This is a genomic window from Akkermansia sp. KLE1798, from assembly GCF_001580195.1.
In the GTDB taxonomy this organism is placed as follows: Bacteria; Verrucomicrobiota; Verrucomicrobiia; order Verrucomicrobiales; family Akkermansiaceae; genus Akkermansia; species Akkermansia biwaensis.
In genome coordinates this window covers 49822-107492 of sequence record NZ_KQ971090.1, presented here as the reverse complement: position 1 = coordinate 107492, position 57671 = coordinate 49822, and the positions used below count along the sequence as shown (strand labels likewise).

Annotated in this window: 47 protein-coding genes (1 of these 47 running past the window's edge); 19 read left to right on the top strand and 28 right to left on the bottom strand. The window is 58.0% G+C overall.

Annotated features, from left to right (window positions below):
- Together der and HMPREF3039_RS09890 are read left to right on the top strand one after the other, a co-directional pair.
- Positions 1 to 398, top strand: the 3' end of a protein-coding gene (gene der, locus HMPREF3039_RS09895; RefSeq protein ID WP_231863907.1) for a ribosome biogenesis GTPase Der. Its footprint begins 1006 nt before the window's first position; only the last 398 of its 1404 coding nucleotides appear in the window; the start codon falls outside the window, past its left edge; its stop codon occupies positions 396 to 398.
- Between the two features lie 20 nt (positions 399 to 418).
- Positions 419 to 1393 carry an ABC transporter ATP-binding protein gene (locus HMPREF3039_RS09890; RefSeq protein ID WP_067570874.1) on the top strand — a complete coding sequence of 325 codons (975 nt, stop codon included), beginning with the start codon at positions 419 to 421 and terminating at the stop codon, positions 1391 to 1393.
- A gap of 65 nt (positions 1394 to 1458) precedes the next feature.
- Here the strand turns inward: HMPREF3039_RS09890 and HMPREF3039_RS09885 are convergent, their stop codons facing one another.
- On the bottom strand, positions 1459 to 2061 hold the full coding sequence (locus HMPREF3039_RS09885) for a four helix bundle suffix domain-containing protein (protein ID WP_067570878.1): 603 nt from the start codon (positions 2059 to 2061) through the stop codon (positions 1459 to 1461).
- 11 nt (positions 2062 to 2072) lie between these two features.
- A complete protein-coding gene (locus tag HMPREF3039_RS09880) occupies positions 2073 to 2702 on the bottom strand; it encodes a CatA-like O-acetyltransferase (protein ID WP_167506743.1) in 630 nt (209 codons plus the stop codon).
- A gap of 35 nt (positions 2703 to 2737) precedes the next feature.
- Between HMPREF3039_RS09880 and HMPREF3039_RS13870 the strand changes: the two genes are divergently transcribed.
- A complete protein-coding gene (locus tag HMPREF3039_RS13870; protein WP_231863906.1) occupies positions 2738 to 2914 on the top strand; it encodes a hypothetical protein in 177 nt (58 codons plus the stop codon).
- A 250-nt stretch (positions 2915 to 3164) separates the two neighbouring features.
- Here HMPREF3039_RS13870 and HMPREF3039_RS09875 read toward each other — a convergent pair whose 3' ends face one another.
- The 5 genes from HMPREF3039_RS09875 to HMPREF3039_RS09855 form a co-directional block, all read right to left on the bottom strand.
- Positions 3165 to 6002: an ABC transporter permease gene (locus HMPREF3039_RS09875; RefSeq protein ID WP_067570885.1), complete on the bottom strand. Its 2838-nt coding sequence runs from the start codon at positions 6000 to 6002 to the stop codon at positions 3165 to 3167.
- Positions 5999 to 6745 carry an ABC transporter ATP-binding protein gene (locus tag HMPREF3039_RS09870; protein ID WP_067570886.1) on the bottom strand — a complete coding sequence of 249 codons (747 nt, stop codon included), beginning with the start codon at positions 6743 to 6745 and terminating at the stop codon, positions 5999 to 6001. The genes HMPREF3039_RS09875 and HMPREF3039_RS09870 overlap by 4 nt, the downstream gene beginning before the upstream one ends.
- A 15-nt stretch (positions 6746 to 6760) precedes the next feature.
- The gene (locus HMPREF3039_RS09865; protein WP_082770113.1) at positions 6761 to 8974 is read right to left on the bottom strand and encodes a TonB-dependent siderophore receptor; all 2214 of its coding nucleotides are present in this window, start codon (positions 8972 to 8974) and stop codon (positions 6761 to 6763) included.
- Positions 8975 to 9095: 121 nt separating this feature from the next.
- A complete protein-coding gene (locus tag HMPREF3039_RS09860; protein ID WP_067570890.1) occupies positions 9096 to 10049 on the bottom strand; it encodes a prephenate dehydrogenase in 954 nt (317 codons plus the stop codon).
- A 12-nt stretch (positions 10050 to 10061) separates the two neighbouring features.
- Positions 10062 to 10628 carry a hypothetical protein gene (locus tag HMPREF3039_RS09855; RefSeq protein ID WP_067570892.1) on the bottom strand — a complete coding sequence of 189 codons (567 nt, stop codon included), beginning with the start codon at positions 10626 to 10628 and terminating at the stop codon, positions 10062 to 10064.
- Between the two features lie 851 nt (positions 10629 to 11479).
- On the opposite strand from HMPREF3039_RS09855, the gene HMPREF3039_RS09850 reads away from it, so the two are divergent.
- Together HMPREF3039_RS09850 and HMPREF3039_RS09845 are read left to right on the top strand one after the other, a co-directional pair.
- Entirely contained in the window at positions 11480 to 14119 is a 2640-nt protein-coding gene (locus HMPREF3039_RS09850; RefSeq protein WP_067570894.1) for an MFS transporter, read from the top strand.
- Positions 14112 to 14579, top strand: coding sequence for a deoxycytidylate deaminase (locus HMPREF3039_RS09845; RefSeq protein ID WP_067570896.1), 468 nt, complete (start codon positions 14112 to 14114; stop codon positions 14577 to 14579). The genes HMPREF3039_RS09850 and HMPREF3039_RS09845 overlap by 8 nt, the downstream gene beginning before the upstream one ends.
- A gap of 15 nt (positions 14580 to 14594) precedes the next feature.
- Here the strand turns inward: HMPREF3039_RS09845 and HMPREF3039_RS09840 are convergent, their stop codons facing one another.
- A complete protein-coding gene (locus HMPREF3039_RS09840) occupies positions 14595 to 15056 on the bottom strand; it encodes a hypothetical protein (protein WP_067570898.1) in 462 nt (153 codons plus the stop codon).
- Positions 15057 to 15186: 130 nt separating this feature from the next.
- Complete coding sequence (locus HMPREF3039_RS09835; protein WP_067570900.1) at positions 15187 to 15594, bottom strand: OsmC family protein; 408 nt, start codon at positions 15592 to 15594, stop codon at positions 15187 to 15189.
- Positions 15595 to 15657: 63 nt separating this feature from the next.
- Between HMPREF3039_RS09835 and HMPREF3039_RS09830 the strand changes: the two genes are divergently transcribed.
- On the top strand, positions 15658 to 17976 hold the full coding sequence (locus tag HMPREF3039_RS09830) for a protein-disulfide reductase DsbD family protein (protein WP_082770114.1): 2319 nt from the start codon (positions 15658 to 15660) through the stop codon (positions 17974 to 17976).
- A 70-nt stretch (positions 17977 to 18046) separates the two neighbouring features.
- Here the strand turns inward: HMPREF3039_RS09830 and HMPREF3039_RS09825 are convergent, their stop codons facing one another.
- The 7 genes from HMPREF3039_RS09825 to HMPREF3039_RS09795 form a co-directional block, all read right to left on the bottom strand.
- Positions 18047 to 18778: a GDSL-type esterase/lipase family protein gene (locus HMPREF3039_RS09825; RefSeq protein ID WP_067570904.1), complete on the bottom strand. Its 732-nt coding sequence runs from the start codon at positions 18776 to 18778 to the stop codon at positions 18047 to 18049.
- Between the two features lie 54 nt (positions 18779 to 18832).
- Positions 18833 to 19426: a 3'-5' exonuclease gene (locus HMPREF3039_RS09820; protein ID WP_067570906.1), complete on the bottom strand. Its 594-nt coding sequence runs from the start codon at positions 19424 to 19426 to the stop codon at positions 18833 to 18835.
- A 1-nt stretch (position 19427) separates the two neighbouring features.
- A complete protein-coding gene (gene mutS, locus HMPREF3039_RS09815) occupies positions 19428 to 21929 on the bottom strand; it encodes a DNA mismatch repair protein MutS (protein WP_231863905.1) in 2502 nt (833 codons plus the stop codon).
- A gap of 145 nt (positions 21930 to 22074) precedes the next feature.
- Complete coding sequence (rsfS, locus tag HMPREF3039_RS09810) at positions 22075 to 22425, bottom strand: ribosome silencing factor (RefSeq protein WP_067570910.1); 351 nt, start codon at positions 22423 to 22425, stop codon at positions 22075 to 22077.
- A 20-nt stretch (positions 22426 to 22445) separates the two neighbouring features.
- A complete protein-coding gene (gene ftsH / locus HMPREF3039_RS09805) occupies positions 22446 to 24878 on the bottom strand; it encodes an ATP-dependent zinc metalloprotease FtsH (protein WP_231863904.1) in 2433 nt (810 codons plus the stop codon).
- A gap of 146 nt (positions 24879 to 25024) precedes the next feature.
- Complete coding sequence (locus HMPREF3039_RS09800; protein ID WP_067982086.1) at positions 25025 to 25813, bottom strand: hypothetical protein; 789 nt, start codon at positions 25811 to 25813, stop codon at positions 25025 to 25027.
- On the bottom strand, positions 25803 to 26879 hold the full coding sequence (locus HMPREF3039_RS09795; RefSeq protein ID WP_067570916.1) for an AAA family ATPase: 1077 nt from the start codon (positions 26877 to 26879) through the stop codon (positions 25803 to 25805). Before HMPREF3039_RS09795 ends, HMPREF3039_RS09800 begins: the two co-directional genes overlap by 11 nt.
- A 356-nt stretch (positions 26880 to 27235) precedes the next feature.
- Between HMPREF3039_RS09795 and menB the strand changes: the two genes are divergently transcribed.
- The 4 genes from menB to HMPREF3039_RS13865 all read left to right on the top strand — a co-directional run bounded on the left by menB (position 27236) and on the right by HMPREF3039_RS13865 (position 29755).
- Positions 27236 to 28060, top strand: coding sequence for a 1,4-dihydroxy-2-naphthoyl-CoA synthase (gene menB, locus HMPREF3039_RS09785; protein ID WP_067570920.1), 825 nt, complete (start codon positions 27236 to 27238; stop codon positions 28058 to 28060).
- 15 nt (positions 28061 to 28075) lie between these two features.
- Positions 28076 to 28906 (top strand): hypothetical protein, encoded by an 831-nt coding sequence (locus tag HMPREF3039_RS09780; protein ID WP_067570922.1) that lies wholly within the window; start codon positions 28076 to 28078, stop codon positions 28904 to 28906.
- Between the two features lie 70 nt (positions 28907 to 28976).
- A complete protein-coding gene (locus HMPREF3039_RS09775) occupies positions 28977 to 29555 on the top strand; it encodes an ATPase (RefSeq protein WP_067570924.1) in 579 nt (192 codons plus the stop codon).
- Positions 29552 to 29755 (top strand): hypothetical protein, encoded by a 204-nt coding sequence (locus HMPREF3039_RS13865; RefSeq protein WP_147549701.1) that lies wholly within the window; start codon positions 29552 to 29554, stop codon positions 29753 to 29755. The genes HMPREF3039_RS09775 and HMPREF3039_RS13865 overlap by 4 nt, the downstream gene beginning before the upstream one ends.
- A gap of 96 nt (positions 29756 to 29851) precedes the next feature.
- Here the strand turns inward: HMPREF3039_RS13865 and HMPREF3039_RS09770 are convergent, their stop codons facing one another.
- Both HMPREF3039_RS09770 and HMPREF3039_RS09765 read right to left on the bottom strand, forming a co-directional pair.
- Positions 29852 to 30775 carry a hypothetical protein gene (locus HMPREF3039_RS09770; protein WP_147549703.1) on the bottom strand — a complete coding sequence of 308 codons (924 nt, stop codon included), beginning with the start codon at positions 30773 to 30775 and terminating at the stop codon, positions 29852 to 29854.
- A gap of 111 nt (positions 30776 to 30886) precedes the next feature.
- Positions 30887 to 31948, bottom strand: coding sequence for a hypothetical protein (locus HMPREF3039_RS09765; protein WP_067570928.1), 1062 nt, complete (start codon positions 31946 to 31948; stop codon positions 30887 to 30889).
- On the opposite strand from HMPREF3039_RS09765, the gene HMPREF3039_RS09760 reads away from it, so the two are divergent.
- The 3 genes from HMPREF3039_RS09760 (at position 31947) to HMPREF3039_RS14415 (ending at position 33395) form a co-directional block, all read left to right on the top strand.
- Positions 31947 to 32192 (top strand): hypothetical protein, encoded by a 246-nt coding sequence (locus tag HMPREF3039_RS09760; protein ID WP_067570930.1) that lies wholly within the window; start codon positions 31947 to 31949, stop codon positions 32190 to 32192. The genes HMPREF3039_RS09765 and HMPREF3039_RS09760 overlap by 2 nt on opposite strands.
- 207 nt (positions 32193 to 32399) lie before the next feature.
- Positions 32400 to 32879, top strand: a complete 480-nt coding sequence (locus HMPREF3039_RS09755) for a hypothetical protein (protein WP_067570931.1) — start codon at positions 32400 to 32402, stop codon at positions 32877 to 32879.
- Between the two features lie 219 nt (positions 32880 to 33098).
- Positions 33099 to 33395, top strand: coding sequence for a hypothetical protein (locus tag HMPREF3039_RS14415; protein ID WP_231863903.1), 297 nt, complete (start codon positions 33099 to 33101; stop codon positions 33393 to 33395).
- A gap of 307 nt (positions 33396 to 33702) precedes the next feature.
- On the opposite strand, the gene HMPREF3039_RS09745 is transcribed toward HMPREF3039_RS14415, so the two are convergent.
- From HMPREF3039_RS09745 to HMPREF3039_RS09725, 5 genes are all read right to left on the bottom strand, one after another.
- Positions 33703 to 34848: an ABC transporter permease family protein gene (locus HMPREF3039_RS09745; protein ID WP_147549710.1), complete on the bottom strand. Its 1146-nt coding sequence runs from the start codon at positions 34846 to 34848 to the stop codon at positions 33703 to 33705.
- Positions 34811 to 35443, bottom strand: coding sequence for an ATP-binding cassette domain-containing protein (locus tag HMPREF3039_RS09740; protein ID WP_067570937.1), 633 nt, complete (start codon positions 35441 to 35443; stop codon positions 34811 to 34813). The genes HMPREF3039_RS09745 and HMPREF3039_RS09740 overlap by 38 nt, the downstream gene beginning before the upstream one ends.
- Positions 35440 to 36504 carry a hypothetical protein gene (locus HMPREF3039_RS09735; protein WP_067570939.1) on the bottom strand — a complete coding sequence of 355 codons (1065 nt, stop codon included), beginning with the start codon at positions 36502 to 36504 and terminating at the stop codon, positions 35440 to 35442. Before HMPREF3039_RS09735 ends, HMPREF3039_RS09740 begins: the two co-directional genes overlap by 4 nt.
- 97 nt (positions 36505 to 36601) lie before the next feature.
- Positions 36602 to 37168 (bottom strand): hypothetical protein, encoded by a 567-nt coding sequence (locus HMPREF3039_RS09730; RefSeq protein WP_067570941.1) that lies wholly within the window; start codon positions 37166 to 37168, stop codon positions 36602 to 36604.
- 264 nt (positions 37169 to 37432) lie between these two features.
- Positions 37433 to 40969, bottom strand: a complete 3537-nt coding sequence (locus tag HMPREF3039_RS09725) for an ATP-binding cassette domain-containing protein (RefSeq protein ID WP_067570943.1) — start codon at positions 40967 to 40969, stop codon at positions 37433 to 37435.
- 194 nt (positions 40970 to 41163) lie between these two features.
- On the opposite strand from HMPREF3039_RS09725, the gene HMPREF3039_RS09720 reads away from it, so the two are divergent.
- Positions 41164 to 41589 (top strand): DUF6941 family protein, encoded by a 426-nt coding sequence (locus tag HMPREF3039_RS09720; RefSeq protein WP_067570945.1) that lies wholly within the window; start codon positions 41164 to 41166, stop codon positions 41587 to 41589.
- 232 nt (positions 41590 to 41821) lie between these two features.
- Here the strand turns inward: HMPREF3039_RS09720 and HMPREF3039_RS09715 are convergent, their stop codons facing one another.
- Entirely contained in the window at positions 41822 to 42292 is a 471-nt protein-coding gene (locus HMPREF3039_RS09715; RefSeq protein ID WP_147549733.1) for a MauE/DoxX family redox-associated membrane protein, read from the bottom strand.
- 15 nt (positions 42293 to 42307) lie between these two features.
- A complete protein-coding gene (locus tag HMPREF3039_RS09710; protein WP_067571047.1) occupies positions 42308 to 44998 on the bottom strand; it encodes a glycoside hydrolase family 2 in 2691 nt (896 codons plus the stop codon).
- Positions 44999 to 45324: 326 nt separating this feature from the next.
- Between HMPREF3039_RS09710 and HMPREF3039_RS09705 the strand changes: the two genes are divergently transcribed.
- From HMPREF3039_RS09705 to HMPREF3039_RS09685, 5 genes are all read left to right on the top strand, one after another.
- The gene (locus tag HMPREF3039_RS09705) at positions 45325 to 46356 is read left to right on the top strand and encodes a rod shape-determining protein (RefSeq protein ID WP_012419593.1); all 1032 of its coding nucleotides are present in this window, start codon (positions 45325 to 45327) and stop codon (positions 46354 to 46356) included.
- Positions 46357 to 46601: 245 nt separating this feature from the next.
- Positions 46602 to 48149 carry an Rne/Rng family ribonuclease gene (locus HMPREF3039_RS09700; protein ID WP_082770105.1) on the top strand — a complete coding sequence of 516 codons (1548 nt, stop codon included), beginning with the start codon at positions 46602 to 46604 and terminating at the stop codon, positions 48147 to 48149.
- A 66-nt stretch (positions 48150 to 48215) separates the two neighbouring features.
- Positions 48216 to 49337 carry a winged helix-turn-helix domain-containing protein gene (locus HMPREF3039_RS09695; protein ID WP_067570951.1) on the top strand — a complete coding sequence of 374 codons (1122 nt, stop codon included), beginning with the start codon at positions 48216 to 48218 and terminating at the stop codon, positions 49335 to 49337.
- 128 nt (positions 49338 to 49465) lie between these two features.
- On the top strand, positions 49466 to 51133 hold the full coding sequence (locus tag HMPREF3039_RS09690; protein ID WP_147549697.1) for a hypothetical protein: 1668 nt from the start codon (positions 49466 to 49468) through the stop codon (positions 51131 to 51133).
- A 339-nt stretch (positions 51134 to 51472) separates the two neighbouring features.
- The gene (locus HMPREF3039_RS09685) at positions 51473 to 51904 is read left to right on the top strand and encodes a VOC family protein (RefSeq protein WP_067570954.1); all 432 of its coding nucleotides are present in this window, start codon (positions 51473 to 51475) and stop codon (positions 51902 to 51904) included.
- Positions 51905 to 52432: 528 nt separating this feature from the next.
- Here the strand turns inward: HMPREF3039_RS09685 and HMPREF3039_RS09680 are convergent.
- From HMPREF3039_RS09680 to HMPREF3039_RS09670, 3 genes are all read right to left on the bottom strand, one after another.
- Positions 52433 to 53464, bottom strand: a complete 1032-nt coding sequence (locus HMPREF3039_RS09680) for a mucin utilization putative transporter subunit Mul1B (protein ID WP_156473614.1) — start codon at positions 53462 to 53464, stop codon at positions 52433 to 52435.
- 26 nt (positions 53465 to 53490) lie between these two features.
- A complete protein-coding gene (locus tag HMPREF3039_RS09675) occupies positions 53491 to 56727 on the bottom strand; it encodes a tetratricopeptide repeat protein (RefSeq protein ID WP_197457898.1) in 3237 nt (1078 codons plus the stop codon).
- Between the two features lie 375 nt (positions 56728 to 57102).
- Complete coding sequence (locus HMPREF3039_RS09670) at positions 57103 to 57600, bottom strand: ExbD/TolR family protein (protein WP_067570960.1); 498 nt, start codon at positions 57598 to 57600, stop codon at positions 57103 to 57105.
- Positions 57601 to 57671 lie beyond the last annotated feature (71 nt).

Below are 57671 nucleotides of genomic sequence, written 5' to 3'. Positions count from 1 at the left end.
AGCTCTTCTTCATCAACTACGCGCCGTTCATCACCACCTCCGCGAAAAAATCGGAAGGCATTGAAATCATCTTCAAGGTCATCACGCGCATCCGCCGGGAATCCGCGGCGCTCCCCACCACGGGACAGCTCAACCGCCTCATCCAGCTCGCCCAGCAGATGAACCCGCCCGGCACCTCCAGCGGCTCTGCCAGGCGGCTTAAAATCTACTATGTCACCACGGCCGTGGACCCCAAATACAGCACCATTCCGGTACCGCGCTACGTCCTCTTCGTCAATGACAAAAACCTGCTTACGGACAGCTACTCCCAATACCTGCGCAACAAAATCCGGGAAAACTACCCGGCCCCCGGCATTCCGGTCATCTTCTCCGCCCGTTCGCGCGTGCGCAACGACTAACCTTTCCCACTCTCTCCGGCATGCTTTCCGTCAGGAACCTCAGCGCCTCCTTCCACACCAGGGCGGGCATCGTCAGGGCGGTAAGAAACGTATCCTTTGATGTAGCGCCCGGGGAAACGCTCGGCATCGTGGGGGAATCCGGCTCCGGAAAATCCGTTACCTGCTACTCCATGATGGGGCTTATCCCCATGCCTCCGGGCCGCATTGAAAGCGGTTCCGCCATGCTGGACGGAACGGACCTGCTCCAATGTTCGGAAAAAGAACTTCGCTTCATCCGGGGTAGGCGCATCTCCATGATCTTCCAGGACCCCATGACCTCCCTCAATCCGTATCTGACCGTCGGGGAACAAGTCGCGGAACCGCTCATCATCCATGAAGGAATAAGCAAAAAGGAAGCGTGGGCCAGAGCCCTGGAACAGCTCTCCCTGGTCGGCATACCGGACCCGGAGCAGCGCATGAACGCCTACCCGCACCAATTCTCCGGAGGCATGCGGCAGCGCGTCATGATCGCCATGGCCCTGATCACCAGGCCGGAAATCCTCATCGCGGACGAACCCACCACCGCGCTGGACGTCACCGTCCAAAAACAGGTTCTGGACCTGATCAAAAAACTCCAGCGGGACATGGGAACCGCCGTCATCCTCATCACGCACGACCTGGGAGTAGTGCGCCAGTACGCAGACCGCATCAACGTCATGTACGCAGGTAGCATTGTGGAAAGCGCCTCCTCCGGGGAACTCCTGGAACATCCCCGGCACGCTTATACAAAAGCTCTGATGAAATCCATCCCCGGCCAACACGCCAAGGGAGCCCCCCTTTACACCATTCCCGGCCTTCCTCCCAACATGATGCACCCCCCCTGCGGATGCAGCTTCCTCCCCAGAAACACCTTGGGCAAACCGGAACTATGCCTGAAAGACCGGGAACCGGAACTGGCGGAAATATCCCCCGGCCACTGGGTACAAAACTGCCCGGGCTGCCTGGCCGAAAATTAAAATTCTGGAAAAATTGTAGGGTTTATAGAGTTAGTCTATAGAGGTGATAGGAACCATAGGGAATTTTAGGGATTATAGGGAATTTCCATCCTACCCCTATCACCCCTATCACCCCTATCACCCCTATCCCTCACCGCCCTCCTCATCCGGCTCATCCTTTCCCTCATCCCTCCTTCTCTGAGAAACTTCCCTTCCAAAAACTCAAGCTGCCTCATTAACAAAAACTTGGCCTGAAAAATCAGGCAAATCGCCATATTGGCTATCACTTCCGGTGGCCGCGTCCGTGCCAGATCCAGAAAATAATTCCGTCCCTCGGACTTGTCCGCTCCTTTTTTCCTGACAAACTGCGCTTCCCGGGAATCCTTCTCCCACAAGAGAAACTTCCTTACCCTCAAAAAATCTTCATAATCCACCAGCAATTCATCCAGACTGGCCCTGGCGACATTTATCAACTTGATCTCCATCTCCAGAGATGTCAGCCCCGCCTCCTTGCCTTCTGCAATATTCTGCTTCCCTGAGCGGGCGGCTTGAACCATCTGATCCACTGTCCTGTCGCGGCACGACAAATATGTTTTGCAAAAATAATACGTCAAATCATAAATCTGTTCCGCTTTCTGGTAAGAAAGAAGAGAGCGGTAATCACCGGACGGACGCAGCAGGGAGGCCATAGGGCCCTATCTTAAAATCGAGAACATAAATATTCAATATTTTTATAAAAATTCCCAACATGCACGCCGTCCACCAGTACATGATTGGCCTGAACGGCTACGGGCATCATCAATCTGCCGGAAGCATCGGGTTCCATCTTTCCCCAGTGAATCAGAGGCAGGTACTGCCCTCGGAAAGACCTGTAGGCACTGGCTACCTGCGTAAACGGCATCCATGGAAGACAACTGAACACGGCAATATCCGTCCGGTGGCAGGGATTCGCACAGGCGGGTTCACCCTTGGCCGCCTGAATCAACGGAAGGGCATGTTCCAGAAAACCGGACAGACTGTCCCGGTACTCCACAACAATCTGGGAAAACTCCCCGTCGGCGGCCAGAACCGGAACCAGGGCATCCACGGACTCATACTCCCACACGTCCCCGTCCTCCACCCTCTGCCGAAACTGGGGCACCTCATTCAGTGCCTTCAGCAGCACAAACAGGCACACGGCAAAAAAGGACACCCCATTCTCCCTGGAATAACGGTACAGCGCATCCACCCTGACGGGAAACGTAATGGAAAACATCGGGCAGTCAAAAGTCTGGAAATACTCGTAATGTGACTTTCTAGGCCATGAATCTACGTCAATCTTCTTTTTCATACCGTCTTTGTGAAGGAGAAGGCCCATGCTGATTTTTGCCTCTCTTCTCCGTCAACAATATGGTGAAAAGCACGGACAATGTCCAGAACATCAGCCACGCCTACGAGCTCAAAAAACGACTCCCACATCAGACTGTCCCATGGCAACACACCGGAAAAATCACCACCAACCATGCCGCCGCCGGCAGCGCGCCGCTCACCCCGGCATCGTGAAAACCCCGCATTCCAGGGAAAAATAATACCATAAAACAATCAGCAGTACTGCCAAATACAGTAAAAAAGAAAGTAGCCCCGCAAACGCCAGCCTCAGACAACACCCAGTCCAGCCCCTGTTCCGGGAAGAGATAAAATCTGTTGGAAGAACCATATTAAAAAATATCGTCCAGTTACCTTTGCCTGAAAGCAAGACACTTCCCCAGCCGCTTTCAAAGCGGCCAGTCCCCTGGCTATCCCGTTGGAAAAACTACCGTTCGCCCGCTGAAAGCAAATCCGTCACGGAAGCCCTCTTCATGCGCCAGGCAGGCGCCAGACAGGCCAATGTGGAAAGGGTCAGCACCAGAAGCACGGCATACCCCAGATGTGCCCAGGGCATCGTGATGGGAGGCGTAACAATGCCGAAGTGATAACCGTACTCCAGAATCTGGATGGAACACCAGGCCGCCAAAACGCCCAGCACCAGACTCATGATGACCGCACACAGGGAAATCATCAGCGTCTCCGCCCAAAGCATGCGCATCACCATCCCTCCCGGCACGCCCACCGCCCTCATCAATCCGAATTCCCTGCGGCGGGACTGGACGGAGGCCAGCACGGTATTCAGAACCGCCAGCACGGCAATCACCATCATGATGATCGGAAGCTGACTCATGGTAAAAATCACGCTGTCCCCGCGGCTGGTGACGCTGCCGCCCAGGCTCTCCCGGGTCAGAGCCTTCACCAGCGGCTTCACGCCTTCCTCCCCTCCCGCCCGCTCGCGGGCCTTCATCAGGGCAAACTCGCCCAAATCATCCTGAAGAGCCACATTAGTCACGCCGGGAGCCGTATCCCCCCAAATGAACTGGAACCCCTGGTGGCCGTAATCCTCCTTGAGCCAGCGTTCATCCGCAATAGCCAGGGCGGCCACAAAACCGCCGCGGCGCACGCGCATGCCGCTGGTCTTGGTCAGCCAGTGCCAGCCGGGGAAGGAGACAACGCCGGCCACCTTCCAGGGTTCCCCCTTCATGGCGGCGGAAGAAGCGCCGCCCCGCGCCCCGCGCAAACCGCCCTCAGACGCATTCCCCGGGCGGTTCCCCCGGGAGGAAGGATTCACCAGCATCAAATCATCTCCCGCCTTCAATCCCACCGTCCGCGCGAACGTATCCGGAATCAGCAGGGAACGGGTGGACTTCAGCATGGCATAGGCCTCTTCCGGATTGCCGGAGACAAACACGGGCTGGAACAGGGGATCTTTCCCCTCCGCCATCTTCTCCACGGGAATGCCCGCCAGCACCACGGAACGGTTGCGCATGCCGGAAAAGCCGGGGCTCTTCATCTGTTCCGGGGAAATATCCGGTTCATCCACGTAAATGGGATACATCCGGGCACCCTTCAGGCTGGGCCGCGCCATCAACTCAGGCGCATCTCCCGGCCGGAACTCTGTGTGCAGGAAGGAAACCAGCGTTCCGGGCGTGGAAGAATCCGGAGAAAAAGGAACCAGCATGGAATATCCCCATGTCTGCACGGCCACAAACAGGGAAAGCCCCACGGACATGGACACCGCCGTTCCCACGGAACGGCTGAGATTGCGGCTGAGCTGGACTCTCAGGAACGCATGCGGCACGCGCAGAAAAAGCCCCGTCAGCCACGCTCCGGCCCATTCCGTGGCGCGGACAAAGGCCGGAGCCAGAAACAGGGCGCCGGCAACCAGGCCGGGATACCCCAGCCAGACAAACATCCATTTGCGGGTCTCCACCTCCAGCCCCGGAAAAAGCAGGGCGGCGGGCTGGAGCGCCACGCACACAAGGCCCGCTAGGACGGACCACGCGGGAACGCGGCTCACCTTCCCCATAAATCCGGCGGAAGGAACGGCCGCCTCCAGCGGAGACTGGCGGGAAGCGCGCCAGGCGGGAATCACGGAGGCCAGCAGAGCGCCGCCTACGGCGCACGCGGCCGCGACCAGTGCCGTCGTCCAGGTCAGGGAAGGCAGCGTGGAGGAACCTTCCTCCAGCAGGTACACCAGGCAGAACCCGGCGGCCAGGCCGCCCAGCAGGGCCGGAATACACAGAAACAGGCCTTCCCCCACAATCAGCAGGGCAATCTGCATGCGGCTCATGCCGAGGGCGCGCAACAGGGCCAGCCTGCGCGTGCGTTCGCTGACGCCGATGCTCAAGGTAGTGAAAATAATAAAAACGCAGGAAAAAAGAACGAGCCACACGGACATTTCCGCGCTGTCCTTCTGCTGGCGTACGGAACGGTCGCTGGAAAGCCGCTGGATGATGGAATCCGTATCCGCCACGGCGGCGGAAGCCCTGGACAGCTCCTCCCGGAAACTCTCCACAAACTCCTTCTTGTCCACCCCCTCCTTCAGGCGCACATAAATCAGATTGGGAACAAAAGGCCGCCCCGTGATCTTCTCACACACGCTTGCCGGAACAAACAGGGAGGAAAAAGCGGGACCGCCCCCCATGCCGCCCGGCCCCATGATGACGCCGGGCGTCGCCTTTGCCTGCTTCACGATGCCAACGACCTTCACATCGTACACATGCGCACCAACGCGCACACTCATGACAGTACCTATGCCTGCGCGGAAATACTTGGCGCTTCCGCTTCCCAGCACCCCTTCCATGGCGGTGGAAGCCGCCATGTCGGGCCAGACGCCTTCCTCCAGGTCGTAAGGACATTCTGCGGCCAGGTTCCCCACCAGGATGGGACTTTGGGGCGGAATGCCCATGCGGTCGCGCGTCTGCTCGTCAAAACTGCCGCGTTCATTCGCACAACCGATCTGCAGGCGCGGAACCTGGCAGGCGGCATTGACGGACTCCACCAGCGGAGAGGCCGCCAGGCGCGCGGCCAGTTCCGGATCGGCAAACCGGGGCTGCCCCCCGGGAGGCAACGGCCCCCTGGGCGCTTCCGGCACCAGGCAAAGGTCATAACTGCCCATGTAGGCCTCGGCATCGTTGTCGAACTCCTTGACCAGCGTATCATAGCTCCCCATCATCCAGACGATGAGGCTGACGGAAACGAGAATGGCAAACACGCTGACGGCCACGCGCCCCCGGTTGGCCAGCAAATCCCGCCAGATCAGTTTGGGCAGCGGCGTCATAAGGCGTCGTTTAGCGTGCGTTCATAAAAAGAGGAAAGTTCCACGGGACCGGGAAACTCCGTCGTGGGCCTGTCGTCCACAATGCGGCCGTCCTTGAGCACGATCACGCGGTCAGCCCACATCGCCACGTCCGGCGCGTGCGTCACCAGCACAAAGGCGCAGCCCTGCGTGCGGTGCAAATCCCGGAACAAATCGCCCATGAGTCGGGTGTTTTCGGAATCCAGATTGCCCGTAGGCTCGTCCGCCAGCACCAGGGCGGGTTCGGAAATCAGGGCGCGGGCAATCGCCACGCGCTGCTGCTCCCCGCCGCTGAGCGTATCGGGCATGGCATGGCGGCGGTGGGACAACCCTACCCTCTCAATCATGGCATCCAGCGCGGCGGCGGAAACCCTGCGTCCCCCCGCCAGGGAAGGCAGCAGAATATTCTCTTCCACGCTCAGGGTGCCCACCAGGTTGAACATCTGGAAAATAAAACCCACGCGGTCCCTCCGGTACACCGTCAGGGCGGCATCGGACATGGAGCCGATATCCCGGCCGTCCACCACCACGGAGCCTTCATCCGGGGAAAGCAGCCCTCCCAGGACATTCAGCAAAGTGCTCTTCCCGGAACCGCTCGCGCCCATGACGGCAACGAACTCTCCCTGGGAAACAGTCAGGCTGATATCTTTCAGCACCGTTACCTCCCCGGTGCCGGACTTGAAACTGCGCTTGAGGCGGCTGACGGAAATAACGGGAGAGCTCATGGCGGAAACGATGGATTAAAATGTGGTCTTCAGTCCTACTTCAAACGTGCGGGGATCGCCCACGGTGCATTGAACGGCGTGGCGCGTGGACTGCACGTACTTCTTGTCGAAAATATTGTATACGGCCAGCCTCAGCGTGGCGTCCTTCAGCCATTTGGTTTCCGGCAGGGGAATTTCCACGGTGAAATCGAACACGCTGTAGGAGGGAATCGTGTAATTATCCGCAATCTTCTCCCCGCGGAACGTAGCGTAATAGGAATCCTTGCAGCGGTAGCCCAGGCCCAGCACAGTCCCGTTCAGCAGGCCGCCGTCAATCCGGTACTTCTGCCAGATGGCCAGCGCATTGGGCGCAATGGTGGGATATACTTCCCCGGTGGTCCGGTTCTTGGTGCGCGTGTAGGTGTAGGAAAGATAGGAACTCCAATTCTTGGTGATCTCCCCGTTCAGGGAAAGTTCCACGCCTTCCGCCCGCTTGGAGCCGTCCGCATAATACCTGTCAAGGGAGCCTGGCAAAGTCACGGGAGTATTATTCTGGATGATGTCAAACCAGGAGGCGGAAAACCAAACCTTGTCCACCGGGCTGACGCGGAAGCCGAACTCCATCTGGTCCGTCCTCCAGGAATTGGTCAGCTCCTTGTTATTCTCATCCTTGTAGCCGAAATTGGGTGCGGAAGTGCGGGCGGCATTGGCGAACAGGGCCACGCGCTCCCCGATCATGCGGGTGATGCCGAAGCGGGGGCTCCAGGCAAACGCGTAATTGTTTTCCATGCTGAAATGGGCGTCGCCGCGCACGCCGGCCAGGAATCGCCATTCCCCGTAGGACAGCACGTCCTGCAACAGGAACCCTGCGCGCTGGATAACGGAATCGTCCGAATTCACGCCGGAATAATCACGGGGGGAAGGAATGACGGGGGCCGGATTATACAGGGAAAAATAATCGTTCGTGTTATTCATGGACGAGCCGTCCCCATACACGCTGCGCCCCGTATAGGACACTCCCATGAGCGCTTCATGCGCTACCTGCCCGGTCTTGAACTCCGCCAGGGCGTTGGAATAGAAATTCCAGTTGATATTCTGCGTGTCGCTCCAGGAAGCCTCATACTTGGCCTTCCCGTCCGCGATCATCTGGTCGTAATACTCCTGCGTAGTCATGCCGCCCCCGCGGCCGGGAGAGGAGGAAACGCCCCAGATATTATAATCCACGTCGCTGTAGCCCAAACCGCCGCCGATGCGCACCGTCCAGACCTTTTCCAGCTTGCGTTCAAAATCCAGCATCGCCAGCAGGGATTTGGAATTGAGGCGGCCGCTCGGAGAACCGTACCAGGCGTCGTAAGGTCCCACAAAATGGCCGGCCAGAACGGGAATGCCCATATAGGTGGGCGAATTCTGGTACTGGAAACTGGTCGTCAGCACCGTCTTGGTGCGGGAATCATGCTGCCAGCGGAAAATGGGGGAAACCGTGTACTTCTGGCCGCCGTTGGCGCCCCCGTTCAGCCAGAATGGGCGGTCGTATTCCGCGGCGACCACCGTGCGCAGGGCGAAACCGTTCGTTTCGTCGCCCCGGTAGCGGGTATCGTCAATGGTCATGCGGTACTTCTGGCCGTGGTGGGAAAAACGGGCATAAGCCGTCAGCTCCGTCCTGTCCACAAACTCCGGCGTCTTCAAAACCAGGTTGATGGAGCCGCCCGCCCCGTAGGGTCCCAGCGTGCTGGACTGGCCGCCGGCAATGGAGCCGATGGGCCCCTTGACGATTTCAATATTCTCAACCAGGGACGTATCCATGCCGTACCCCATGCCGCGCGGAAGGGGCATATTGCCTATCTGCACGTCACTGCCTGCAAAACCGCGGATGGTGTACTGGTCCGCCGTGCGGGACATCAGCATATCCCCCCCTGTATTGACGGAGGAATCCATGCGCAGGGCCTCCACCAGGGAATCGGCCCCCTTGGACTCCATCAAATCCCGCGTAATCACGTTTACCGTCTGCGGAACCTCTTCCGTCTTCATGTTCGTGAGCGTGGCCGTGCTCACCGTCTCCGCCCGCAGGGACTTGGAGCGGATGGTCATCACCCGTTCCGGCATCTCCTGAACATCCTCTTCCGCTGCCGGCTTGTCCACGGCGGCATAGGCTGACGGCCCCAGGACAAGAAAACTCCCAATGGCGGCGGCGCGGTGCAATCCGCGCCCGTGGCGGCGATAACGGCGGTTATTCATGGCAGGTAAACGCATGCGGCAAGTATAAAACGGAAAGCCGTTCCGTCCATGCCCGTTTGTTAACAATTTGATAACAGCCGTCTTTTATCCCTGCAAACCCGGGGCGTATCATACACGGAAAAAATCTCCGGAAAACCTACAGCCCCAGAGCCTGCGCCCTGCTCTCGCCGGCTTTTTTCAGCCATTCCGCCAGGGACTTCTTGTCCCCGTCCGCCAAAAACTTCCGCACGTCGCCCAACTGGGACAGGGCCGCGTCCAGCCGTTCCAGAACGGCCGGGGAATTCTCCGTCAGAATCTCCGCCCACATGGATGGTTCCCCCATGGAAACCCGGGTGGTATCGCGGAAACCGCCGGCGGACACCAGTCCCAGCAATTCCACATCACCTCCGTCCAAGGCGCTGTGAACGCATAGTGCGGAAAGAGCGTGCGGAATATGGGAAATGCGAGCCACAGTGGAATCATGAACCGCCGCCTGCATCCTGATGCAGTGGCAGCCTGCGCGCTCCCAAAACCTCTGGAGCAGAAGAAGGACATCCTCATGCACGTGTTCGTCATTCGTCAAAATACAGGTAGCCCCTTGGAACAACTCCGCGGAAGCATGCTCCATGCCCTGCTTCTCAGAACCCGCCATGGGATGGGAACCGATAAACGCCACTCCGGCCCGCGTCAGCGCAGCCCCCACGGACTGGTGCACGCATCCTTTCACGGAACCCACGTCAGTCACAACGGCACCCGGCTTCAAGGCCGGCAGCATGGCGGTCACAATATCCGGCATTACCCCTACGGGAGTAGCCAGAACAACAAGATCCGCCCCCTGCACTACTTCCTCCACCCGGGTGGAAACGGCATGCGCCGCACCGATGGAAAGAGCGTATTCTAGCGGTTCCGGCCTCCTGCCCCACAGGCGCACATGGACATGGGGCATCCGCGCCCTCACCGCCAGCGCCAGGGAGCCCCCCAGCAAGCCGGGCCCCGCAATGGCTACGGAAGAAAAGGAAGGCTGTTTCTTGGAGGCGTCTTTCATGGTCTTGCGGGCGGAAACATCAACGCCCCGGAACACGGAACATGTCCAGGGCGCGGCCGGCATCATTCCGCCGTTGCATCAGGGCACGCGGAACTTCTTGACCTCGTTCGGGAAATTGGTATCCCGCAGGACGGTTCCGGAAGGATAGGGCTTGTTCGTGCTCCTGTTCAAAATCTTGATCTTCTTGGTGCGGTCATACGGACTGACCACCACGGTGGGATCGCCCGTAGGCCAGGCGACGGGAATGGAAGAATTGGCGGCGGGCTCCACAGGTTTGGGCGGGGCGATTCCGGTGACGGGAGGATTGCCCACTGGATTCGGAACCGTGGGACTGGGAACGGCAGGCTGGGAAGAAGCGTTATTATTTCCCCCGCCCAGAAGACGGTTGATGGTTCCTTCCTCGGTCCGGGCCGGATCGGGATTGAAACCGGAATTCTGCGCGGACGACGGATCCAGAGGATTTCCTCCCTGAACTTCGCTCAGCAGGCTGTTACCCTGGCCCCCAAGGGCATTGGGGCCGGACGGATAGACATTCTCCGTAGGATAAATGCCGATGGGCCGTTCATTAATGCGTTCCGTCTCGCAGGAAGGCAAAAGGACTGCGCCTGCGGCAAAAAGCATGCCAATCGTCTGGGAAGTGTTCATATAATCTCTCTTCAGGTTATATATTTCAAAGCCATCCTACGACCCCCCACCTTCTTGTCAACCATAAAGCCCGTTTGCCGAAACACTTCATGACAAGGGAATTCTTGAGCTTCGGGAACAGGTCGTCCCCCTCCCTCCCCACTTATTCCGCTGACTTCCCGGAAAAACCGTCTTTCCGGGAGGAACGCCTTTACGGTCTCCCCGTCCCCTCTTCAAATCATCCAAGGCCCTTTAATTCCCGTTTAAAGCATATCTTACGAAACGCGCTAACCAGTTCTTCCGCCGGAAAGAAGCCGCCGCATTTTCTCTCCAAAGGGAAAAACACCGGCACACCGCCCGGACAACATCCCTGCGGAACATATCGAGGCAAATGGTGCAACGCCGCGCGTCCGTCATAACCGGTTGTCCGGCGCTGTACAGTAAGCTGCCGGAACAGGCCGTGATCCTCCCTCCATCTTCACCGGGACGGAATAAAACTCAGGATGAAAGCATCCGCAATAGATGAAAGAGCTCAAACAGCAATCTTCTCAAAAAACCATAGGCGCACTCCGACGGGAGCCGTTTCCCCGCAATCACTACAACTTCAGAGGATTGTTTTATCCTTCCAAAAACGAAACACTCCACGCTGCGAGTTCACGGAACAATCCCCTCCCCGGCCGGAATTCCCAGCCGCCGCAACGCTCCCGGACAGCATCACGGCGGCACGCTGACAGACGGCGGTTCTCCGCAAGTCATATGAAAAAACGTTCGTAGATGCCTTATAATTTTAGGAAAACGCACTTCCGGCGCCAGGGATGCAATAGACAGATTATCCTTCCCTAGCGGGTACGTTCTGCTACAATCCGCCCCACATGGATGACGTACAGACATCTAAGAAAAAAACACCCTCGAAAAAGGAATGGAGGGGGTTTTATTCCCTGATTCTCATACAAGCCCAAAATGCCTTCAATGAAAAGGCGGCCCAATTCCTGCTGATCCCTCTGGGCGTCTGGCTGGCCGCGAACAACATCGCATACGGCCCGGACTCCTGGGTCAACTCCCTCCAATACATCCTGGGCTGTATCTTTGTACTGCCCTATATCCTGTTCTCCCCCTTTGTGGGATGGCTGGCGGACTGCTTCTGCAAGGCGCGCATCATCCAATTCATGTCCTTCCTGCAAATCCTGGTGCTGGGGGCCATGTTCCTGTGCTTCAGGTATGAAAACATAGAAATGGCTGTTTTCTGGTTCTGCGTCTTTTCCGTTCAGGCAACCATTCTGAGTCCCGCGAAAAAAGGGGTGGTCAAGGACATGGTTGGGTCCCGGCAGCTCGGGTACGCCTCCGGGCTGATGGAAATGAGCCTCATCCTCTCCATGCTGGCCGCCCAGATCGGCATCTTCGTGTGGTTCGACATCCTGCAGGTATCTTCCAATGACGGCTGGGAGGCGGCGGCCTTCCCCACCATGATCCTCACCTTCATTGCCATCCCCGTAGCGATAGCCGCCCTGTTCCTGCCCCGGTATCCTTCCAAGCAGACGCGGAAATTTGAATGGAAACTCTTTTACGAACACTTCGTCCAGCTCAAATACCTGTGGAGCCAGCGTGACTTGCGGCTCAGTGAAATCGGCATCTCCTACTTCTGGTTCCTGGCCGGGGCGCTGATGCTGATCTCCCTGCAAATTGCCCAGGAGCATCCCATCGGCGACGCCGGATTCAGCATGTCCGCCGCCATTCTGATGGCATGGCTCAGCGGCGGTACCGTGGTCGGAGGCGTCATTGCCTCCATCATCTGCCGCAAGAAAATCGAGCTGGGGCTGATCCCGCTGGGCGCCATCGGCTTCACGGTCGGCTGCATCGCCATGTCCTTCTTCCCCCCCGGCTCCCTCGCCAGCAACATCGGCTTTGGCATCACGGGCGCCTTTGCGGCGGCCTACCTGGTGCCCCTGAACGCCCATCTCCAGGACAACTGCGAACCGTCCAACCGGAGCACGGTCATCGCCGCCGGCAACCTCATGGACTGCATCATGGGCCTGGTGGCCGTAGGATTCCAGCTCATGCTGAGGAACATCTTCTCCGTCCAGAACCAATTCTGGGTGCTGGCCATTCTGGGCGTGGTCATCACCATCGTGGCATTCCGCCTCATCCCCCGCGAATTCATCCGCATGATGGGACTCTGGATCATGCGGATCGTGTACCGTTCCCGCATCATCCACCAGGACCGTATTCCGGAAGACGGAGGGGCCATCATCGTCGCCAACCACGTTACCTACGGGGACGCTCTCTTCCTCTCCCTCATCTGTCCGCGCCCCATCCGCTTCATCGTGGCGGAGGAATTCGTGGCCATCCGCTGGCTCGGCTGGATACTGGAACTCTTCAACTGCCTCCCCATCTCCTCCCGGAATCCCCGGGAATCCCTCTCCAAGGCCATCCAGGCCCTCAAGGCCGGGGAAGTCATCTGCATCTTCCCGGAAGGGCAGCTCACCCGCACGGGCACCCTGTGCGCCGCACGGAGGGGGCTGGAAATGCTCGCCAAAAAATCCAGCTGTCCCATCATTCCCATCTATATGGACGAGCTGTGGGGCAGCATCTTCTCCTACTCCGGCAACCGCTTCTTCTCCAAGGCCCCCCTCCACGTCCCCTACCGTTTCACGGCGGCCGTCGGCGAACCCATCGCGCCGGATGCGGTCAATCCGCCGATGGTAATCAACACGCTGCGGGAGCTCTCCTCCACCTGCCTGGAAATCGCAGCCAGTATCGGGAGGGACGCCATTCTGAACCATCTGGAACACATCGGCCACAAACCTCTTGTCACAGCCAAAAACACGCGCCTTACCGGCTACGAGATAGCCGAATGCCTGATGAACGACACCGTGGAAGCCGAAAACCCGGAACTCCGGAAATGGCTGGCCACCCTGCTGGACTGCTCCCGCTCCCAGAGCCGCCTGTGCGACTTCTGGATGAACGCCCAACAGCTTGAACGGGTGAACGCGCTCCAACCCAGGGAGCTCCTCCTCACCAGCGTGGGACACGAAGAAGTCCATGAAACGGTGGCCGCCGTCCTGTGGCCTATCCTCACCGGCACGCCCGTTTACCTGATCGGGGACGGAGACCACAGCATGCCGGAAGGAATCAGGCAGATAGCGGGTTCCGACTTCCTGCGCCGCAGGCTCTACAGCCTGGTTCCGGAAACGCGCACACCCCTGTATGACTTCAGCGGCTCCGGAGACCTCGTCCTGCCCAACATCGGCTGGCGGCCCTGCTTTGCCACGGACCGCGGCATCATCCTGGCCATGTCCATGAAAAGGAGCGTCTTCAAGCTGGATGACGGCACCGTCCAGCTCGGCATGCGCGCCCGGACGCGGGGGCGCCTTCTGCCGGGCTTCTACCTGAACCCGCCTTCCTCCACCGTCATTGCAGGCGCCACCCTGTCCACGCCCTACTCCCTGCCCCCCAACCTGTACCTGGACGAATCAGGCTTCCTAGCGGAACTCCAGTCTTCCAATCATGAATAGCAACTCATCCCATCCCCGCCTCCCCTTCCCGCAATACGTCATGACCCTGGCGCATGCCGCGGCCCTGCGGTCGGAAGACCCGTACCGCAAGGTGGGCGCCGCCGCCCTGGATGCGGACAACCGCGTCATCGGTACCGCCTACAACGGGCTCTACCCCGGATTCAAGGCGGAAGACTCCTTCTGGGCCAGCCGGGACGAACGCCAGAAATACATGCTCCATGCGGAAATCAACCTGTGCAGCCTGTTCCGCCGCGGAGAGGCCAGGGTGGTGGCATGCACCACAATGCCCTGCACCTCCTGCATGCAGGCCCTGTGCGCCCACGGCGTAAAAACCATCTACTACTGCGAGCCCTACGAGAAATCGGAGGCTCCCGCCATCGCCTCTCTCTACGGAGTGGAACTGATCCAGGTCACGGACTATCCGCTCAGCGCGCACTTTCCCCTGGTGGTGGACTGCTGAAGCAGGCGGAAACTGCTAACTCTGCGAGAGGTTGAAACTCCATCCTCCCATGGGCTGGGGCTCCCCTTGAACCGCCGGTCCCAAATGGGGGCCGAACTCCCTGCACGTTCCGGAAACGATGCTGCCGCTGTCGCATTCGGTACCGTCAAAAACAATGGAAACGTCGCTCATGGCGCAATACGTATCACCATCCTCACCGGCCTTGATATCGAGAATCATGGAATTGTGGTCGGGACGGACTGCATACGTATAAACTCCCTTATAGGGGAATTGGTTCCCAATCCGGATAATATTCACATCACTGCCTGTGAATTGAAGGCTGAACAAGGTCATGCTTCCGTTCACCAGGAAAGCCGTGCGTCCGCTCAGGGAAAATTGTCCGTCATCTCCGGAACGGCCGGATCCGCCGCCGCACCCGGCCAGAATTTCTGTCAGAGCTACGGAAAACAAAAAGGGAAACAGAGGAAAAATTCTCATCGGCAAAAACATGGACAATTACAAATATTAAGTCAAGTAAAGCAAGTCATTTTCTCATTTTTCCAACATTTTTTTCATAAAAAAAAAGCCGCCTGTCGAAACAGGCAGCCTTCAACAACAGGCACCGGAATCAGCCGATCCAGTTCCAGGTAATGGGAACCTCAATATCCGGATGCAGGCTGTGTTTGACGGGACAGCTCAACGCGGCCTGTTCCAACATCTTCCTGTCCGGATGATCCACAGGCAGCGGAACGCTGATCACTACTTCCAGCTTTCCAATGCGGCGGGGGTCCGCATTCATGTGTTTGCCCACTTCCACCGTCATCCCTTCCAGCTTGATGCCTTTCCGGGCGGCTACGATGCCCATGATGGTGCTCATGCAGCCGGCAAGGGCCGCACCCACCAAATCCGTGGGGGAAAAGGACTCCCCTTTCCCGTTATTGTCCACAGGAGCGTCTGTGGAAAACTGTGCTCCGGACGGTTCATGCACCATGGAGCAGCGGAGGCCGCCTTCGTACGTTGTAATAGTTTTTACCATGGCCGTATTTTATACAAGGTTTGCGGCCATGCAACACACAAACATTGAATCTGGCGTTTCTTTATGTTACCCGAATTTCCCATGAAAAGCTTTTTCCATGCGGCCATCCTCTCCCTGGGTCTGCTGCCGGGCATCATCTCCACGGGAACGGCACAGGACTTTGGCGCCATGAGCTTCGGCGGCGCCGGAGACTTCGGAACGCCCCAGGCCTCAGGCACGGCCAGAGCCACGGTGGAATCCTACGCTGCGGAACCTTTCGTAGTGGTGACGGAACTGACCCTGCCCGACCACTGGCACGTCTATTACAAAAATCCGGGCTCCGTAGGCATGCCCATGGAAGCCTCCATGAAGGAAACGCCCGGATTCCGCATTGAAGGCCCCTTCTGGCAGGTTCCGGAGCTGGGCAAGGGAATCGTGGACTTCTACGGCTACAGCGGCAACGCGAAAATGGCCTTCCGCATCACGCCGGAAAACAACGCCCCGGAACAGGCCTCATTCACCACCACAATGACCTGGCAAATGTGCGCGGAACAATGTGCTGCGCCGGAAACCAAAAACTTCACCGTCACCCTGAAACGCGGGGAAGGCCGGCCCTCCCCGGAAGCAGGCACCCTGGTCCGGGGACTTGTGGGGCTCTCCACTCCTGCCTGGGCGCAAGGCATGCAATCCCGCATCTCCCAGGAGGGAAAAAACATCGTCCTTCATCTGAAAACGTCCGGGACTCCCCTTCCGGACGCTCCCGTCTACTTCTTCTGCGACCAGGGGGAAATCAACCCGACCGTTCCCCAGACACTCAAAAAACTGGACGACTCCACTTACGAGCTGTCCATGCAGTTCAACGACACTACGGACGGCCTCTACCCTAACAACCTGCCGGAAGCGCACAAGGGCAAGCCGCTCTCAAGCCTTTCCGGCATCCTTCGCATAGGCGATGAAGGCGTCGGCATCACCGCCCCCAATGCCCCCTTCTCTACAACGGGGCAGGAATCCGCCTCAGCGGCTTCACCAGAATCTCCCGTCCCCGCCCCCCCCGTAATGGGCTTGGCGGAAATCATGTTCTTCATGTTCCTCGGCGGCATCATCCTGAACGTCATGCCGTGCGTCTTCCCGGTCATCGGCCTCAAAATCATGAGCTTTGTCCAGCTCGGCGGCGGGGAAAGAAAAAAAGTGCTGGCCCATTCCCTCACCTTCGTACTCGGCATCCTGATCTCCTTCTGGATCATCACTGCCATCCTGATCGCCCTGAAAGCGAACATGTTCGACTGGTCCACCCCCGCCGGACCCGGAATATTCAGCGGCGACTTCTGGCTAGGCCGCGGCGCTGAAGGAATCGTCAACTGGGCATTCTGGTTTGAAAACCCGTGGGTGAACTTCTGCCTGCTGGGGCTGATGCTGGCCCTGGGGCTGAGCATGTTCGGCGTCTTTGAAATAGGCGTCAAGGCCACGACGATGGGCGGCGAGCTCCAGCATAAAAAAGGCTATGCCGGCTCCTTCTGGTCCGGCGCTCTGGCCACCGTCATTTCCACCCCGTGCAGCGCCCCGTTCCTGGGGCAGGCCATCGGCGCCGCCATGCTCCAGCCCCCGCTGGGCATCGTGCTCTGCCTCACCATGATGGGGCTCGGCATGTCCCTGCCCTACATCGTGCTGGGAGCCTTCCCCGTCCTGACCAAATACCTGCCCAAACCCGGAGCATGGATGGAATCCTTCAAGCAGGCCATGTCCTTCCTCATCTTCGGTACCGCCGCATACTTCCTCTGGATTTACATGGCCTTCTTTGATGCGGACAATCACCCGCAGGACATCCTCTTCCTCTTCTTCGGCCTCGTGCTCTTCTCCATGGCCTTCTGGATCTACGGCAGGTGGTGCCCCATCTACCGCAGCCGGAAATCGCGCATTACGGGGGGCATCTTCGCCGTCCTGTTCCTTCTTGCCGGCCTCTTCTACATGCTGCCGCCGGAAAGCTCCGCCTGGTTCGGCCGAGAATCGGATGCGGGAATGGCGGCTCCGGCGGACAAAAAGAACGCCGGCCATGCGGAAGAAAGCGTGTGGACCCCTTGGAGTCCGGAAGCCATGCAGGCTGCCCTGGACCAGGGAAAACCCGTTTACGTGGACTTCACGGCCCGCTGGTGCTCCACCTGCCAGGTAAACAAGGCCTCCTACACGGATGAAGTGCTGGCCGCCTTCAAAAAATACGGCATCGTCATGATGAAGGCGGACAAAACGCGGACGAATCCCGTCATTGACCGGGAACTCAAAAACCTGGGCCGCACGGCGGTTCCCGTAAACGCGCTGTACCTGCCGGGAAAAAAACCGGTCGTCACCAGGGAACTCCTGTCCCCTTCCTACCTGCTTGAATTCCTGGAAACGGAAATGAAACGCTGAAGCGTTCCGTCTCCGGGATATCCTCCCCGGAGATGCAGAAACGCAGAAAAAACGCCCTCTGAAAAAAAGGCTATTCGCCCTTCTTCAGAAGCGGCAGAAGAGCATCCGCCCATACCTGATAGCCTTTCGCCGTCAGATGGACCTTGTCTCTGAACATGCCCTCCCGGAATGTTCCATCCGGATTCAGCAAATCCTTGTTAATGGACAGGATAGTAGTTCTTGGAAGGCTGAGCTTCCGCAGGAGTTCATTGACTTCCTCCTGGCGCTTGCGCAGCGGACCGCGGGGATCGGGACCGTAAGGTGTCACTTCCATCAGGATCAAATGGGTGCCGGGGAACTTCTTCAACAAGCGTAAAGCCACCTCCCGGATGCCTTTCACCGTATCTTCCGGAGCCTGCCTCCCTTTCAACTGGCCTATATTATTCGTCCCGGCCAGCAGAACGCAATAACGGGGCGGCGTCTTCACTGCCAGGTCCGTATCCTCCATCCGCCACAACATGCCTTCCGTCCTGTCCCCGCTTACGCCGAAGTTGACGGCTTTCATCGGCAGAAACAATTTCTTCCAAAACTCCGCCCCCTCCTGCTCCCATCCCTGCGTGATGGAATCCCCCACGAACAACACGCCGCATTCCTTGCCCATCAACTGTTCCCGGACAACCTTGTAGCGCGCCGGAACCCACGGCTGCGTATTCAGCTTGGCAACATCGGGAGGATCGGGAACGGCATACTCCGGAGAAACATTCGCAACAACGGAAGACACGGCCCAAAACAGGCAGGCGGTTAAAAAAACGCGTATATTCATTCTTCATGAAAATACGCTCTCCCATAGAATATACTTTCTTCCCAGGAAGAAAAATCACTTCCCTACCGCCTTGCCGAGAACCTCCAGGGGCTGGCCGGACAACTTCAACTCCCGCACCAGAAAACGGACGACCAGAAGACTTGCCAGAGCATCGTACAAGGCGTCATGCCACCGGCGTCCGGGCAGCAGGGCATCCACGGAAGGGCTCACTCCAAGGGCATCGCACAAGGTGGACAGGGAATAATCCGGCAGTTCGGGAACGCACATCTTCCCCAGAACCAGAGTATCCAGCCAGGGACCGAATCCGTGTCCCGGAAATCGCCGCAGGAACTTCCTCTCCGTGGCCGGATTGTGGCCCGCCACCACGGCGCCGCCCAGCCGGGAGCGGATATCAGGCCACAGCGCATGAAAAGGAGGAGCGTCCGCCAGCATCTCCGTGGTGATGCCGTGCACCTGTGAAGCCGACCACAGGACCGGCCTGTCCGTGGCAATATAGGAAGTCCACAACTCCGGCTCCGCCTCCAGGGAGGAACACGCGACAATGCCGATCTGCACGGGCTGGTCCGTATCCCCGCGGGCAGCCCCGGCGGACTCAAAATCAATGGCGGCAAAACGCAGGCTGCCGATGATGTCCCCGGCATGCGGCATATCAGAACAACTCCAACTGTGCGTACTCCCCGGCAGGCATATCGTCGTCCATGTCGGTATTCTTGGCCCTGGGTTCCGCCAGGCGTGAACGCTCCTTCTTCCGGGGCCGCGTGGAATTCATCTCCAAATGGGACAAAATGGCCTTGGCCCGGTCCACAATCACGGCGGGCATTCCCGCCAGACGTGCCACCTGAATGCCGTAGGACTTGTCCGCCGCACCCTGCACGATCTTGCGCAGGAAGACGATCTCCTCCTTCCATTCGCGGACGGCCACGTTGTAATTCTGCACACCCGTCCGGGAACGCGCCAGATCCGTCAGCTCATGGTAATGCGTGGCGAACAGCGTGCGGGACTTCAGTTCGTCATGCAGGAACTCCGCCACGGCCCACGCGATGGAAAGACCGTCAAAGGTGGCCGTGCCGCGCCCGATCTCATCCAAAATAATCAGGGAACGTTCCGTAGCGTTATTCAAAATCAGGGAAGTCTCGCTCATCTCCACCATGAAGGTGGACTGGCCGCGCGCCAGATCATCGCTAGCGCCCACGCGGCAGAAAATGCGGTCCACCAGCCCCACATGGGCGGCTTCCGCCGGAACGTAGGAACCTATCTGCGCCATCAGCGTAATCAGCGCCACCTGCCGGATATAGGTGCTCTTGCCCGCCATGTTAGGGCCGGTCAGCAGAATCAGCCGGTTCTCCTCCGGTTCCAGGAAGGAATCGTTCGGAACGAACACATCGCCGGACAGGCTCTGTTCAATTACGGGATGGCGGCCGTTCACAATGTGCAGCGTCATGGAATCGTCCAGCACGGGGCGGCAATACTGGTACTGCTGCGCAATCTCCGCCAGCCCCAGCAAAACGTCCAGGTCCGCCATGGCATCCGCGGTAATCTGGATGCCGTCAATATGATGGCCTACCTCCTCCCGGAGAAGAAGGAACTGTTCATACTCCACCTGCCGGGAACGTTCGTCCGCCCCCAGAATGGTATTCTCCATCTGCTTGAGCTCCGGCGTGACGAAGCGCTCCGCATTTACCAGCGTCTGCTTGCGCTGGTAATCGGGAGGGACCTTGTCGTAATGGGACTTCGTCACCTCGATGTAATAGCCAAAAACATTGTTAAAACGGATCTTCAGGGAATCAATGCCCGTGCGCTTGCGCTCCTTCTCCTGAAGCTGGGCCAGCCATGCCTTGCCGTCGCGGGAGGCTAGGCGCAGCTCATCCAGCCCGGCGTGATAACCCTCCCGGATAATGCCGCCCTCCTTGATCGTTACGGGCGGTTCGTCCACCAGCGCGCGCTGGAGAAGGTCCACCAGCTCATCAAAGCGCCCCATGCGGGAACGGATGCTCTCCAGCATCTCTCCGCCGCCGGGCAGGGACTCCAAATCATCCCTCAACGCGGGAATCCGGCCCAGGGAACTGGCCAGGGCCTGCAAATCGCGGGCATTCCCGGCTCCCTGGGAAATGCGCCCCGTCAAACGCTCCATGTCGCGGACATTCTTCAGGCTGTCCCGGAGCTTGCTCATCAAAAAAGGCTCCTGCAAAAGCGCCGCAATCATGTCCTGGCGCGCCTGCAGCCTCCCCAGATCGCAGAGGGGGTGCAGCAGCCAGTCCCGGAGCTTGCGCGCGCCCATCGGCGTGCTGGTCCGGTCCAGAGTCCCCAGCAGGGACAGCTTCACGCCTCCGCGGGAATCCACCAGGTCCAGGTTCCTCTGGCTGGCCTGGTCGATCAGGACGGCATTCTCCGTAGCGCGCACGGAAATGCGGCGCAAATGTTCCGTCGGCCTCCGGAGCTGGTAGCTCAAATAATGCAGAACCGCGCCGGACGCCCCGAGCGCCGCCGTCATCTCCCCGCAGCCGAAGCCGTCCAGGGAATGCACCCGAAAATGGTTCAGCAGGCTGGGAATGGCCGTGGAGGGAAGAAAAGTGTACCCGTCGTAATACAGGGTGGGATGGGTGCCGGGAAAGCTCTCCTTCTGCTCGTCGCTGATCAGGAGCTCGGAAGGATTAATGCGGGACAACTCGTCCAGCAGCAGGTCCATGTGCTCGAACTGGGCTACGGAAAACTCCCCCGTGGTATGGTCCACGCATGCCAGGCCGAGCTGCTTCCTGTCCTTATACAGAGCCACGATGTAATTGTGGCGGGAGGAATCCAGCAAATTCATATCCGCCAGAGTCCCTGCGGAAATGACACGGGTCAGTTCCCGTTCCACCAGCTTTCCGGGCTGGGGAAGCGTGGTCTGCTCCGCAATGGCGACGCGCCGTCCTTCCTTCACCAGCCGCCCGATGTAGCCTTCCGCGCTGTGATGGGGAACGCCGCACATCGGAATGCCGTGGCGCTTGGTCAATGTCAGCCCCAGAAGGGAGGACGCATCCTTGGCGTCTTCAAAAAACATCTCGTAAAAATCCCCCATGCGGAAGAACAGCAAGACGTCTTCAGGCAGCCCGTTCTTCATGCGAAGATACTGCTCCATCATCGGGGTTGTGCTGGGTCCGGCCTTACTCATAAATAACGCTGAAAGACTAATCCGATTCCACGTTCAACGCAAGGTTGGAATCTTGTTAGAAGCACTCCGTCCATCCCCGGAGGACAAAAAAAGCCGTGCCGCGGAACAATCGGCGGCACGGCGGAAAAACCTGCTTGCGGAATGGTCAGTATTCTACAACGGGGGCGTCTTTCCACAGGGTGTCCATCCCGTAGAACTCGCGCGTTTCCTGCCCCATGATGTGGACCATCACGTCAATGTAGTCCACGACGGACCACAGGGCCACGGGCGTATCTTCCACGTAGGTGGGGACGGTTCCCGTCTTTTCCCTCACGGCTTCCTCCAGGTCCCGGATCACGGCGCGCAGATGGGGAACGGACAACCCCGTACACACCACCATGAAATCCGTCAGGGAGGACATGCCGCGCAGATCGTACACCCGCACATTCTCCGCCTTAGCGTCATCCGCGGCGCGGGCGCACATCTTGGCCAACTCCATAGCATCAATGGATACCATATTCGCTTGTTTCTATTCGGTTAATTTTTATCTTCGCGGTCACTGCCGTAATCCTCCACCGGATTATAGGAGAAGGGGTCCTGTTCCTTGTCCGGAGCTTTGTCTTCCCCGTCCCTGTTTTCCGCAGTCTTATCCTTCCGGTCTTCTTCGGAATTCTTTTTGTCCGCCGCGCCGGACTCCTCCTTCTTTTCTTCTTCTTCCACATCGGAAGGCATGGGAGGCGGCGTTACCTTTTCCGGGGGGTTCTTCATCACCCCGTACTCCAGAATATCCACGACCTGCGAGCCTTCCAGCGTTTCAAACTCAAGAAGGGCTTCCGTCAGAATATCCAGCTTGTCGCGGTTTTCCGTCAGAATGGTCATGGCCCGCTCATAGGCGGTGTCCACCAAAAGGCGGACTTCCGCGTCAATAAGCTCGGCCGTGGACTCGGAATAATTGCGGGAACGCGTGCCCAGATCGCGGGCAATGTAAACTTCTCCCTGGTGTTCGCCGTATTCGATCAGCCCCAGTTTTTCACTCATGCCGAATTCGCACACCATGCGGCGCGCCAGATTGGTGGCGCTCTTGATATCGCCGGTGGCGCCGCTGGTCACGTCCCCGAACACGATTTGTTCCGAACAGCGGCCGCCCATGGCTACGACGAGCTGGTCGAGCATTTCGGAACGGAGCTGGTGCATCTTGTCGTCCGCAGGCAGCCACATGGTCATGCCCAGGGCGCCCCCGCGGGGAACGATGGTCACGCGGTGCAGAGGTTCGCTGTGCGGCGTTTTCAGCAGGCAGATGGCATGCCCCGCCTCGTGCACGGCGGTGATGCGGCGCCCGCGTTCGTTGATTGCCAGGCTGCGGCGTTCACGGCCCCAGTTAACCTTGTCGCGGGCTTCTTCAAGCTCCGCTTCCGTGATTTCCTTTACTCCCTTGCGGGCGGCCAGCAGGGCGGCCTCATTGATCAGATTGGCAAGCTGGGCGCCGGAAAAACCGGCCGTACCGCGTGCGATGCGCTTGAAGCTGACATCGGGCGCCATCTTCACTTTCTTGGCGTGCACCTGCAGGATCTGTTCGCGGCCGCGGACATCCGGAAGATTCACCACCACCTGGCGGTCAAAACGTCCGGGCCGCAGCAGAGCCGGGTCCAGAATGTCCGCGCGGTTGGTGGCCGCAATCACAATCACGTTGGCATTATTCTCAAAACCGTCCATTTCCACCAGCAGGGCATTCAGAGTCTGTTCCCTTTCGTCATTGCCACCGCCCATGCCGTAGCCTCTCTGGCGGCCCACGGCGTCAATTTCATCGATGAAAATCAGGCTGGGGGCCGTTCTCTTGGCCTGTTCGAACATGTCCCTGACGCGGCTGGCGCCCACGCCCACGAACATTTCCACAAAATCGGAACCGCTGATGGAATAAAACGAAGCGTTGGACTCACCGGCAATGGCGCGGGCCAGAAGCGTCTTACCCGTACCTGGGGAACCCACCATCAGCACGCCGCGCGGAATGGTCGCTCCCAGTTCGCGGAACTTCTCCGGATTGCGCAGGAACTCGACAAGCTCCCACACTTCCTCCTTGGCCTCGCTGATGCCGGCCACGTCCTTGAACGTCACCTTGTTCTTCTCCGGGGAAATGAGGCGCGCCCGGCTCTTGCCGAAGCTCATGGCGCCTCTCGCTCCGCCGCTCTGGGCGCGGAACATGAAGAACAGAATCACCAGAATCAGCACGATGGGCAGCAGATTCAGCAGAATGCCGCCCCAGGAACCGGATTCCCGCTTGAACTTCGTATCGGGCCCCAGCAGCTCCTTGATCCGGTCGCCCTGAAATTCCAGCGTAAAGGGAACCTCCACGCGTTCAAACCTTTGCTTGTCCACGGCGGCGTCCCCCGTTGCTGCGGGCCAGATGCGGGTCACAAGCTGCCCGGACAGGACATTCTCATTCCCGGTATCCGCAAGCACCGGAGCGTCATTGCCCCCCGCAATACGGCCTTCCAGGGCCATCCGGTTGAATTCGTTTACGGAAAGCTTCTGCGCGTCCTTGGGAATGTTGTCAACCCAGCTGCCTTCCACAATCCGGTAGCCGGAAAGTTCGTTCAGCAGAGGCTTGTCGCGGTCCGGCAGGGACGCGGAATAGGACAACACAAAAGGCTTCATTTCCACCTTCGGCTGAAGGTCTTTCTTGTACACCAGGGCGTGAATCACCCCTTCCGAGCCGTTTTCGCTCAGCACCACTTCCACGGGAGCTTTCGGATCGTTCAGGACCACCCGGCCGGCCTTGTACTGGGCCTCAAAAGACTCCAGGCTTTCCTTCTTGGGTCCCAGTCCAAAGGATTCAGGGGTGAAAAAACCAAAGGCAAGCACGCCCACAATAAGGAGAACCATCACCCACACGCCCCAGTTGGGGGATTCGGGCTTTCCGGAGCCTGGAAACTTGGGAGGACGAGGAGGATTGGGAGGCATTCGGTCAGACATGAGGCGATCAACACACAGAAGTTAATGAATCGGGCGGCATGATACGCCAGACATTGTAAAATAAAACTTTTTTCCGAGACATGCCGCTCAGCAGATGCAAGATGTGACCACTCCCTGCGGCAATGGGGAAATAGACAACCGCGGCGTCAATCCCGTTTCCTTTTTCTGCGTCGTCCTTCGTGATTTGCCGTCTCTCCATTCAGACGCTGGCGCAGCCTCTGTTTCCATTGCGGGATTTTTTCCTCAACCCGGGCGCCTCCGGCTTCCCGAACCTTCCCCCAATGGGACTGTTCCTCCAGAGCCTTCTGCCTTTCCCTCCGTCTCTGCTCCTGGATTTCCTCCAATTTCCGGGCTCTCCGGATTTCCACGCGCTTGCTCACCTCTCCCTGGGCGGATGTCACCCGCCACGGTCCGATGCGGAAAGGATACGTAATCGGCGCGCAAATCAGGTCGGCGTCCAGAAACCGCATGGAGGTAACCAGCATATTCTTGACGTTGGCCAGCACGCCTCCGTCAGACCAGACGCCGCCCATGCCCATTTCCAGCAGAAAGGCCAGGTGAAGCGTTTTCGCCCCCGACGCCAGAACGGCGAACTCCTTCAGGGAAATCCCCTCCGCCGGGTCTTCCTCCGGAGCGGCCACGGACGCGGCCCGGAGCAGGAACATGGTATCCCTCACCTTGCGGCTCAGGGCGCAAACCAGCTCGCCTACCTTGGGCCGGGCGTCAAAACGGTAATCCTTCACCTCAATCAGCCACAAATCCCGCCGTTCCGGATGATAGAGCAAAAAATCCATCTCCTTGCAGCCGCCGCAGAAATTCTGCGCCTGGCGTGCATAATAGCCGGAACATTCAATGCGGCACACGACGTAGCCCTCATCGATCCAGAAACGGTGGACTCCCTCCACGTAATGGGCTTCTGACGGCTTATGACTCATAGCTCAGCTTCAAATACCTGTCCGCCTGTTCGATTTCCGCTTCAAGCGACTCAATAGGCCCCACATCCTCCAGGGAATCTCCGCACGTCACCCGGACGCCGGAACGGTCCCCCCTGGGCACGATCATGCCGAAAAACTTCCTGTGCACCATGGCATTCCGCGGCTCGGAAAGCTGAATCATCAGTTCCCGGAGCAGGAACAGGCTGTGGGAGGAAAGAATCACCTGCACGCCCGTCTTCGCAAGCCCCGTCAGGGTCTTCACCAGCACGGGCAGATGGGAGGCGTTCAAATTCATCTCCGGTTCGTCCCAGAACAGGACGGACCCTCTCTTCACGGAACCGTTTCTGATCAGGTAGCTCAGCGTTCCCAGCCTTTTGAACCCCTCGGCCACCAGGCTCATCTCAATGGGATGAAGCCCCGGCCTTTGCAGGAAAAACCGGCCGTCCCTCTTCACTACCTCGCCTCCGATGATCTTTTCCAGCCGGGCCACCACGCGCCCCGCATCCGTGCTGATGGAAACGGAACCGGCATCCACATCCAGATACCGGCAAAGGTCCCAGCTCCCCCCGTCCAGAAACTCGGGGAATCTGCTCCCCACCTGGACAAAGCTCGGATAAATGGTCAGCACCTCCCGCGCCGCCAGAAACACGACGGGAACATTCAGAAACCGCTTGGGCATTTCCTGAATGTGCAGCCCTTCCTCCTCCTGCCCCGCCCGGAAATCGAAGACAAGATTGCCCATCCCCTCCGGCACGCCCTCTCCTTCCATCCCGGCTTCCACATGGGCATGCGCGTTCCCGCGGTTCTGGGCGGTCAGCCCGGCCAGCCCGCGGGCGGCAAACACCCGCATCAGGTCCTTCCTGAGCCGCTGTTCCTCCGCCCATTTTTCCGGCAGGGACTTCTTGCCGCCATCTGCGCTCCATCTGGCGACGGTATAGCACAGCTTCAGCAAATGGCTCTTGCCTGAATCATTGCCGCCTACCACTACATTAATACCTGGCACGAACTCAAAATGTTCGCTGCCGGGAAACACCGTCACGCCGCGCACCAGTAGGTCATGTATCATACCGTTTTCAATTTAGCACAGAAGAGCATGCCGTAAATCACAAATGCCGCCAGCCTCCGCCACGGCGGAAGCGTTCCCGGCAGCCCGCAGGCCACGGAAAAAGGACGTTCCGGAAACATCTGTCCCGACCGCCGTAAACTCCGTCATGAAGCCTTGCCGCCTTCCATCCGGGACATGCTCCCTGCATTGCGGAAATTCTGAAAACAGGAAAGTACAAGGAACCGCCCGGTTCATGGCATCCCTGCCGCCATTCATTCCCGCCCGCGTTTTTCCCCTCATCAGGCGGCATATACCCGGAAGGCGGCGCGGCGCACTTTTGGCTTTCCATTGTCCGGCCCGTCATTAAAGTAGGCGCTATGAGCGCACAGTGGACCACCGCCAGGGAATATACGGACATCAAGTATGAAACCACGGACGACGGCAGCATCGCAAAAATAACGATCAACCGCCCCCAGGTCCGGAATGCCTTCCGCCCCCAGACCGTCCATGAAATGCTCAACGCCCTCAACGCGGCGCATGAAGACCCCAAGGTGGGCGTGGTCATCCTCACCGGGGAAGGCCCGGACGCCTTCTGTTCCGGCGGCGACCAGAAAGTGCGCGGAAATGCGGGCTACATCGGCGAAGACGGCGTACCGCGCCTGAACATTCTGGACGTGCAGCGCACCATCCGCACCATGCCCAAGCCTGTCGTCGCCATGGTGGCCGGCTATGCCATCGGCGGAGGGCATGTCCTCCACGTCGTCTGCGACCTGACCATTGCGGCGGACAACGCCAAATTCGGACAAACCGGCCCCAAGGTGGGCTCCTTCGACGGGGGGCTGGGCTCCTCCTACCTGGCCCGCATCGTAGGCCAGAAAAAAGCCCGTGAAATCTGGTACCTATGCCGCCAGTACAACGCGCAGCAGGCTCTGGACATGGGCCTCGTAAATACGGTCGTGCCCCTGGACAAGCTGGAAGAGGAAACGCTCTCCTGGTGCCGGGAAATGCTCCGCCACAGCCCGCTGGCCCTGCGCTGCCTGAAAGCGTCCCTCAACGCGGACTGTGACGGCCAGATGGGCCTGCTGGACCTGGCCGGAAACGCCACCCTGCTCTACTACATGAGCGAGGAAGCCAAGGAAGGCAAAAACGCCTTCGTGGAAAAGCGCGAACCGGACTTTTCCAAATTCCCCAGGCTTCCGTAACCCCGCCGCCGCCCCATGTCCGCCTCATCCGACAACGAAGATACGGAACGGAACGACTCCGCCGACACCAAAAACCTGCGCGACCTGCCGGAACACGAAAACATCGTGGAACACTTCTACGATCCGGACGACCAGGCCGTGCCGGAAAAGCCCGTGCGGGAAAAAACGCCCTTCTCCCTGGTCGGCAACATCATCTTCCTGCTCACCATCGCCATTCTGGCCGGCATCTCCTGGCTGGTTTACAACTCCTGGCAACCCCAGGAAACGAGCTCCCTGCCGGGCTTCCGCCAAAAGGACAACGCCCCGGACATTCCCAAAATAGTAAAGCAGGCCGTGGCGAGGGACGCTTCCGTCTCCTTCTCGGAGGAAGACATCAACCGCTACCTGGCCTCCTCCCTCCAGCCCAAGCAGCACGGGGCCCTGGCCATCTTCGCCACCAATCCCGCCGTAGGCGTGCGCCTGCATGGCGGGAAGGAAAAGCCTGACGGCTCCATCGGGGAAGGCTACATGGAAATCATCATTGAACGCTATACGGGTGTGGACTCCCGCCAGACCATTTCCCTGTTCCTGACTCCCTTCCAGTCCATGGACCCGCACAACTACATGGCCGTTCAGACCCGCTTTGAATTCTACAATGACAAAACCCTGCCGGGCGGCATCCACGTGGGGGGAACCATCGGCGCCCTGTCCGTGCCCCAGGGTTACATGATCTTCCTGCTGCCCGCCTTTGAAAACCTGCTGCAAGCATGCTTCCCCCTCATCCACATGGTGGAAGAAAGCGGCATGGGCCTCCACATCAGCGATGGCAGATTAAACCTGACCCCTCCGCAAAAGCGTACCTTGTAGAACATACATAAGCCATGGCGATTCATGATTGATTCTTGAGCCCCTATCCATAATCTGAAACACTTCCGAAGTGGACAGCACGCCCCAATGCCATATTGTTGCAGGCCCTAACGGTGCAGGCAAAACAACTTTTGCCTTGGACTATTTGATGCATGAAACGAACTGCCGCTCCTTCATCAATGCGGACATGATCGCACAGGGGCTTTCTCCTCTAAAGCCGGAAGCCGTTCAAGTCAAAGCAGGCAAACTATTCCTGGAAGAATTGGAACGTCACCTGAAACAGAGAGAAAGTTTTTGCTTTGAAACAACACTTTCCGGTTCCTCCTATTTTCAAAAAATCAAACAATGGAAGAAGGACGGCTGGTGTATAGTCCTTCATTATCTGTGGATACCCAATGCCCAATTTTCCGCCCTGCGCGTGCAGGAAAGGGTGGCCCAGGGGGGACATGGCATTCCTCAGGAATCCATTTTGCGCCGCTATAATAAAAGCCTGTGCAATTTATTCCGGTACCTCGCCATTTGTGACGAGACCATGTGTTACGACAACTCGGATCTGAATCATCCCCTGATTTTTACCATGGCGGCGGGAAAGGTTGAAGTGGTGAATAAAAAACTGTACAAGAGCATCCAGCAGGCAGTACGCCCATGAACAATCATCCACACCTGTCCGAAACAGCAAAACGCGGTTTGCGCGCACTCCATCGAGCCGTGAGGGAAGAAATGGAGAAAAAAAGCAGGCTGGGCCAATACGTCATCGTCTTCCGCAACGGAAAAACGGTAAGGATGCTGGCATCGGAAGCACTTAAAACGGCTTCCCCTGAAAAAACATCGGGGGCAAAAGCCAAGTAATGCATAGGAAAAGACTTTTTCTATAAAAGAGTTGATCCTGCACGGGGGTACGATGAATTCCCTTTTTAATATTCCTTGTGAATGCGCACAGGAAATCTACTCTTCCAAATCCCGGACCATGAGAGTCATATATTCCTCCGGCCATGAACGGATGATCTGGCCTGCGTCATTGAACACCGCCACCAGGCGAATGGAATCCCGGCCGTCGGAAAGGACCATGACCGTCTCGTCATTTTCAAAATCGTAGCGCGGCTTGCCCAACTTGAACGCCGGATTCCTGCGGTCCGTCTTCAGCCACGCCCGCGCCTGTGCCATCGTCAAACCGCGCAGGAAACGTTCGCTCCTGAACACCCGCCGCGCCGCATTCATGGCCGCGGGAGTGGCCGCCACCATTCCATCCCGGAACGGCTTGGTTTCCCACATGCGGTCAATGTCGCGGTCCAGCGCCCCACCCATGCCGCCGGAAAGAAGGAACACGGCCAGCGGCCAGACCAGCAGGGCTGTCGTCACATAAATGGTCAGCCGTTTCCGGCTTTTGGACAGTGCGGCGATGCTCTGGGCGATCCTGCCCCACTTTTCCACCAGCTCCTCGTCCGCACGGCCGAACAGAAAATTCACCTTCCTGTACCTGATGCCCTTCCTCAATTCCGCAACCGTCTTCCCCTTCTCCGGGGCCAAATCTTCCAGAGTGGGGCCTCCTTCCACAAAGTGGCGGAACACCTTCGGCCACAGCACGGGAATGACGGCAAAACGAATGGCGAGAAGCACAAGGCTCCCCACCAGGCACGCCAGGGCCAGGTAGTCAAACCTGCTGCTGAAAAAATAATCCGGATTCCACATCCAGATAAAAGGGGCGGCCAGATAAATGCCCAGGGAAAACAGGCACCAGGACCACACAATCGCGGAAAAACGCCTCACGGCCACAATCAGCCCCAGCAGGAACAACACCCCGGCCACGGCCAGTCCCCACGGAAACACGCCATAAATGGCCTCCGGGAAAGCCAGGATCATCAACGCCATGCCCACAGGCTGCCGAACTTTTTGCATGTCTGTACCGTAGCACAAGCCGGGAAGGGCATCAAGAGAGTAAGACGCCGCAGTCACACAGCCTCCCTTCCTGCGGCGCACCGCCTACTTCAACCACCCGTATTCCATGATCAGAGCCGCTTCCACTTCCGCATTTTTCGCAGTTTCGGAATCCAGGTTCTCATACATCGTCTTGATATCCTTCCGCTGGTCCAGATACTCCTTGCCGGAAAAAGCCATCTGGGATTTCTTGAACTCAATTTCCTTCAGAATCACCCGCTTCCAGACCTCGAACCTTCTCCGGCTCTCCATCAGGGCCGCCACCTTGATGCGCCTCTGCTGCAAATCCATCAGAACCTTCTTCTGCATCAAGTCATGATTCTCCTTGGCCGTTTTATACTGGAACCACGAGGTCAGCCGGGTATCCAGCTCTTCCCGCAGGCTCATGTTCACCTGCATGTCCCCTCCTCCGGCAAAAAAGCCCTGATACGTGCCGCCCGTACTGGAAAACAGGGTGGGGCTGTAAAAATTGATATCCACGGACGGGAAAAACTTCATTTTGGCATTCAGCACCTGCAACCTGGAAGCTTCCAGCTCCATGGCGACCATGGTCACCACCAGCAGGTCCAGATGGCGCGCGGCGGACTTGTACTTCCCCCAATCCAGCCTGGGCATCGTTTCGGGCTTGACGAGCCACCGGGCCTCCATGTTCCCCATAAGCGTGGCGAACCCCTCGGAAATATCGTCCAGGCTTTTCTCCAGTTCCTGTTCCGCTATCTTCTTCTGAACCCCGTCATCGTCATAGGGCAGCGAATTCAGCCGGTTCCTGTAGCTGATACGCGCATTTTGATAGGAAATCACCTGGCGGTACAGCCGGGACACCAGCTCCCTTTTTTTCATTTCCAGCGTCTTTTGGGCCGTATAAACGGCGGATTTGGCGGAATAATAGTCAAAGGGTATCTGGGTCAGGGAGGGCATATTGAACAGGATGTTGGTATTATATTCTACATCCTGCGCCGTTACCCGGCTCAGTTCGCTCAGTTCCTTCGTCAGCATCCAGTCCAGGTTCACACCCGGGATGATCTGGGTGAATACATTGACGACCGCACGCTCCGTCGTCCTGAGGGACTGTTCCGAACGCTTCAAATCCAAATTCCCCTCCATCATGCAGGCCATCGCCTGGTCCCATGAAATTTCCTTCCTGGGCAGCCGGTTCCAATCCGGAATAGCGGCCATCCGGTTCATCAACTCCCCCGCCTTCCTTTCCATATGTTTGTCCACGGAACAGGAAGTCCAGGCGGCTGCGCAAATGCAGGAACACAAGACGGCCTTCAACCAGGCCGCTCCGAATGGCCTCCTGAAAAGGCTGAAAACCGGGGAGAAAAAAAGCATGAGGGTGTTCGTTTCATAACTTCTGCCCCTGAAAAGTCAAGCACCAACACGGCAGGTCCGGGAAAGGAATGAAAGTGAAAAAAGAAAAGAAAGGGCCTGCGACAACTCCAGTTCCGGCTTTTCCCTCCAGACCTTTTCCCGGGACTTTTATTTTCCCGATTTCCTTCCTTGACAAACCATATGAAATACCACAGTCTGCGCAATAAACATTATCCAGTTAGTTGTTATGCGCCCTCTTTTTCAAACCATCTCCATGGCTTGCTGTTCCCTTGGTCTCCTTTCTCTTACCCAATGCGGCGGAAGCAGCAGCAACGGCATCGCCCCCACGACGCTTAACGGTACCACGGTATCCATCAGCCTGGGCATAACGGCTTCATCCTTCCCGAACATCTTTGAGTTAATCACCGACAACAGCGGCCAATCCCAACTTACCACCAGAGGAAGTCAAATCGCCACATGGAATGGTGCCCCCACCGTGGTCTATTACAAGACGGGCGACAATACCGCGCACCTGAACCTGCGCTGGATCCAGGGAACAAACAACACTACCGCGTATTCCCTGGATATACCTTCTCTCGAATTTGACCAGTCCACGCATGCCGTAGCAGGAGGAGAAGGAGCCACGATCTCATCCCAGCCTGCAGGGCAGGAGATGCAAACTCTCAACAACGTCACGGCGGACGTCACCATTTTCTATAACAACTGATCCTCCCCTTCCTCAATATAATCCACGACATTTCTCATCCATATGAACACTCGTTTTTGCCTCCTGACTTCCTTGTTGCTCCCTTCCGTATTATGCACCTCAGTGCTTACAGGCTGCGGCGGTTCCAGCAAAACCGAAGAAATCTATCTTCCTGTGGGCACCGCCCGCAACGTAACCGTCACCCTGGAAGACGGAAGCTCATATGTTTTTGGCTTTAATGTGATTTCCGCACAGAATGCCTACGTTTATTCCGGAGAAAGCGCAAGCCCGAGCAGTGCATCCATGCACGTCAGGGGCTATGTTCCCGCGGACGATACCGCAAGCGAAATATCCTTTTACTGGTATACCAACCGGGATGGCGAAGAAGCTTTCCCCTGCTACATGGTCATGACCAACGTCCAAAACGTCACCAAGGGGACCGGAAGCGCCACATGCGCCGTATCCGATCCCTACTTTGCCGACCCTGCCGTTACGGACCGCCCCGGAACACTTACGAGATTCAATTTACCGAATTAACAGCTCACCTTCCTGTTTCTTTCCAAAAAGCCCGCGGGGATACCTCTGCGGGCTTTTTCGTGGCGGAAAAGCCTGCTTTAAAGACAAGGAAGAACATTCCCCTTCATAACTGCCGTCTTTAATTCCGTACTGCGCGGTCTATCCGGATAATCCGGACCGGGTCATTGAGAAACGGATATTCAAACATCCACAGCATGGCTGAAAAAGGGCAAAGCTTCAAGACTGGTCACCCGCTCCATTCCATTTTCCGGTAAGAAACAGAGCCTGCATCCCGTTGCCCGGACAACGGAATTCACCCCTGTCCCGCCTATTTCAGCACCTTTCCGATAGGGCGATAGGCGGAGAAAACGACCGGAATGGAGGAAAACAGCACGCATCCTAAAAGGGAAATGCCCAAGAGCCACAAATCCTGCCGTATATCGGCATACGTCAGAACGGTATCGCCCAATTTGAAAAACTCTCCCAGCACGATCTTCTGTGTCTTCATGAAAGCCCATACGGCTCCGGCAAAGGAAATGCCGATCAGGAAAATATTCTCGACAATGAATGTGAGGATCAGAAGAAGCGGTCGCACCCCGAAACTTTTCATCAGGGTATAAACATATTCGTTCTGGCGGAATTCCATGGAAGCCAGGGCAGTCAGAAGAATCCCCACAATAACCGCAATGCCGATGGAAAAACCCATCCGGCATTCCATCTGGTTGCTCATCAGAACTTCCAATCTTTTCAGGAGTCCCACGTGAGTCTGCACTATCGTCATGCTCCCGTCATAGCGTACAATATTATTCAGCGTCTCTTCAATGCTCTGGATATTGGCCGCGGTCATCTCATGCACCCGGATGACATAACGGTAATTGCTCATGAGGGAATCCAATTCAAAATTGAAAGCGCCCTCCGGGGCAAGAACAACTCCCGAAGGATACAGTTTCCCCAGCAGATGGTTTTCCGGCAACGGGGAGGCATTCAGGGAAAAATCAAAATCCCCGATGGATACCGCGCATGGTCCCGGATGCAGGGGACTCCTGCCGGGATTAAACAGGAGGACAATAGAATGTTCCTCCAACTCCAGATCGGCAAGAAAAGCGCAGGACTCCATGTTGTATTCCAGAATGGGGAAAACGGCCTTCCCCACCCGGGCAAACCCCGCTGGAGAATCCTTCAGAGCCAGAACATCGCAGTCGTGCAGGAGAGGCAGTTCATGCTGAAGCAGATTTCTTTTGGAGGCCTCCCCCTCACGCACGGTATCAAAAACCGTAATCAGGTCCGCACCGTTCTTTCTGATCTCATCATGCAGCATCTTGGAGGAAAGAACGTAATTCGCAAGAAAGGAAAGGGCACACAGGGAAAGAAAAAACGCGACTAGCACGCGGGAAAGAGGGCTGGCCGGCCTTTCCTTCCAACGGTGAAGCGTATCCTTAAAGAGATACAGGCTGATTAAAATCAATGATTTCATGAGTCAGATCAAAAAGGCGGGAATCATGCGTACTCAGAATGCAAATCTTGTCGGCAGGATACTCCCTGATCAATTTCTTGATGATCTCCGTGTTGCCGTCATCCAGTCCGGAAGTAGGTTCGTCCAGCAGCAGAATATCAGAATCCTTCATCAGCGTACGGGCCAGCGCGGCGCGCTGGGCCTGGCCTCCGGACAGGCTTCCGGCCTTCTTGTGGCGCAGGGACTCCAGCCCCAGCCTCTCCACCAGGTCATCTGCCCTGCGCTTCCACTGTTTTCTGGGCAGCATGGCCATTTCCGCACATAACTGAAGATTTCTCTCCACCGTTGCCAGGGGCAGCAGGTTGATGCCCTGGAACATGTAGCTCACCTCCTTGCGACGGTAAAGAGCATCCGTCAGGGACCCGCGGCGCGGGGTGAGCACCCTCCCCCGCTGGGGCCGCAGATAACCGGCCAGAATTTTCAGCAGCGTAGTCTTGCCGCATCCGGAATATCCCTTTAAAATGGTAATTCCAGAAGAAAAAACCCTGTTGTAATTCTCAAAAATCCATTGCTTGTTCGAATAGCTGAACCAGACGGATTCACATTCCAATTTCATTTTTTCCGAACAATCAATTCCGTTTCTCCACTCACGACCAGCTCCAGATCGGGATGCATCTTTTCCAGAAGTTCCTGCCAGGAGGAGCATTTTCTCCCCTCCGGACTGGAGGCCAGACGGATCTTATTAAGGCGGATTACTTCTCCGGGGGGGGAATAATAAAGCCTGGCCGTGCAATTGGAACCCAGCATGGCGTGCGCCCGGTCATGGTCTTGCGGAGGCAGTCGGAAAAAGTAGGCCAGCAAATCTCCTCCGCTGGAAGTATTCTTCTCCACGCGTTTGAAAGCGAACGTTCCTTTCAGGGAGGAACCGTCACTCATGGGAACGGCCAGATAAAGGGACTCCGGAGGCAGCCTGGTCAGATCGGGATCGACAATGGAAATGGTAATATAGTAGGCGGAATCATCACAAACGGTCGCAATGGAAGATGCCGCATCCAGATACAGGGATGTGCTGTCGTCCCGCGGAAAGGAAAACTGGTACTGCAGCTTGCCGTCAAAAGGCATTCTGAGGATGTACTTTTCCTCCTTCTTACGGAACTCCAGCCGGGGTTTGTCTTCCACCATGGTCAACTCCTTCTTGACCAGTTCGATTTTGTTCTTCAGGGACTGCTCCGCCTTCTGCCCTCCCTCCGGCTGTTTGCTGGCGTACTGCCTTTCTTCCCTGGACAGGGAGGAATAGAATTTCATTTCATCCAGCTGCTTTTCCAGTTCGGACAGTTCTTCCTCCTTGGCGATGCGGTCCTTCAGAATCTTGACTTCCAGCTCCCTCCGTTCCATCTCGATCTCATCCTCATTGACCGTAGCGATGATGGCATCCTTCCGGACCCGGCCTTCCGCAGGAATCCAGTTGCTGACGATTCCGTCCGCCGGCATGGCAAACGAGCGTATCCTCTCGGGCACGATCTTGGCCTTGAATGCATTGATGTAGCAGTCCTGTACGGTCACGGAGGACTCTGACCCCACATTCGGAGCAGAATCCGTCCCGGCCCCATGAAGCTGGCTGAATGCCAGCACACACGGCAACGCCATCAGGCAGGATTTTTTCCACTTTCTCAACATATTTCCCTGTAAAAGAAAAAGCGCGGAAGTCCTTTGCGAACCACCGCACTTTGAATATAAAACCTGTGACTCATGAGCCACTTGATGAGATGGCCAATCAATTGCCGGTGGGGTAGTAGTACACGCTGCCGTTCGTTCCAGACCACGGATTCCCGGCACCGATCTCGCCGCCGCCCTGCTGGATGCCGCTTATGAAGGAAACGGAGCCCGTACACGTACCCTGGGCCGTTTCATGCTTTGTGGAAGCATGGTACGTAATATCCATGTCCACCTGAACGGAACCATAAAAAATCACCACAATCGGACCTGGCAATGTAATCTGTCCCTGGGCCAATACAAAGTTTCCTTTCAGGGAAGCTTTCTCCGCACTCGGCCTCCTGTAAATCATGTGGGTCGTAGCGGGAATCGTAGTTCCGGCGGCCGCTCCCTGAATCTTCGCCAACGGCAGGTCGGAACCATTGCCCGTCAACTGAATAGTCAGAGTAGTGTGATTGTCCGGATTTATTTCATCCGCAATCGGCACGACCATGTCCAGCCTGCTCCCGGTCGGCAGGCAATCCCCTTCCCCAGTATCGCCGCTGCCTCCGCAGGACAGGAATCCGACAGACAACGCCGCCAGAGACAGAGAAGAGAGAGAATACTTGTTGAATAAACGGGCAGACATAATGGAAAATAAGTTTTTTCTAAGATAGTGTTTCTTCCGCGAACGTCAATAAAATAACTGCGGGTATTCATATCTCCGCGTTGTCTCCCGACCCGGGACGCCACGGAGAAAAAAGGGGAAAGGAAAAACTGCCGGCAGCCCGTCGTCCTGAAGCATGGAAAAGAATGAAAAAACTGTTTTTCCTGCCTGAACCGCCACCCACGAACAACCTCCTCCGCCACGGTCCACTGAAAATCAAGCTGCGGCTGCACTTCCGGAGAAGGGTTATCCGGCTTTTTCCAGCCGTCTCTTGATTACGCGGCCCGTCACAAAGAGGGGAGCGGCTCCCATCAGGAACAGGAACACGGAATCCTTCCACGGCGTGGGCACCGTCCCTTCGTCCGCGCTGTAGCCCGGATCATCCGGAGCCTTTCCGGAATTGCCCCACGGCAGAGGCTGGCGGCGCGCCAGGAAAATTTCCGGGCGGTCCAGCGTATCCCGGCTGACACGCTGAATCTCCGCGGATTCATCCAGCATCACAATGCGGTCGTTGACATAGAAGGATTTGACGGAAGGCTTGCCTTTGCCCTCCCGCTCCAGACGGTCAATAGTCCGCTTATAGCTTTTCTCCGAACCGTCAATGGCGGCGCGCCGGACGGTACGCACGGCGTCTTTCGCCTGTTCCGGATTCTCTGCGCCAATGGCGGAAATGTGCAGCAGCGCCAGCTTGAGCAGCTTGAACTCCTCAAATTCACGGTTGCTCAACTGGGGCTTGGCCTTCAATTCATCCACTTTTTCCTGAATGGTCTCCCGTTCCTTTTCCCAGACATTTTTGGAAGCCTGGTCCACCACCATCATCTCAAAGGAATAGCGCAGGGGACAAAACTCCGCCACCAGGGGAACGCGCCCCGGCTTGAGGCGGCCGTGTTCGTCCGTGCGGTGGGCGGACCAGGGAATGAACTGGTTCATTTCATCAAAATGCACGATGGCCCCGGCCATCAGAATCTGGGGAATCAGCAGCAGCGGCACCATGTTGAGCGCCGCCCGCTCCGTTTTGGCAAAAACGGAGACAAGCAGGGACAGGCTCACGCCGATGAAGGCCGTCAAGGTCATCGTCCCCAGATAAACCAGGAACATTTCATGGATTTCCAGAATGGCGTTCCCCACCCACAGAAACAGGGCGGACTGCACGGCGGACAGCCCTGTCAGCACCAGTGCCTTGGCAAGCACGTAACCGGTCACGAACACCTTGGAATTGCTCTCCCTCTTGAGCAGGGCGCGGTCCTTGAGCACTTCGCTGGCCGCCCCGGTCAGGCCGAAAAACATGGCTACGATCGTCGCCAGAAACAGATAGGATGGAATGTGAAGCGCCGTGGCAAACGTGTACTCCGGGCTGGAAGAAGCGCGCAGAGTCAGGGAAATCAGCAGAGCCAGCACGGGACCTTCCAGCAGCATGGTGTACAGCCCCATCCGGCTCCGGACACGCCCCAGAAACGTGCGTACGGCCCAGATGCGGAAAAGCCGCCAGAGCTGCATCATACTGCGCCGGGGGGCCGGGGGAAACTCCAGCGTGCCTTCATACAGCGTCCTGGGACCGCCCCCTTCATGATGGTGCCCCATCACATTGCGGAAACGGTAGCCCTCAAAGCGTTCCTGCCACAGCCGCGGATGCTGCCTGCGGCGGCGGTCATGCCAGGAAAGAGGGGCTTCCAGCACCTCAAACACGTAATCCGCGCCTCCGGCGGTCCGGGATTCTTCCGAGACTTCTATGGACATGTCCACGGCCGCCTTCCGGAAATAGCGCATCATGCCCGGCACATCACCCCAGTAGGCCATCTGGCCGCCGTGGTCCAGCACCAGCACCTTGTTGAACTGGTTCAGAATGGCCGTGCTGGGGCGGTGCATGGTGGCAATCACCATCTTGTCACGGCTCATGTTCTGCAAGGTCTGCATGACCAGCTTGGCGTCCGAGGTGGAAAGGCCGCTGATGGGCTCGTCCAGCAGGAACACGTCCGCAATGCCTGCCAGGTCAAGCCCCAGGTTCAGGCGGGTTCTCTCCCCGTCGGAAATGGTGCGCGCATTCATTTCCCCTACACGGCGGGAGGCAATGTGCGTCAGCCCCAGGAATTTCAGAATGGCGTTCACCCTCCTGGCACGGCCGGAACGCGTCAGGCGCGGCCTCCTGATGATGGTGGCCTGGGCGATGTGTTCCGAAACGCTCATGGCGGCGTCCAGAATATCTTCCCGGGGAATGAAGGCAATGTAGGGGCGCACCAGTTCCGGCGCGCTGTACAGAAGCTGGTTGTTGTAGCGGATGCATCCGCGCGTGGGCGGTAAATGCCCCGCCATCATGGCCAGCAGGGTACTTTTCCCGGACCCGCTGGGCCCCAGGATGCACACCATTTCTCCGCGCTTCACGCTCAAGTCGATATTGTCCAGAACGCGCCCGGAACGCCGGAATTCCTTGGTGACGCCTTCCACGCTGAGCGTCCTGATGGCGTGGTACTCTTCATCCAGCACGCCGGCGGAAAACCGGCAGCGCAGGGCGTGGTAGGAATTCAGGTGCACCACATCCCCGTCCTTTAAAGACATCCGGCCCTTGACAATCCTGCCGTTGATCCACAGGGGCATGGACGCCTCCACCACCTCCAGCCAGCCGGAATTGGTAGCGCTGGAAAAAGAAACCTCCAGCACCACTCCCGCGGCCAGGCCGGGAGTCAGCAGCATATCCCCCTTGCGCGCCTTTTCCGGCATGTTGGTCACGCGCAGCTTGCGGGTGCCGGGGTCCAGGCGGAAGCGGCGGCCGATGTCGGACAGGGCGTTCTGCATCTCCCCCATGGAAAAAGGCCCTTCCCCGTCCAGCGTGAAGGAGGAATAATATTCCATCCTGACACTCTCGCCGGGGTACAGGCGGCGGCCGTCCACCACGAACTCCACCTCCGGCCTCAGCACCTCCGCCTCGCAGGCCAGGCCCATGCTTACGCGCACCGCGCTGGCCCTGGACCTCATGCGGCTGATCTGGAGCGAACCGTTGTCCAGAACAATATAGCAGACTTCCTGCTTGCCGGAACGCTTGCAGTCCAGGAAAAAGGCGAAATCCTCAAAACTCAGCGGCCCGGAGGGCAGCAGCACCACCTGTCCGTTGGTCAGAGGCATCACCCCCCCGGGGGCCAGATGCCTCCCCCGGACCACGATGGACTTGCTGCCGTCGTTGACCACCAGCACCAGGCGGGAACACCGGATCAGCCGGAAAGAAATTCCCTGGTCGGACTCCGGAAGGGACACCTCCCCTCCGATTCCGGAAGAAAAGCTCACGCTGTAGGCCGGTTCCTGGGCCTCCACATCCGGAGTCATCAGAAGCTGCCTCAAATGGTTGGCCGCTCCCGGCAGTTCCAACCCGTATGTCACCTGGTCGAACAGCTCTCCGGTCATTCTGGGGTCTCCGGTATTGATGAGCAGGGAAAGCACTTCCAGGGCAATAGCCATGCGCTCCGTTTCATCCCGGCCGGAGGCGGCGGACGCCAGCACGTCCTCCACCGTCAAGCTGGCGCGCATGGACCGTTCAAAACGGTTGGAAAGCCAGCGGTGCTCCACTTCCGGGAAGGTGTAGCGCAGAATGTCCAGGGCGGCGTCCGCATCCCGCGCGCTCAAGTGGCGGCGGCCGCTCAGAATGGTGGCAAACAGGTCCACCAGCGTTCCGGCGTGGATCTTCATGGATCCGTCGTCCCGGCGCAGCCACGGAACATAGGCGCCCAGCGTCCTGACCAGATTCAACCTCCAGTGGATCAGCTTGGAGGGTATGTCAAAAAACCATCGGATCATGCCAGGGAACGCGTTGCCTGCACCAGTAGTACAGGGATTCCAGCACCACCTCAAGCGGAACCGGCCTTTCCCGGAGAAATGACAATATTTTCTGCACCTTTATCTTGCAATAGGTCCGGCGTAAGTATAGTTCTGTCCAATGTTCCTCGCTTTCCAAATGGAAGCGGGCCAAAATACACCAACATTATCACGACATGGATATTTTAGTTTCTACTCTTTGTGACTTCGCCGCCGATTACCAGGGCAAGCTTTGCATCCAGGGCGGGTTCGACTCCCTGGTTGCCCGCCAGTTCCCGGTAGTGCATCCCGTTTGCGCCGTTGCCCTCCGCATCTGCCTCACCCCTGAAGACGAAGGCAACCATGAACTGGGCCTGAGCATCGTTGACGCCGACGGCACGCCGCTGGACAAGGAACGCATGCCCATCAAGATCAATTTTCCGGTGCCTGCCTTCCCGGAAGGCGCCTCCTTCTTCACCCGCAACCTGATCATGAACTTCCAGGGACTGCGCTTTGAAAAGCCGGGCAACTACTCCATCGACCTGACGGTGGACGGAGAACTGGCCTCCCGCGTGCCTTTCCGCGTGGTGCAGGTGCAGGAAGAAGCCTCCCAGGAAGCCTGATCAACACACGTTTTTCCTATCAAGCCGCCTGCCGTTTTTTTCGGCAGGCGGTTTTTTATTGCCGCGTACTTCCAAAAGAACGCGTTTTCCGGAGAAGGAGGATTCCCCCGCCATGTTCCGGAACGATTTTCAACCACACAAGGCGGGAGCCGGCACACCTGGGCGGTACAGACACACTCCGCCGGAAACGGATGCCGCCGGAAACCCGGCCCTTCCTCCCGGACGGCCTGCCTTACATTTCGCTGAAATCCAGCCGGGTAACGTTGAAGTAGGTTTTCCCCTTCCGGCAGGAATTCCACAGGATAACCAGCATCAGGGCAAACAGGCCCAGCCGCCATGCCACCTCAAAGGGATAGCTGGTCACTTCCCGCTCCACCCCGATGCAGTTGCAGGAAAGGGAAAGCCCCCTGATCCACCCCTGCACAAAGAGGGCCACAAACGTAAACGTCAACGCACTGCCCAGCAGAGCGGCGCCGGCGCAGGTTCTGCGGAATAAAAGCCCCAGGCCCACCACGATTTCACACGCCACTCCCAGGGAAGCCAGGGGATGCCCCCAGGCCTCCGGAAAAATGGAGAAACGGTCTATGGTCGCCTGGAGCTGGTCCAGATGAAGGAGCTTGCGCCCTGCCACAAACAGAAAAAAGCCTCCCATCCCCATCCGGAGCAGGAACATGCAGACACGGACTATTTTCTCTCTCAGCATGACACAGGCTCTCTATTATTCAAAGTGGCTCTGCTGGCTGCTCACCTTGTCATTGCGCAAATTATTGAGTTCGTGGCGGACCTTTTCCAGTTCCAGTTGAAGAGCCTTTTCCCGTTCGGAGGAAGTTCCCGCGGAGGAAGGCTGGGACTTCCCGCCTTTTCGGGACTTGCCTACGGCATCTTCCTGGAAAAGCATCTTCAGCCCGGAGGCCTTCGTGTCAAACTTCAACACGCCGGAAACGGGCTTCTGGGAACCGGGATGCTTCACGGAAGCCTTCACCGTCACGGTGCCGGGCTGGGTTCCCAGGCGCACCAGCGCCGGGGCGGACCCCCACTTGACAGGCTGAACCAGCGTGCCGTCCGGAGAATCCGTCAGCAACTCGGCCGGCCCCTCGATGGAGAAAACGATCTCTTCATCATTCAGGCGCTTCACCGTTCCGCGGCCGTCCGTGACCTCCGCCACCACGGCAAACACGTCGGAACCGTTCGCGGACAACTCCACCCCTTCCTCCCGGTCCAGGCGCAAGCGGATTTTCTCCGCACGCCGGGACGGGCGCACCTCATGCCTGGTCACCACCTTGCCGCCAATCAGGCCTTCCGCCACCAGCTTCACCGCACCTTCCTTGCCGCCGCGGGCAAGCTTCTTGTTTTCCATGAAATCCCAGGCTTTCGGGAAGACGACGGGCACGCGCTTGAGGCCGTTGGGATAGGAACCCACCTTCTTTTCCACCGGAGCGCCGCCATTGACGCTCAGGCGCACGGAATCACAGTTGGAAAACACCGTGACGTCTTCCGGAGAAAAGGGAGTGCACTCATTGGCTATGTAAACCACCGGACCGGAACCAAGTGCGTTCTGGGACTTCTGGGGCCGCTGGGACATGAAGGCATAATAAGATGTCTTCGGCTGGCGGAAGGCATCCAGAATACCGCCGTAAAAGGGGTCCGGATGGTAGCCGCGCTGGTGGTCAAACGGATGCCAGAGACAGCCGCCGAAGTGGTAGGCCGGAGCGGCGTTCAACGTATCATAAGTGGTATAGGGGAAGGACGTCTTGAGATAATGGAGGGCCTGCACCATCATCGGATCTTCCCCCCAGTGCCGCGCCACGCGGGAGGTGGAATTATGGGCGGACCAGGTATCCACGTTGTCCCCGAATTCCCGGGTAAAATACGGCTTGTTGTTTTTCCGCTCCTTGATGGACCAGTGCTTGTCCCCCGTGGCGGGATGGGCATAAAGCACTTCATAATGCTCGCTGCCCTGGGCCACCGCATCGCAAGCGGTATAGCACCCCGGATACGGATATTCCTCATGCACCAGGTCGCGGACCTTCTTGGCGAAATCCTTCGGATAATGGGTCTCATTCAGAATGGGCTCCCACATCATCACGGAGGGGCGGTTCCGGTCGCGGCGCACCATCTGGCGCACATCGTCGTACACCCGGTCCGCAAAAGGCCCTTTGCCCCAGAACTGCCATCCCGGCGTAGCGACGATCACAAACAGCCCCAGCCGGTCGCAGGCATCCATGAAAGCCGGGTCCTGGGGGTAATGGGCGCTGCGGATAACACGCATGCCCGCCTTTCTCAGCTTCACGGCATCCTGCCATTGCAGGTTGTTGGGCACGGCATTGCCCAGCCGGGCAAAATCCTGGTGCCTGTTGCCGCCGATCAATTTTTCCGGGAACAGGGAACCGTTCAGCACCAGCCCTTTCTCCGTAATTTCCACAGTCCGCACGCCCACCCTCATGGAGCGGTTGTCCAGCAAATGGGCCGGATTCTTGGCATCCGCCCCTCCGGCAGCCTTCCAGACCTCCACGCTCAGCGTGTACAAATTGGGATTATCCGGAGACCACGGCTTGACATTGGAAATCACCAGGGGAATGTCCACTTCACCCGCGGAATGCGGAGGAATCACGAGGGGGGCCGTCTCCCCCACAGGGTCCACGCCCTTGGGGTCCGTCATCAGTGCCTGCACGCGCACCTTCTGTTCCTTGTCCGTATTGTTGGCTACCTGCACCTTCACCCCCACCTTGCCTTTCCGCGTACGGGGATCAAGGGATTCCGTCCGGAAAAAGATGCCGCCGCCGGCCACGGTTCCCGCTTCATTCGGGTCCGTGATGTAAACGGGGCCCGTAGAAATCAGGTACGCATCACGGTAAATGCCGCCGAAATAGGCAAAATCCAGACTCTCCTGGGATTTGCCGGGAGGATAGGAGCTGTCGTTGGAATTGTCCGCCTTCACAACGATGACATTCTTCTGACCCGGTTTCAGCCACTTGTCCAGATTCACGATGACGGGGAGATACCCGCCGAAATGTTCGGCGGCCTTCTCGCCGTTCACCCATATCTCGCTCTTCCCCATGATCCCTTCAAAATACAGGGTATTTCTCTTGCCTTTCAGATCGGCAGGCGCCGTAAACGTCTTCCGGTACCAGACCGGTCCCTGGTAATTGGAACAGCCGCTGGCCTCTTCCGGCAGCAATTCGGTTCCGTCGGGAAGATTCACGGACTGCCAGGAGGAATCGTCAAAATCCGGACCGGTCACTCCCTGCGGAGCATTCTTCCCCTTGAAAAACTTCCAGCCTACGTTCATGCCGTAGATGTGCCTTTTGGTCGTCTGTTCGGGCAGCCGGAGAGCTCCGGCTACGGAATACTGGCCTGTAGAGGAAGCAGCCTCCTCGGCGGCGGTTTTCTGGTCCGCATGCGCGGACATGGCTCCGGACAAAACTGCGGCCGCCAAAAAAACAGGGGAGATATTCATAAATAAATAAGATGTTTTTATTGTAAAGACTGTTTACGGGAAAATCCGTGCGAGTCTTTCACTCCTATAATACATCCTTGCTGATAATGCAAATACATACGTCATCAGGCATCTTCCGCTTGACCTGACTGGCATGTTTTTTCATAGTGAATTCGTCCTGTGCGGAACCGTTCCGCAGCCCCGGCTCCGGGGGTCAGACTTTCAGTCCCGTGAAAAGGAAAAAGCATGACTCCCCCTGGGTTAGACCGGGACGCCCGCCTTTATCCACTAGTTTTTTTATGTCATCTTTCTTTCAGAAAATTGTCAAACTGTTCTCCTATGACATTGGCATTGACCTGGGCACAGCCAATACGCTGGTCAATGTCAAGGACCAGGGCATCGTCTTGCGCGAGCCTTCCGTCGTAGCCGTCAAGGGGGACAAGGTACTGGCCGTGGGAGACGAAGCCAAGCGCATGCTGGGCCGTACCCCCGGTTCCGTCACGGCCATCCGGCCGCTGAAGGACGGCGTCATTGCCGACTTCTACATCACGGAGGAAATGCTCCGTTACTTCATCAAAAAGGCTACGGCCAGGTACTACCTGATCAAGCCGCGCGTGCTCATCGCCATTCCCTCCGGCATCACGGAAGTGGAGCGCAGGGCCGTCAAGGAGTCCGCGGAAGCGGCGGGCGCGCGGCGCGTGCACCTGATCGAGGAACCGATGGCGGCCGCCATCGGCGTGGGCCTGCCCGTTCAAGAAGCCGCCGGCAACATGATCGTGGACATCGGCGGCGGCACTACGGAAGTGGCCCTCATCTCCCTTTCCGGTATCGTTTACAGCCGTTCCGTACGCTGCGCCGGGGACGAACTGGACGACGCCATCATCTCCTACATGAGGAGAACTTACAATCTCATGGTCGGGGAACGCACCGCCGAGGACATCAAAATCCGCATCGGCTCCGCCTATCCCCTGCCACAGGAACTCTCTATCGAGGTCAAGGGCCGCGACTTGGTCGCGGGCCTTCCCAAGACAGTGACCATCCGCTCTGAAGAAGTGCGGGAAGCACTCACGGAACAACTCAATACCATTGTTGACGCCGTGCGCACGACTCTGGAACGCTGCCCCCCCGAACTTGCTGCCGACCTCGTGGACCGGGGGATCGTTCTGGCCGGCGGAGGCGCCTTGCTGCGCGGACTGGATCAGCTCCTTCACGAGCAGACCGGCCTGCCTATCCACATCGCGGAAGATCCGCTCAGCGCAGTTGCGGAAGGGACGGGAAAAGCCCTTCAGGAACTGGACTTCTTCACTAATGTTACGGATGCGGAAGACTGAATCCGGCAGAGCCGGCTCCACTTGTCCGGCCTTCCGCTTTCATCCCCCCGCATCCGGTCAAACGCATCTGCCCGCCATGATTTCTTTCCGGCCATTTCCAAAACTTTCATTCCAGCCACTCCCGCCGGGGAATGGCCTTCCGGAAACATTACGGGCAATAGCACACCCTAGCTTACTCACACCCCGTGTTTACAAAAATGCTTAAAAAAATCAAAAGAGCCTTCGGCTTCGGATCATGCGATCCCATGGAAGGCTCAACAATCATCATCAATGCTGAAAAACTCGAACGCCGCGTAGCCCTTCTGGAAAACGGCGTGCTGGAAGAATACACCATCGAGCGCGAAGGCGAAGACAACATCGTTGGCGGCATCTTCAAGGGCCGCGTCAAAAACATAGAACCGGGTCTCAAGGCCATGTTCGTGGACATCGGCCAGGAAAAAAACGCGTTCCTCCACTTCTGGGACGCCCTGCCCGCCGCGCTGGACTCCAGCCTGGAAGAAATCGAACGCGAAGGCCGCCCCAAGAAGCAGCAGCGCAAAATCACCTCCAAGGACATTCCGGACATCTATCCCATCGGGTCTGAAATCATGGTGCAGGTCACCAAGGGTCCCATTGGCACGAAAGGCCCGCGCGTCACCACCAATGTCTCCCTGGCCGGACGCTACCTCGTCCTGATGCCCTTCACGGACCAGTTCGGCATCTCCCGCAAGATCGAAGACCCGAAGGAACGCCTGCGCCTGCGCCAGATCATGCAGAAGCTGAACGTGCCGGACGGCATGGGCATCATCATGCGCACGGTCGCCCAGGGGCAGCGCTACCGCCACTTCGTCCGGGACTTGGCCATGCTGCTGGAACAATGGTACTCCGTGGAAGAAAAGAAAGAGGCCAACCCGGCCCCCGTGTGCGTGTACAAGGAACCGGACCTCATTGAACGCACCGCCCGCGACTTCCTGACGGACACCGTGGACAACATCATTTGCGACGACTCGGAAACCACGGAACACATGCGCTCCATCGCCGGCAAGATTTCCCGCCGCGCCAAGCGCCATATCCAGCACTTCCCCGTCCGCACGCCCATCTTTGAAGAACTGGGTATTGAAAAGCAGATCAACGAGGCGTTCCAGCGCCAGGTGCTCCTGCCCTGCGGCGGCTACCTGGTCATTGACGAAACGGAAGCCCTGATCGCCATCGACGTGAACACCGGGCGCAACAAGGGAACCAAGGACCTGGACAAAACCATTCTGGACACCAACCTGGAAGCGGCTTATGAAATCGCCCGCCAGCTCCGCCTGCGCAACATCGGCGGCCTGGTGGTGGTGGACTTCATCGACATGCGCCACAGGAAGGACCAACAGGCCGTTTACAAGGCCATGAAGGAACGCCTGAAACGCGACAAGGCCAAAACCCAGGTACTCCAGATCACCCCCATCGGCCTGATGGAAATGACCCGCCAGCGCCTCAATGAAAGCCTGCGGGAATCCGTCCACGACCCGTGCCCGTACTGCTCCGGCCGCGGCCGCATCAAATCCGTGATGACCATGAGCGTGGAAATCCAGCGCCAGATTTACGCCTGCATCCAGAAATACCGCGACACCATCGGGGACATGGTCATCGTCGTGAACTCGGAAGTGCTCTCCCGCTTCAAAAATGAAGACTCCAGCCTTCTGATGGAACTGGAACGCCAGCACAGCGGCAGGCTCATCTTCCGCGGCGACCACAACCAGCACCGCGAAAGCTTTGCCATCTACGACGCCCGGTACGACAACAAGCCCCTGTACCAGTCCGGCCAGTAACCCCTGCTATTGCACCACCAGCCTTCCGGCCGGGCGACTTGGTCGCCCGGCCTTTTTTAATCCGCCATGAACCGCATTCCCACCTCGCCGAACGATCCCGTCAACACGGACATCCTCATGGTGGCGGAAGACCGCGTCAAAGGTTTCCGCCGCCTGCCCTTCCACGCCATCGCCGAACAGTGCGGCCACCCCGTGCCCCTGGTCATTGAACGGCTCAAGGCCATGATGGAGGCCGGCGTGGTGCGGCGCGTGCGCCAGACGCTTCTGGCCACCAAGCTGGCCCAGGGGGCCCTGGTAGCCTGGCGCGTGCCGGAAGAAAGGCTGGAAGCTGCCTTTGACTGGATGAAGGCGCACGACCCCTTCACGGGCCATGTGGTGCTCCGCAACACGGACAGCGCCAATCCCGGAGCCGACTACCGGCTCTGGACCACGATCAAGGTGCCCGTGGGCTGCGGCACGCTGGAAGGACACTGCGACATCCTGAAGCGCCACGTCGGCGCGGATGACTACGTCCTGCTGCCTGCCCGCGGCGTCTTTGCGCTGGGCGTGGGCCACATGCGCCGCAGGAACCTCCAGCCCGGCGACAAGACGCCGGAACCCGCCCCCATGCAGGAGACGAAAACCGTCTCCCTCTCCGGACTGGAATGGAAAGTCCTGCTTTCCGTCAAGGAACAGCTCAAACCGGAGGAAATGGTGGAAGACCCCTGGTCCCTCCGCGCCGCGCAGATGGGACTGAGTACGGAAGAATACTGTCGCACGGCTGAAGAACTGGACAGAAAACAGGTCATCGGCCGCTTCGCCACCTTCCTGGAGCATGTGCGCGCCAAAACGGAGGACGGCCCCGTCACCAAATACAACGGACTGTTCCACTGGACGGTACCCGCCGGCATGGAAATCCGGGCCGGTTCCGAATGCGGACGCCACATCTGCATGACCCACTGCTATTGGAGAACGGGAGGGGACGTCTTCGGCGGCGCACAGATCATGGGCGTGGTGCACGGACTGGAACGGGACTCCGTGATGGAACACAAGGCCGCCATTGACCGCCATCTGGACGCCAAGGGCATTCCCGTGCTGCATACGGCCGTCTTCTGGGGGGAACGCTCGGAAATCAAGCCTTCCGAAATCTCTCCGGAAGTGTACGGAAAATGGCTGGAAGACGTCAAAGCCGCTCCCACCCTCCCCTGACATATCCCGTCCTTCCCTTCCTTCGGCCGGCATGCCCCGTGGCAAACTTGTTTCACGAACGGCATTCCCTCCCGCACCTCCATTCTGGCATGGTGGCGATGCTCCCTCAACCCTGCGGAGCATGGGCCATGAAAACACACCATCTTTATTCCACAGCCATGATCCTGGCCGCCGCGGCCATGATCTTCGCCCAGCCCTTGTCCGCCCAAACCATCAGCGGCACCCAGACGAAAGCGGTCAACATGACGGAAGGCAAACTGACCGTCACGGGAACGGGATTCCTGAACGTTGAAAAAAACGCCGTCAACCTGAACAAGGAAATCCAGTCCCTCCTGGAAATTGAAATCCTGGAAGGAGGCCGCATATCCGGAAAAAGGGCCCTCGCGCTTGATCCGGACATGGAAAAGGGAGTCACGGGAGAATTGATCCGCCTGAACAATGCAGGCACGATGACAGGCACGGGAAACCAGGCCATCGACCTCCGCCACATGATCAACACTTCCGTCACCATCACCAATACGGGCGCCATTTCCGCGTCCCAGAAAGGCGCCGTCAAGCTGGGCAACAACGCCACCCTCATCAATTCCGGCCTTATTGAAACAACGGCAGCCGGGGAAAACGGCATCACCGCCAAAAATTACAATCCGGAGGACGACGGCATCTCCACATTCGCCCACGGGCTTCAGCTCACCAACTCCGGAGACGGCAGAATCATCGGCATGAAACACGGCGTCACCGGGGAAGGAGAAGCCGCCGTCACCAACTCCGCCCTGATTGAAGGCAAGGGAGGCTCCGGCCTGAACTGGGACTGGGACCCAACCCTCCAGCAGAACGACAAATACATCGTCACCGTAATCAATGAAGAAAACGGCATGATCCGCGGCACGGGGAACACCACCGCCCTGGACGGGGACGGGGTGGACGTGGACTACGCCGTCAACCTGACCAACCGTGGCCAGATCATCGCCAAAGACTCCTTCGGCAGTGCGGACGGCCTGGCCATCGGGGGCGGCAGCGTGACCAATTCGGGAACCATCTCCGCTTCCAACTCCAACGCGGCCGGGCAGGCCTATGGCATTCTGGTGGATGATTCCGACGGAGGGAACGCCTTTGAAGCCGTCGCCATCCTCAACTCCGGCACCATCCAGGGGGAAGGAAGCAACGGCGTAGGCATCAAAATCGTCAGCGACCAGGCCAACAACATTACGATGGCGGGCGGCCTGATTCATGGTGGCAGCGGAACAGCGGTCATCATGGGTTCCGGAAACGACACCTTCACTTACATGGCCGGGACCGTCAGCGGCGGCATCGACGGCGGCTCCGGAAACAATGCCATGATCTTCCAAAGTGCCGCCGGACAGAGTACGACCTTCAATGCCGACCTGAAAAACTTCAATTCCATACGGGTTGAATCGGGAGACATCGTTCTGAGCGGGCTTACCATCACGATGGAGCTTGCCTCCCTCAGCCAGGATTCCCCCCTGTTCACGCTTTCCGGCAGCACCTCCAGGGAAAGCGGCCCCTCTCTGAGCTTTCAGGATGTAACCCTCCAACTGCTGGGAACCGGAAACGTCAATACCGATTCCGATGACGGAGGGATGGTTTACTTCCAACTGGCGTCCGACGGCATCAGCCTGGACGGGCTGGATATCCGCACGGAACAGGGGTACCAGCTGGACCTGAGCCGGAACGGATTCCTCGGCATCAACTTCAATACCCCGGAACCGACCACAGCCGTTCTGGGCATCTTCGGCTTCTCCCTCGCTCTGCTGAGCCGGAGGCGCAAAGCAGCCTGAATGTCCGGACGTTTTTCAGAACTGCAATAAAAAGGCGTTCTCAGCAAAAGCAGCTTCTTGCTTCCGGCCGGAAAGTCCGTCAAGGAAGCCTTTCCGTTGCAAGCCCTCCCATCCGGACAAGGCAACAGGGCTCCCAGGCGTCGCCCCAATTCACAAAACCGCTTATGGCCGGTGATGCGAATTTACGGTCCGGCTGGGGCCCTCGGATATTTACATTTGCACAGCCGGATACTACAATAGAAAAACGGGTCCGCGTTTGTCCGCCTGAAACCAACAAGGCGAACTACGCCAAATGGGAATCGGCGGAGGTTATCGTATCAAGTGAAAGAGAAACCGAACATGAACAGAATAAATATCATATGCCTCGGCGTTAAAGACATGGAAAAGGCCATCCGCTTTTACCGGGACGGCCTGGGCTTTCAAACAAAGGAAAAAAGCAACACCCCCGATGTTATCTTTTTCAGCACTTCCGGCACGAAGCTGGAATTATATCCTCTGGATCTTTTGGCAAAGGATATCAACAAGGACAATCCCCCGGAAACAGGTACGGGATTCGCCGGAATCACGCTTGCCTATAATGCCAAAAGCAAGGAAGAAGTGGTGGAAGTCGTCGAACTTGCCCGCAAGGCGGGGGCAACGATTGTAAAAGAGCCGCAGGATGTGTTCTGGGGCGGTTTTCATGCCTATTTTGCCGATTTGGACGGCTACTGCTGGGAAGTCGCGTGGGGACCGCGTGACGAATTTGATGACAACGATATGCTGGTTTTGTAACGGGCAAAACGGGCCTGGGACGAGGGCGCAATTCCCTGTTCCCCGGACCGGCTGAATGCCGTCCCCGGTCACAGGGAACCGGCTCCTCTTTCAACAGGGAAAGGCAGCATGTCGCATATACCGTGAAATGCTGCCTTCAGCTTTTCAGGTCGTTTTTTCCGCATTTGGCTCCTTCCTACGGTCTTTGTCTGCAAGGAGCGTTTTTCTCATGCGGCTTTGGGAAAAGCGTGGCGTGGCCAATTCTATCAACAGGCCGGACAAGGACTTGACGATTTCTTCTGTTGCGGCGCCTCAATCCCGAATGACGGCGGCTTTACAAAGCCGTACTGCCACGGGCGATATCTCTTGATTCCGGATGGGAAAAATGTCCGTTTCATGCGGATTCACGAGTCTGCCGCCGCGAAACGGCTTGCGCCTTCCGACACCCGTGGCCGCCCTTCATACCATGAAAAAACGGAACCGCCCTGCACCCCGTGCAGGACGGCTCCGTTTAAACCGGGAAAAGTGATGATTTTCCCCGCCTGGCTCCTACTGCTTCTTTTCCGCTTCTGCGGGAGCCTGTTCGGCAGTTCCGGCAGAGGGATTCTTGTAGGAAACGGCAAAGGCATCGTACTTGGCCGGCAGTTTCCTGTCCGGGAACATGAGTTCATGCAGACGGTACAAGGCCGCCGCTTCCTTCACGTTGAGGGGACGCGTCTTCATCTGCATCTCGGGAATCACGGTTTCCGGATTATGCTTTCTGGCCTCCACCGCGGCGGATACCGCGGAGTTTTCCAGAAACTGGGCAACATCCGGCATGCGCAGATAGGCATCCAGGGAGCGGGTGATGCTGGCGGAACCGAGGTTCTCGTCGGAACCATGCAGGAGTACCAGCGCTTCCGCAAAATAATCCAAAGCCTTGTTGGGGTCCCTTGATGCGAGGGAGGCTGCTCCCAGGGCGTACTTCATGCGCGCCTGCTGAAGGCGCGTGGCATTCTTCTTCGTTGCGAGGAAGGAGGAGGCCTGGGTCTTCACCTCGTTCCAGTTCCTGTCCGGAATCAGGGCCATGATTTTGGCCACTTCCAAATCATTCTGTGCGGAAGGGGACAGATTGACAGTCCTGACGGGGAACCGGGACACCAGTCCCTTCACGCCGGCCCAGTCCATCATGCGCATGGCGCATTCCAGTTCATTGACGGCTGCCCGGGCGGACAGGCTGTCCTTGATGGGAAGCGTGGCGGCATACTTGCCGATCAGGGCATGGAACTTGTTGCGGGCGTCCTGGTACTTGCGGTTTTCCATGGCTACCTTAGCGTCGACGAAATCATCCGTTTCAAAGATGTACAGCGTCCTGAACGCGCTGGCAGCCTGTTGAAGAATGTCCTGGGATTCCCGTGTTTCCACAAACTGGACCATGGGACCGTTGGCCGACAGAATGAAAATATCCGTCGGGCGGCCATTCTTGATGGCGGGATTCGCTACGCGAGCCCTCAGGCGGGGAGGGTCCGCGGCGTTCTGCGCCATGGCCGGAACCAGAGTGGACAGACCGGCCAATACCATTATTACTGAAAGTGCTTTCATATCGTTTATATGCTAACCGTGTTTCGTTATTTCTGCCCCCTGGCGGAACGGATGGCCGCTTCATAGGCGGCGATGTCCGAACGTTCCTGGCTGACGGCAGGATCGGAACCGAATCTGGACACCTTGTCCTTGACCTGGTTGAGCAGGTCGCTGTCCTCCGCGGTCATCCTCTTGCGGTTGGCCGGAGTATCCAGCAACTGGACATACTGGCTGCCCGTCCTCCATGCGACGTACCTGTCGGAAGGCTGCTTGCCGGTGCCCTGGGACATCTTGTTTCTGTTCCACAGCGTATCCATCTGGGCCAGCATGGCGGGAGCGGACCATTTCACCAGGCCCTTGTAATCGGCGCCCGTAATGTTCATGAAGCAGACCAGGGCCTTGTCCGGCTCATTCTGCTTCAGGTAGGCCTGCCCCTGCAGGAAGAGGACTTCCGGCAGATTCTTCTTGTAAGACTTGTCGGCGCGGTATTTCTCCGCGGCGGCAATCACGGCGGGCCAGTCCTGGCGGGCGGCGGTGAACTTGACCAAATTGTACTGGGCGTCTTCCATGGCCTTGCGGTCCGGATTGGAGCTGGATTCCTCCTTGCTGAGTTCATCCCTCATCATCTTGATGGCGGTATCCACCTTGGCGTTATCCTTGCTGCGGCCCAGAGCCACGGCCTTGCCGAAGACCGCGTTCTTGCGGTACTTGGACATGCCGTTGATGCGGGCCTGCTTGCGCACCGGATTCGGTTCCGACGGATCCAGGATTTCATCAAAGTAGGCAATGCTTTCCTCCGGCTGGGAGGTGTTGGCCAGGTGCATGCCCAGCTTGACAAGCGTATAGGGAGGCAGGTCGGAGGGCTTGAAGTCGCGCTTCAGTTCCACGAAGAGCTGCTTGACCAGACCTTCCTGGGCCGCCTTGGCGGCGCGCTGTTCGTCCGTTTCCACAGGAGCCTTTTCAAAGGCTTCCTGTGTCTGGGCGATGACGGCCATGCGGAGCATGGCGCTCAAGGTCTTGTCCGTGCTGTTGTCCACACCGGGGAACCTGTAGAAGTGGTTGCGCAGGGCGTTGGCGTCCAATTCCCGTCCCAGGGCCTTGTAGCCGGCCATGTAATTCTTGGTGTAGGAATTCACGGCTTCCTCCAGCAGAACGGTCATCTTGGGATCGTCCTTCTTGCCTTCCCGGACAATGACTTCCTGCATCTTGACGGCAGAGGGGTCAAACATTTCCTTGTCGTCCTTGAAGAAATCCATGGCTGCCGCAGCAAGCTGGAGGCTGTAGCGGCTGCCGGGCATGTCGGCAACCTTCCAGTATTCGTCGTACCACTTCTTGACTTCGTCCCGGCGGGCCTTGCGGGCGGCCTCCACGGCTTCCTTCGGCTCCAGGGGAAGAGGCTTCCTGGTGGCGTTCACCAGCAGGTTGTACACGGCTTCCGCGGCGGGGCGCTTGTCGCCCAGCTTCTTGGCGGATTCCAGGGCGGCCAGGGAATAGGCTTCCGACTCCTGCTCATGCTCCTTGCTGCCGGCGTAAAGGCTGGCAAGCAGGTTGTTGGCATACGGGAACAGGCGGTGGTCCTTGAAATTGTCCACGATCTCCTTGGCATCCTTGATCGCAAGCTCCTCGTCGCCGGGATTCTTGCGGCCCAGGTAATTGAAGGCGCGGTCATAAAGCACGGCGGCCAGGTTGGCGTCATCCTTGTCCGGGAAGCGGGCAATGTAGTTGGTGAAAGCCTGGATGGCGTCATCGGTCCTGCCCAGGTTCGTATACGTTTCACCCAGCAGGTACATGGCCGTCTTCAGGTAGGTGCTGTCCCGGTATTCCTTGACGAAGCGTTCCAGCACGGGAACGGCATCCTTGTAGCGAGCAGCGTCGGCGGCTCCCAGGTTGAACAGGGAAGCGCCCTTGCAATACAGCGCCAGTTCATAGAACTTGTGGGTGGGGTCGTCCTTGTGCAATTCCATGACCTTGTCCGCCTGCTGAACGCAAAGATCGAACTTCTTGTCTTTCAGCAAGCCTTCCAGGGACAGGGTATTCAACGTGGGGGCGTACTTGGAATTCGGGAACTCCTTGATATGCTGGGCCACCAGCTCCCCGCCCTTATCCGCTTCCCCAAGCTGCCAGGTGGTCATGGCCAGGTAGAACAGATTGTCTTCCCTGCCCGGGGCATCCGGATAGAAGTCATTAATGAGCTGGTAGGCGGCGCGGGCAACGCGCTGCGAACCATGCACCATGGCCTGGTTGCCCACGAAATTGAACGTAAAGGCGTCCAGAACCTTGCCTTCCTCCTTCATCTTGTTGAACTGCTCGATCAAGGCGTTCACCTTGGACTTGTCCAGCGTATGGGAAAGGTCGGTGACGCCGGGAACGGAGCCGTTGGAGCGGCCCAGGCGGTCCAGGGAATGGTTGGCGTCCGCCAGCACTCCGGCTTGGTCGGGCAAAAGCCCCATCAGCGTCAGGGCCAGGGAGGCATAGTCTTCAGACTCCTTCTGCTTGCCGCTCTGAAGAAGGGAACGGGATTTTTCCAGGGCTTCCGCAATATCGCTCACCAGCTTGGGGGCGTACAGCGCCACGCGGGTGGGGCTGATATTCATCACGGAAGGGTGGGCTTCCACAAATTTCACCGTTTCCTGGCATTTGCCCGTCTTGATGGCGGACTCCACCATCGCCAGGAAGGAATTGGTGATGACGGCGTCGGAAATGCGGCGTCCCTTGTAGCGGGAATTCACGCAGGCGGTGAGGTTTTCCAGCCCCTTGTCGAAAGAAGGCGGATCCATCCTGAAATAGCACTGGGCCAGCAGGCCCTGCACTTCCCCGGCATTCACGTTTCTGGCGACGGGATCGTTGCGGTATTCCTTCAGGAACTTTTCCAGCAGCTCGGCTCCCTTGCCGAATTCGCCCATGCGGCAGTAATTTTCCCCTTCGCGGAACAGGGCCATCTTCACGAGCTGGTTTCTGGCGCTCGGGAACTTGGTGTAGCAGGCCTTGAAAGCCTCCACGGCTTCACTGTATTTCTTCAGTTGGGACAGGCACACGCCTTTCTGGTAATAAAACCAGCCGAACCCGTCATCCAGGCCCAGCATCTTGATGCGGGGTTCATAAACGCGGATGCAGCGGTCGACGGCATCCAGAGCTTCCTGCCACTTGCCTTCCTTCATGGCAGCCAGGGCCGTGCGCTGATAATCGCGCGGACCATTCTGCGCATGAGAAGGCATCACCGTGCCAATGCTCAGCACGGAAACCAAACCGGCAGCCAGTGCAGTAGTATAGTTTGAGTTGATCATGTGTTTAAAAAAATCGTTGAAACAGAAGAGATAGCCGAACAGGTACGGCATCTCCGCAAAAGCATGAAATATGCCTGCCTGTAATGGATTGCGTCATTTTAACAAGATGCGGCAAAGTCTAAAGCAGAAAGTTCGACTTTTTAGTCATCCGTGCAAGAAGCCGCACGCGCTCCGCGTTTATTTATTCCCCCACTCTGCCGGCCTTCTGCGGCGCTTCCACATTCCCAAGGACCTTAGGAAAACCTCCCGCCCGTTCCGGACATGAGAAGGAAGAGGATAAACGATCTTTCCCGGCATCCAGACTTCCGCTCCTTAAAAAAGCTCCCGGAAACCAGGAAGGTCCCGGAACTGAAAATCCAGTCAGGGCTTCCGCCTTTAATCGTTTTTGAGGCCGGTCAGGGCCACCGTTGTGACCCCGGCCTCCCTCAAGGCTTTCATGACGTCAATGACGCGCTGGTGGGGGACTTCGCGTTCCACCCGCAATAGAACGACGGGCTCGGTGCCTACGGCGCTGGCTTCCTGCTTCTTGGCTTCCAGCTGCTGTACGAGCGTCGACAGGTTGCTGTTGTTCATGTCATTGTCGATCATCAGACTGTTGTCCGTGCCCCAGTAAATGGTGCCATCCTTGATGACGCGGATCAGGGCGGGTTCGATCTGGGCGGCCGTATCGCCCGGAGCGCTGCCGGGCATGGACATGTCCAGTTTGCGTTTCTGAATCAGTTGAGACAGCCACTTGCCTTCCTTCATGGCAGTCGGGGCCGTGCGCCGGTAATCGCGCGGTTCATTCTGCGCATGAGAAGGCATCACCGCGCCAATGCTCAGCGCGGAAACCAGGCCGGCCGCCAGTGCAATGGTGTAGTTTGAGTTGATCATGTGTTTAAAAAATCGTTGAAACAGAAAGGATAGCCGGACAGGTACGGCATCTCCGCAAAAGCATGAAATAT

Coding starts and splice junctions, on each gene's coding strand:
- HMPREF3039_RS09710 (WP_067571047.1), bottom strand. CDS start 44,998: ATGTCCGCGCATGCGGACCAGAAAACCGCCGCCGAGGAGGCTGCTTCC.
- HMPREF3039_RS09800 (WP_067982086.1), bottom strand. CDS start 25,813: ATGAGTCATAAGCCGTCAGAAGCCCATTACGTGGAGGGAGTCCACCGT.
- HMPREF3039_RS09680 (WP_156473614.1), bottom strand. CDS start 53,464: ATGAAAGCACTTTCAGTAATAATGGTATTGGCCGGTCTGTCCACTCTG.
- rsfS (WP_067570910.1), bottom strand. CDS start 22,425: ATGGTATCCATTGATGCTATGGAGTTGGCCAAGATGTGCGCCCGCGCC.
- HMPREF3039_RS09860 (WP_067570890.1), bottom strand. CDS start 10,049: ATGATGCCGGCCGCGCCCTGGACATGTTCCGTGTTCCGGGGCGTTGAT.
- HMPREF3039_RS09835 (WP_067570900.1), bottom strand. CDS start 15,594: ATGGTAAAAACTATTACAACGTACGAAGGCGGCCTCCGCTGCTCCATG.
- HMPREF3039_RS09875 (WP_067570885.1), bottom strand. CDS start 6,002: ATGACGCCGCTGCCCAAACTGATCTGGCGGGATTTGCTGGCCAACCGG.
- HMPREF3039_RS09770 (WP_147549703.1), bottom strand. CDS start 30,775: ATGGCGTTGATGATCCTGGCTTTCCCGGAGGCCATTTATGGCGTGTTT.
- HMPREF3039_RS13865 (WP_147549701.1), top strand. CDS start 29,552: ATGAACAATCATCCACACCTGTCCGAAACAGCAAAACGCGGTTTGCGC.
- HMPREF3039_RS09675 (WP_197457898.1), bottom strand. CDS start 56,727: ATGATCAACTCAAACTATACTACTGCACTGGCTGCCGGTTTGGTTTCC.
- HMPREF3039_RS09865 (WP_082770113.1), bottom strand. CDS start 8,974: ATGCGTTTACCTGCCATGAATAACCGCCGTTATCGCCGCCACGGGCGC.
- HMPREF3039_RS09735 (WP_067570939.1), bottom strand. CDS start 36,504: ATGTTGAGAAAGTGGAAAAAATCCTGCCTGATGGCGTTGCCGTGTGTG.
- HMPREF3039_RS09690 (WP_147549697.1), top strand. CDS start 49,466: ATGAAAACACACCATCTTTATTCCACAGCCATGATCCTGGCCGCCGCG.
- ftsH (WP_231863904.1), bottom strand. CDS start 24,878: ATGTCTGACCGAATGCCTCCCAATCCTCCTCGTCCTCCCAAGTTTCCA.
- HMPREF3039_RS09720 (WP_067570945.1), top strand. CDS start 41,164: ATGGATATTTTAGTTTCTACTCTTTGTGACTTCGCCGCCGATTACCAG.
- HMPREF3039_RS09850 (WP_067570894.1), top strand. CDS start 11,480: ATGGATGACGTACAGACATCTAAGAAAAAAACACCCTCGAAAAAGGAA.
- HMPREF3039_RS09725 (WP_067570943.1), bottom strand. CDS start 40,969: ATGATCCGATGGTTTTTTGACATACCCTCCAAGCTGATCCACTGGAGG.
- HMPREF3039_RS09885 (WP_067570878.1), bottom strand. CDS start 2,061: ATGGCCTCCCTGCTGCGTCCGTCCGGTGATTACCGCTCTCTTCTTTCT.
- menB (WP_067570920.1), top strand. CDS start 27,236: ATGAGCGCACAGTGGACCACCGCCAGGGAATATACGGACATCAAGTAT.
- mutS (WP_231863905.1), bottom strand. CDS start 21,929: ATGAGTAAGGCCGGACCCAGCACAACCCCGATGATGGAGCAGTATCTT.
- HMPREF3039_RS09760 (WP_067570930.1), top strand. CDS start 31,947: ATGCAGGCCATCGCCTGGTCCCATGAAATTTCCTTCCTGGGCAGCCGG.
- HMPREF3039_RS09780 (WP_067570922.1), top strand. CDS start 28,076: ATGTCCGCCTCATCCGACAACGAAGATACGGAACGGAACGACTCCGCC.
- HMPREF3039_RS09795 (WP_067570916.1), bottom strand. CDS start 26,879: ATGATACATGACCTACTGGTGCGCGGCGTGACGGTGTTTCCCGGCAGC.
- HMPREF3039_RS09765 (WP_067570928.1), bottom strand. CDS start 31,948: ATGATGGAGGGGAATTTGGATTTGAAGCGTTCGGAACAGTCCCTCAGG.
- HMPREF3039_RS09855 (WP_067570892.1), bottom strand. CDS start 10,628: ATGAACACTTCCCAGACGATTGGCATGCTTTTTGCCGCAGGCGCAGTC.
- HMPREF3039_RS09740 (WP_067570937.1), bottom strand. CDS start 35,443: ATGAAATTGGAATGTGAATCCGTCTGGTTCAGCTATTCGAACAAGCAA.
- HMPREF3039_RS09700 (WP_082770105.1), top strand. CDS start 46,602: ATGGAAGGCTCAACAATCATCATCAATGCTGAAAAACTCGAACGCCGC.
- HMPREF3039_RS09730 (WP_067570941.1), bottom strand. CDS start 37,168: ATGTCTGCCCGTTTATTCAACAAGTATTCTCTCTCTTCTCTGTCTCTG.
- HMPREF3039_RS09745 (WP_147549710.1), bottom strand. CDS start 34,848: ATGAAATCATTGATTTTAATCAGCCTGTATCTCTTTAAGGATACGCTT.
- HMPREF3039_RS09840 (WP_067570898.1), bottom strand. CDS start 15,056: ATGAGAATTTTTCCTCTGTTTCCCTTTTTGTTTTCCGTAGCTCTGACA.
- HMPREF3039_RS09670 (WP_067570960.1), bottom strand. CDS start 57,600: ATGATCAACTCAAACTACACCATTGCACTGGCGGCCGGCCTGGTTTCC.
- HMPREF3039_RS09890 (WP_067570874.1), top strand. CDS start 419: ATGCTTTCCGTCAGGAACCTCAGCGCCTCCTTCCACACCAGGGCGGGC.
- HMPREF3039_RS09845 (WP_067570896.1), top strand. CDS start 14,112: ATGAATAGCAACTCATCCCATCCCCGCCTCCCCTTCCCGCAATACGTC.
- HMPREF3039_RS09820 (WP_067570906.1), bottom strand. CDS start 19,426: ATGCCGCATGCCGGGGACATCATCGGCAGCCTGCGTTTTGCCGCCATT.
- HMPREF3039_RS09705 (WP_012419593.1), top strand. CDS start 45,325: ATGTCATCTTTCTTTCAGAAAATTGTCAAACTGTTCTCCTATGACATT.
- HMPREF3039_RS09880 (WP_167506743.1), bottom strand. CDS start 2,702: ATGAAAAAGAAGATTGACGTAGATTCATGGCCTAGAAAGTCACATTAC.
- HMPREF3039_RS09830 (WP_082770114.1), top strand. CDS start 15,658: ATGTTACCCGAATTTCCCATGAAAAGCTTTTTCCATGCGGCCATCCTC.
- HMPREF3039_RS09685 (WP_067570954.1), top strand. CDS start 51,473: ATGAACAGAATAAATATCATATGCCTCGGCGTTAAAGACATGGAAAAG.
- HMPREF3039_RS09870 (WP_067570886.1), bottom strand. CDS start 6,745: ATGAGCTCTCCCGTTATTTCCGTCAGCCGCCTCAAGCGCAGTTTCAAG.
- HMPREF3039_RS09695 (WP_067570951.1), top strand. CDS start 48,216: ATGAACCGCATTCCCACCTCGCCGAACGATCCCGTCAACACGGACATC.
- HMPREF3039_RS09715 (WP_147549733.1), bottom strand. CDS start 42,292: ATGCTGAGAGAGAAAATAGTCCGTGTCTGCATGTTCCTGCTCCGGATG.
- HMPREF3039_RS09825 (WP_067570904.1), bottom strand. CDS start 18,778: ATGAATATACGCGTTTTTTTAACCGCCTGCCTGTTTTGGGCCGTGTCT.
- HMPREF3039_RS09755 (WP_067570931.1), top strand. CDS start 32,400: ATGCGCCCTCTTTTTCAAACCATCTCCATGGCTTGCTGTTCCCTTGGT.